Below are 57,671 nucleotides of genomic sequence, written 5' to 3' on the forward strand. Positions count from 1 at the left end.
CGGCAAAAGCAGGAATGGAATTGAAGCGTTTATGAGCGTAACTACAAGATAAATCCCGGCCTCTGAAAACAATGAGCTACGACGAATTTTGCCTAACAAACCATATGCCCTCAACTGAGAAATCTCATTTTTTACCTTATGAAGTTAAATCAAAATGGAACGAGATTATTCTACAGCCACCTGATATTTTTCTATGAACATACCTATCTTTGAAGACATAGAATCTACTAACATAAACTTCCAAACCGTATTTTTTATCAGCTTTCTAAATAACCGCAATGTTTAGCCTGATAAACTAAAGCATAGACACTAATACTTGGTAAGGTTTAGGTAATTTAATATAATGCCGCGCGCGCCCCAAAAGAATTGGAAACCTTTAAACGCATAACATTTCGTTCAACAGGTTTGAGGAATCTTATTCTTTTTCTAGAGCTACTGTCTTTTGGGTGCGAATAGAAGTGCCTAAAAATACAACAAAGATCCCGAGCATCCCACCCAAAATCATGGCAGCTACTGCTATAAGCACACGTTTTGGGTCGCTCTTTTCTTGGGGAACTACCGCCGGGTCTATAGTTTTAAAAACATACTCACTCTGGGCATTAGCTAGCATCACAGTACGGGTTTCATTTTCTATTAGCTGATAAAATACCTGCTGCATTCCCGCAATATTAGTTTCACGAAGTTTTCCCTCCAAGTACGCAATTCGTGCTTCTGCCTCTTGTACATCTCGGGAGCGCATATGTTCATTGATATCATCTATTAATTTCTTAACCCACTCTTTTGCTGCGGTCGGTGATTGACTTTTCATTTTGACGGTTACCATATTGGTTTCGTCATTGCTGGAGATACTTATATGCTCCTTGAAGGTTTTCACTATATCCCAGTCCGTTGGCTCTAGGCTTTCGCCTTCATCATCTACGAGCCACTTTTCTTCCTTCGGGTTATAGATTGTTGTATCGATGATCCAACGTTTACCTTCGATATCCCACGCTTCAGCGGCCATAAGCGGAACCACTAGGCTGTGACGATGAATAAAGCTAGTCAAAAATACCCGAGACAGCAGCACCTCTTTAGCCATAATCGTTTGGTTGGCCCCAACGCCGCCCATATTGATTCCAGCCAAGCTGGCGAGACCACCGAGTTGACCACTTATGCGACCTGCGCTGCCTTCATCCTGAGCCGGAGCCAAAAGCACACTAGCCTCATAGATATTAGGCTTACTCACCGCATAGAAGATACCGGCGGCAGTAAATACAATGCTAAAAAGTATGACGACCCATTTGCGGCCCCACAGAGTAGCCAAAAGGTCACGAATGTCTATTTCATCGTCAGAGTGGTAAGTTTGTTTTTGTAACTGATTCACGCTGGGGTTACTCATCACAGATTCCCCACTGCAGCAGCACCCAACGCCATCTGATAGACAATCTGGCTTACGTTAGTCCAAAGCTCCAGCTGATTCAGGCGATCCACGTCAATCGGCATGATAACCGTATCACCAGGCTGCAGCTGCTGACTCCGACCACCAAACCATGCGCTTTTTTCAGGCAACATTACCGAGCCGTCTGCTTTTACCACATACACGCGGTTCTCGTCCGCTTGGCGAGTAGGTCCGCCAGAACGTTCCAGGTAGTCGTCTACCGTCAAACCTGCCGAGTGCAGATGGCTTGTGGGGAATTGTACCTCGCCGAACACACTCACAGCCTGTGGAATGGTTGGGATATTTAAAGAATCACCATCCTGAAGGCGAATAGATTGGTAACTGCTATCTTCGAGAACTGAGGCAAGATCAATAACCATGCGCCCTACCGGGCGGCTGCTCTGTACATCGTCCAGTAGCCCCTGAACCTGCTCCACTCGCTGTGCATTTTGGCCACCGAAGTTGTCACCATCCAGCTGAACCCCCAACAGATCCCCTTGGAGTCGTTCTTCAGCTTCCCGAAGGCGCTGAGCTTCCAGCTCACGCAACTTTTTACGGGTAAATACCGCGCCCTGCGGGAAGGCATTGCTGGTAAGCCCTCCTGCACGCTCAAGCACGTCCACCAGCGTCTCGCCGTCGCTGAATGTGTACTCACCTGGATAAACTACTTCACCTCCCAGTTTTATCGTACGTGTGGCGCCGAACAGAGGGATGGACCTGACCATCAGGCGATCACGGCTTTGCAGCTGTATCTCCGTTTCGTCGTTCATTGCATCAGCTAGGCTGACGGTACGGAGCTGGGTTTGCTCTACTCCATCAACACTCAGGTTTCGACGGGCCAACTCCGCATCTAACATCAGTGCAGAATCCGTCAACCCGCCGGCCATAACAATGGCATCTTTCACTTTTCCTGTTGCCGGCAGGGGATATTCGCCCGGGTAACGAACCGGCCCACTGATGGTCATTGTCTGTTGAGGCGCTAGCGGCGTAGCCTGAGCCTTTAAACGTCTTACAACGGGACTGAAAAGTACATCGCGACGGAAACGCTGAGGATCTTTTTGCGCATTAATACGGTCTTGGCCCATTCCGGACCCACTCCCCACAGTGGCCTGTTCACGGAAGCTTTCTTTAAAATTGCCCTTACCCTCATCCGAAAACACTAAAATCTGGTCTTTCTCTTGCAGTACCAGGTCTTCTTCACCGCCGGGGCTGGCTAAGGCAGCTTTAAGCTCAAGGCTAAGCACGGAAATTTTTTGGGACTCAGGATTTGTCCTGACCAAAGCCGCAAAATTCGTGTCTGCAATTGGCAACAAATCTGCGTCCAGATTTCGGATTATGGAGCTCACCCGCATCCCAGGTACCCACGCAAACTTGCCCTCCCGGGTTGCCGCACCGGTTATTTCAACATACTGGCCGGTTACATCCGCGATAGATGCAACTGAAACTCGGTCACCGGGTCTAACCTTAGCGCGCTTGCCCTGGTCATTCGTGAGGTCGGCTTCCGCGATCACGCGAAGATAATCCTGGTTCGTACGTTCGATGCGCGTTATTTGCGGATAGGCTTGAGAGGTGAGACCTCCAGCCAGATTTACCAAGCCGTCTAACGTGGTGGAGTTTTTAATTTCGTAAAGCGCTGGGCGATAGACTTCTCCATCAATCCCTACCCGGGGGCCTACAGCCGGAATAAATACTGCGTCTCCGGGCTGAAGGCGTATATCACCGCTGGTATCGCCTTTCAGCAGCAGGTCGTAGAGATCCAACGTGCCTACAACCTTCCCGTTACGCTTCAGCTGTATATTGCGCAAAGACCCAGTGTGGCGAACGCCGCCCGATACGTAAAGGGCGTTGGTTATGGTGGATAGCGAGCTGACACTGAAGGACCCTGGCGTGCGCGCCTCTCCAAGCACGAACACTCGCATGCTGCGCAACTCTCCGAGAGACACAGCCGCTTTTACACCAATGTACTGCTCTGCAACCAACCGGCTGATTTCTTCTCTGATTTGCTGAAAGCTCATGCCCGCGACATTGACGGGCCCTCTTTCTGGCATCTCGATGGTGCCATCGCGAGAAACAACCAAAGATAGCTGACGATTCTCATTACCCCAAAGCTGAACTTTCAATTCGTCACCAGGGCCCAGCGTATAATTTGCTGGCACCGGAATCTCAGTTACCGGCGCAAAGGTGCTGGGCTTGCCCTCAAACAACTCGTAGCCGAATGGCTTCAGGCCATTGTTCTTAGTGCTGAACGCTTGCTCTTCTTTTGAAGGCTTGCTCTTCCCCTCGTTCTCGCCCCCCCCTTGCTCCGAGCCTCTCTCAAGGGGCTCAACGACAGAGATGTCTCGGTTTACATTTGACTGAGACTGCGACGTTCCGCTTTGAACCTCATCCAGGTCCACCCCATATTGGCGAGCCAACGCTTCCTGCTGGGCTTTGGGTAGAGATTTAAACTGCTGGATTTGGGCAGGTGTTATCGATTGAGCAGCAACACCGAGAGGCATGAGTAATGCCAAAGAACAGAGGAAACTCTTAAAGTTCACAGCGGGTATCCAGTATATGTTTAAAAAAGTTTGAAGTTATCAATCAGATTAAGTTTGTCAGAAACGGTATCGCCAACTCGCGCCAACAGACCACTGGCCTGCTTCATTCTCTGCCGGATTAATCAGCTCAAGTTTTTTATCGGCAAACTGAGCGCTTAGGTCCAGCCAGCCACTTAAAAACTCTGTGCCATAGCCAACTTTTGTGATCACTTGTTTGGCATTTTCAGCCGGGACCATCAACTTGATGTCTTCATCAACCACCGGTGTCCGGCTTATTCCGTCTTTGTTGAATTCGACAAAACTCAAGCTGGCCGACAGGTTGCGACCGTCGTCAAAGAAGTGGAAGCCACCTAGCGTAATGGCTTCGGCATCGCCACTGAAGCTAGCGCCCATGGTTCGGCCGTAATAGCGATAGCCACTATTGTAACGAGAGTGGTCGTAGGTGATGTTGGGCATGGCGTCGCCCAAAAAGTCATCAGCAAGGGTGTTGGCGTACTCTATAAACCACTGCTGCTCGCCGCTTAGCATCTGGCTCGTCCAATCGGTGCCCAGAAGCCAGGATTTGCGTGCGGGAAAAGCACCGGCTTCGTCTTCACCCATCATCTGGCCATAGACACCCATCGCTTGCTTGCCAATTGCAAAACCATAACGCGCATCTATGCTGGCAAGCTGGTTGCCCGGGTCGTCTTCTTCCAGCTGGCCGTTATCTTTTCCGATCAGCGCATTCCAGACTGTAGAAGCACCCTCAGGTCGACCTTCCCCACCGAGCATAATCGCCCGGGAAAAGCCCAACTCCAGCCCATTCAGCGGGCGAAGATTCAGGCGCATACCGATTAGCTTTGCTTCCGGTACTGTGCGTTCTTTTTCATACTGCCCGGCAAATACTGTGAATTGCCAGGGACCAACCCAGTTCAGCCAACGACTCTCAGGGGCTGAGGCGTCTTTTCGGTTCAGCCATACTGAGGGCATTGGCCGGGCGTTGTTGGATAAAATAAGGCTCGATTGCCAACCCGGCCCCCACCAGTGATCAATAGCACCCGCACCAAACACCCAGTTACCTGCGGTCGCGGCGAGATAGGAGCCATCCAGGCGAAAGCTCTCATCATCATCGGGATTATGGGCGTAAGCCGGGCTGATTCCGAAGGCCCAGTTCTGCCCCTGCCATTGCACGTCAAGTTTCGCGGTCGCCTCAGACATTGGGCCGCGATCGAAACCCTGAACCATTGACACTTCATTTGTGCCAGAGAGTTCAAACTCAGTACGAAAACCAGGTGACGCTTGCTGGCTCCGCTCAAACTCAAGGTAATGGCGTGCGAGCCCAGTGGCGGGGTCAGAATTGTTTTCTGACTCACTCAACCCACTGGTTATCGAGCCCCACATGATTGGCCAACTTGTGACAGGGCGCTGAAGCTGACCGCGATCAGCGAGCTTCTGGACAGCATATCGGGCACGTACATCACCTGGCTCAAGCCATGGTGCCGCTTTCGTTACAGTGCTCGTCAGGCACGCTACCGCCCCACCGACCAACGCCCAGTGTTTTAAGGTCATAGAAGTAAATTGCCTGCAATGACAGGAAAAAAACGAGAAGGGGAAAACACGCTCCCGACTGCATCCCTGTCAGTATGTGAATACTCCAAGTCTGAAGCGGGGCAATTCTACGGCATCGTATGTGACATTCAAGTGACAAAAAGTCTGACACATGTGAGAAATGAATGCGGAAGCGTCAAAGGCTGTGAAAGCATCAGAAGTGCATCTAATTCAAATAAGATCAGCCAGCACCCTCACCAGCGCTCTCAGTTGCTACCTGCTCTCTTACCGAGGCCACAAACTCGCTCATAAAGGCCAAAAAAACGCCCAACATACTGCCGAGCAACACCGCCAACACAGCGATGAGACTGCGTTTAGGGGCTACTTTTTCGGCACTTTGACGGCTGGTAACTAGTACCTCAACTCCCTGTAGGCCCTCAAGCCTACCCTCAAGCTTTGAACGCCGCTCTATGGCACCGGCGATAGCTTCACCAGCATCTTTTTCACCTTTCAATGTCTCAACAGCGCTCTCGACAGATTCGATCTGTCGCTGCAAGCTCTGCCGTTCGCTCTTGATCAATACATCCTGGTCGTCTTTAACGCTGTTTATCAGGGCACTGTGGGCAGCGCTAACCGCCTGACCTTCGCCCTTTGTCGTAATGCTTTCAAAACGAATAAGACCGGTGCTTTCGGGATTGTTGAAAACCACATCGAAGGGCAGCTTTCTGCCGTGCTCTTCGCGATAACGCGTCTGCACTTCTGGCAACCAACGGCTCTCCAGCGTTGCAATAGTTGTCTCGGGAGGCTGCACAAATTCCTTGCTGTCTTTTTGCGCGATCTGAACAAGGCTAACGTATTCGAACTCGTCCGGCATCCACAGCGCGTACCCCAAGCCAACTAAGGTGACGAAAATAAACACCACATAAAAAACCCGGCGCCTGCGAACAAACGTTGCAACCAGGTCAACCAAGCTGATTTCATCGGAATAATCTGGCCGCTGACCGGCCGGGGGCGTGTTTTGCATCTCATTCATTAAATTGTAACCTGGAGCACGTATTTTGTAATGGGAGCGAACAATCCTGCGAGAACTGGTTCAGCGCCAATAGACTTACTAGCCTACAGTGTAGACCTTATTATTTACGTTAATACCCAGTAAGCCTTCCGGACTAGTGCCTTATGGCCGAAACCGACACCTTCACTGATTGTTGTTTCTGCATAAAGCTGATCAACACAATAGCCCGCTCTTCACCGTCATAAGCCTGAAAAACTGCGTTGATGCCCTCGAACGGGCCTTCGCTTAGCTGAACGGCCTCTCCAGGTTTCAGCCCGCCATGCTGTTGAACCGTATCGAGGCCCTGTTTAACTTGCTGGATCACCTCATCAGAAATGGCTGCCGGCTTATTAGCGAAGCTGACGACGCGCAGCACGCCGCGGGTTGAGCGTAGCTTTGCCCAACATGGATCGGTTTGCTCCAGTTGCACAAAGAGGTAACCAGGAAAAAGCGGCTCAAGTTTTATAGACCGCTTTCCAGCTTTTATTTTTTCCACCTGAATTTTCGGGTAAAAACAGGTCATCTCCTGATTTTGCAGATGCGCCAATGCGCGATCACCTTGGGCAGGCTTGTGCTGCAGCGCGTACCAAGTCATACGATTCCGTAGTTAATTTATGGTGAGCGGAAACCCTAAATGCGTATCAAAAATACCAGTTTCCTGCAGCAATAAAATACGGATTTAACACATCCTCTTTGCCATACCTCAGGGATTCGCCATCCATAGTGTTCACATTGCCGCCCGCCGCAAGCAACACTGCATGGGCTGCGGCCGTATCCCACTCACTGGTAGGCCCCATGCGCGGATAAAGATCGGCGTGGCCTTCGGCTATGCGGCAAAGTTTCAGGGAGCTGCCAGCCTGAATCGTTTTGTGGGCTCCAAGTGCTCGAATAAAGTCGCGGGTCTCATCATTCATGTGGTTTTTGCTGGCGACAACTCGCTTGGTCGCCGGGGGCTCCGCAACGCGGATACGGTGAACCTGCCCGGTTCGGTCACGCTTATGAGCGCCTTCACCCTTTATTCCCCAAAAAGCTTCTTTCAGTGCAGGGGCTGTAACCACACCCATTACCGGCACTCCGTCTTCAATCATGGCAATATTCACCGTGAACTCGCCGGTACGCTGGGTAAACTCTTTGGTGCCATCAATCGGATCAACCAGCCAGAACCGGCGCCAGTGCTTGCGCTCTTCCCAACTAGCCTGCATACCCTCTTCGGAGAGGATTGGGATGTCCCGACTTATGTTACGGAGACCTTTTACTATAATCTCGTGGCTCGCAACATCCGCAGCGGTGATAGGTGATTCATCTTCCTTGTAGCTCACCCTGAAATCAGACTGGTAGATATGAAGAACTTTGGTGCTGGCTTCATCCGCTACTTTAATAACGTCCGGGAGTATTGAGCTATAGTGCATGCCATGGATCCTGCTTCGATAAAGTTTCTGGATAGTAGCAAATATTAACAGCTGACCGTACTGAGGCTTTTCTGCAGGGTAGCTTTCAGGCAATCTTGTAGAACTCACTTCAAACGCACCTAACCCACCTGCTCATAAGGTCTTTCGTGTATGAAACTTCGTTTCCTCGGCGGTACCGGCACGGTAACTGGCTCACGCTACCTGCTTTCCGATGACAAGCATCGCGTATTGATCGATTGCGGTATGTACCAAGGCGTTAAAACCCTTCGTAGACGAAACTGGTCAAAGTTCCCTGTAGAGCCCAGTACCATTGATGCAGTCGTTCTTACTCATGCCCACATAGACCACTCTGGTTACCTGCCTGCACTGGTGAAAAATGGCTTCAAAGGCAAGATATACTGCACGAAGGGCACCCATGATTTGTGCAAAGTGCTGCTTCCGGATGCGGGTTATTTGCAGGAAGAGGACGCAAAATACGCTTTCCGGAAGAAATTTTCGAAGCATGCACACCCGGAACCGCTCTTTACGGTGAAGGATGCAATGGAAGCTCTGAAACATTTTGAACCCCTTCACTACCACGAAACCTTTGAGCCGGTGAAGAACTTTGAAGTCACCTTTACCCCTGCAGGACACATCCTGGGGTCTGCTTGCGTGCATGTTCACCACAAAGCTGATGATCGCACAGTGGTGTTCAGCGGGGATTTGGGTAGGCAAATTGACCCGATCATGCGTCCACCGGAGCCGATCAGCAAAACTGACGTGCTTGTGTGCGAATCAACCTACGGCGACAGGTTGCATGAGGAAACCGACCCGGAGACCGAACTTGCCGAGATCATCACTCGCACCGCTGGCCGTGGCGGCATCGTATTGATACCGGCTTTTGCTGTTGGCCGCGCACAGATGCTGCTCTACGTGATTCATAAAATCATGAAAGAAGGGCGCATTCCCAAACTCCCCGTGTTCCTAAACAGCCCCATGGCCATCAAAGCTACAGAAATATTTTGCAAGCATCATAAAGAACACAAACTAAGCGCCAGCCAATGCGAAATGATTGACGCTCATACCACGTTCGTCCGCACCGTGGATGAATCCATCAAGCTGGACTCCGCCCGCTACCCTTGCATCATCGTATCTGCCAGTGGCATGGCCAGCGGTGGGCGGGTCCTCCACCACCTGAAAACTCTGCTACCGAACTATAGAAACAGCGTCGTGTTCGCAGGCTTTCAAGCTCCAGGAACCCGGGGCGACCGGTTGGTAGCGGGTGTAGAGTCGGTAAAAATTCATGGAGAATACTGGCCCGTGAAAGCTGAAATTCATAACCTGGGCTCTCTCTCCGCTCACGGCGACTACAATGAAATTCTGCAATGGCTTGAACAGGGAACACTTAAGCCAGAAAAGGTTTATGTTACCCACGGCGAAATGCTGGCCAGCGACATCATGCGCAAGCGAATCCATGAAAAGTTCGGGTGGGACGCTGAGGTACCGGATTTGTTTGAAGAGGTTGAGATTTGAGGTTCACTGAGTACTTTTTCGGCTTTCTCCTTCTGTTTTCGGCAGCTAGCACTGTTCAGGCCCAACCCTTCACGCTTCCCGGTATTCCCGGGCTTTCGGGAGGGTCTTCTGAGCAAGCCGATGAACAGCAGGCGTCACCCGAACAACTGACGGAATCTCTTGAGGTCACTATCCAGGCTTTGCAGGATGACGAAAGTCGGCAGGCTCTCGTAGAACAACTCAAGGCACTCCAGCAGGGGCTGGTAGCGGAATCTTCGCAAACCGCACAAACGAGGGCCGGCGGAGAAGGTCTGCTGGGCGCTCTGGCGGTTCTGTTTGATGAAGCCGCCAACCCGGATAGCAATGCGGAATCACCACTTGGGAAGTGGAAAGCAAATTTCAGAAATGCCTACAGTGCGGCCGAAAAATTACTGGCAGGCGCATCGTTTCGAGTGCTTATGGAAACCCTTGCCGGACTCACCGCTTGGCTGTTCGCATTATGGGGTCTCTCGCGCCTGGCCCGCATGTTATACGCCTGGCGAGACTGGCCAGTAGAGATGCCGAGGCAACCTCGGCCCTGGATGCTGATAGCGCACCTGGCGCGGCGTCTTTTACCCTGGCTGATTACCTTTACCGCGCTCCTGGCGGGACTTCCCACGTTCGGCATGTCAGAAGGTGCTCAAACCACCGTTCTGATTCTTGCGTACGCCGCCCTGTGCGCCCGGGCACTGACCACATTCTTTGATGTAACCATCTCCATCTTCTCCAGCGGTCATCGCCAAACTGCCGTTCTGATACTACGCCGGCGAATTCTGGTGCCACTGTTCATCATAGGCGCGCTTTTCGCTCTAGAAGATGCCCTGGGCACCGCCGAGCTCACCTCGCAACTCGGCACAGAACTGGCCAGCGCCCTCGCCCTGATATTCAGCATAGTCGCGGCTCTGCTGAGTTTTTTCCTTATTATTCGAAACCGTCGCCCCGTCACTCATCTGATTCGCAATCGTCCCTATAAACAACGCAAGAATCAGGGTGTCGGGCGCGAAGTGACAGCTTTGCTGGCGAGGCTTTGGCATATCCCAATGCTGCTCGCTATCAGCGCCTCGGTGGTAGCGGTTTTCGCAAATGGTGGAGAGGCTGATGAGGCCCTGGGCAGAGCAATGATCTGCGCGTTACTGCTTGCGGCCACACTGGCCATCCAGGGTTTGTTCGGCATTCAGGAAAACAGCCCCAAGCATCGGGCCCTCAGTAAATTCAGCCAAAGATTAGTGCGTTTTGGATACCGCTTGCTACAGATTGCTGCATGGATGGCGTTTTTTGAGCTGATTCTCCAGACCTGGGACCTATCATTACTCGGTTTGGGCGAAAAACCACCGATCAGTGTCGGCCTGACGAACAGCCTGATCGGTATAATTCTCACATGGTTAATCGCCAGCATTGCCTGGATCTTTGTTGACGAACTGCTGGAAAGGGCACTACGCGAGGGCGATCGAAAGAAAAGAATCAATCCAGCAAGGGCCCAGACAATTGTTCCCATCGCCCGGAACACTCTGCTGATTACCATCATCGTTGTAGGGATATTTGTAGGCCTATCCACATTAGGCGTGGACGTAACGCCCCTTCTGGCCGGTGCGGGCATAATCGGCCTCGCAGTCGGTTTCGGCGCCCAGACGCTAGTTCAGGATTTGATCACTGGCCTGTTTATTGTGGTTGAAGATTCCATGTCGGTCGGTGATTTCGTAGAAATCAACGGCTTCATGGGCACAGTGGAAGGGTTCAACTTACGAACTGTTAGGTTGCGGGACCTAGAAGGTGTTGTTCATCACATCACCTTCAGCAAAATCAGCTCCATTCACAACATGTCGCGCCAGTTTGGTATCGCGCTGATCAAAATCCGGATTCCCCGTGAACTGCCTATTGATGACGCAATACTTCTGATGGAAGAAACCGCAGAGGAACTGCGGACGCAGCCGGATATGCGCTGGCTGATCTGGTCACCGCTTGAGATGCAGGGAATTCATTCTTTTGAAGAAGGTTGCCCGGTATTGCGGATGCGGATGCGCACCAAGCCGGAGTGCCAGTGGGATGTTTCTCGGGCGTTTAACTTGCTGCTGAAGCGGAATATGGAGGAGCGGTATATTGATGTTGCTGCGCCTAGGATTAGTGTTGAGATGAATGGGGAGGGTGGTGCCGGAGCACCGCTAATAGAACGCAAGGCGAGATGATTATACTCAACTAGCAGGCTTGAATGTACGTTGGCTGCATAAAGCTCCCACCAACTATTCTTAACCGCTTCATGAGCATCAGTTGCCACTAAGGCATCTGACTCGAGTGACGGGGAAAATTTCCGTGAAGCCAAAATCGCGGCATTGTTCCAGCAGGCACATTCTCGAAATAGAATTCTCGATCCGTTTCCATGGCCCTGTGATAGTTCTCGACCTCATTCAGCCAGCATAGGCAACATAGGCCGATTAGAAGCCCAGCAAAAATGGCTGTTCCAGCCCTTGCTTTAGGAAACCTGGTGGCAGACGAACTCGATCCAGTGGCAAGCAATGACCAGAATACACTGAGCACCAGAAAACCGGTCAGCATTGAGCCAGGAGCCATAAATACCGCAGAAACTCCAGCGTGAAGCAGGGCGGCTGCAACCGATGCGGTAAAGGCAGCCAGAGGCACAGCAAGGTCGCTATGCTCTCCCAAATGCACTTCTCTCCGTCGCTGCCATAAAAGTCGGGCCGCCTGACCAACCAATAACAGAAGAGCACCAATTAACACCCAACCATATTCAGCTGCCCACATTAAATACATGTTGTGGGGGTGACCGAACTTGGGAGACCGGCGGTAAGCTTCAGTAATAGCCTCATGCGTCACCCAGGATTGCGGTCCCATACCTAGGGGAAAGTTTTCGAGGCTCATGCGCCAAGCCTCGATAAATAATGGCATGCGCCCAGATGCATCCGCTTTCAACGAACGAATACTAACTTCGTCTAGTAATACCGAGGGGACCAATACTGAAAGCAACAACCATAAAATGATGCCATATGCCAGATAACGCAAAAATGTCTTCAGCCAGGGCAACGTCGGACGACCGATCAACAAAACCGCAACAAGCACCCCGAACCCAAGCCCCAACATCGTTCCTCGAGAGGACGAAAGAAACACAACCCACCACCAAATTGCCGCGCCCAGTGCAGTGAAAAATCGCCACAATCTCTGATTGCGCAGCGGCCCCACGAGGACAGCCAGTGGCAACAATGGCAGAAACCACGTTGCGATGTGGCTCCAATAGCGAATATTGACAAAGCCCCACGGAATAAAATCCGACAAGTTTGCTACTCGGTCAGAAAGTGCAAACAGGTACAGAGTTATAGTCGCGCCACCGTATAAAGAAGCCGAGGCAGCTGCAACACTAACCAAAACACCAACAAAGCACTGCTTATTCCTATCGCTTACAGCTAAAGTGCCCACCAAGACGAAACCTAGAAAGAACGCCGCATACAATCCAGGCTCGGCCCACCTAAAAGGTACCTCGTCAAACGGCAGTGCCAACAAACTAAACCCGCCCGCGACCAAGACAGCAGGCCATATGCGGTCGAATAGAGCCCAGCCATACCGATAAACCAACACCACCGCTGAAAAGCTAACCACCCCTGCCAACAGGTAAACCAATATAAATCGCTGCGAAGCATATGTATCGAATGGTAGTGACAAAAAATCTGCAAATAAAACGCAGGCGAACACGACAGCAACTAATAACCAAAGACCAGCATTCCAGACTTTTTGCATTACATACCCTAGCCAAGGATAAGAATAAAAGTTCGAATCAAACTGACATACTTACAATCGGCAGCCGGTCGGCAGATAGGACGACTTCCAGCTCGCTGCTATTGCTGTATTATCAACCACGCACTCCCACCTGCCAGCAGCATCGCGATTAAAGCGCAGAATCAAACCTGTCAATTTCGGGTGGGCAGTGCCACCCAGAGTCACTTGAAGCTGCCCCGATCCGTCAGGATTGAGCATGCCTATATTGATAGCCTGTTCGCCATCAGTAAGGTTTGACGGACTGTAGCCAATATCGCTATTTGTAACGCCTCCCCCGGAACCTGCGAGCTCTTCAAAAGGGGCTATATAGGCTGATAATTCCCCTACAGCAAGGTTTGTCTGGGTTTTTATTACGTACCCCTGGTAGGTAGGAACAGCAATGGCAGCCAATATGCCGATGATCGCTACGACGATCATCAGCTCTATCAAGGTAAAGCCGGCATTTTTAGTCATCAGCATTTAGGTTCTGGCAGTTAAGTTAAGTTATATTAAGCAATTTCGGAGCCAAAATACTGACTAAAAATGAGATTACCTCTAAAAGCCTTTATTGCCACACCCTTAGCAACGATCAAGCCTCACAACCAATGATCAGCGTTGCGACTCGAGATTCCTTTTTTTCATCGAAGGTACTGTCTCCCCCCATGGAGCAAGCCCTCTTTCAATACATTCCGCCAACCTGATCACTTCCGCAGGTTTCAATTTTTTAGACATCACCGCATGCTCCAACATGATCGGCGCCGATCTTGGATAACGATATGCTGTTTGCCTCCCAGCCTCGCAAGCATGCGCAACATCTCTTTTCAAGACCAACAACGAGTACTCACGCAGCAACACCAGATCGCGCGGCTGCCACGCCTTAATGCGCTGCACCTCTCTTAGCTGCCAATCTAAGCTGGACTCTTCCGGTGCAAAGTCGCGGTAGCGCCTCAATACTGCATAAGGCCCCATCAAACTATCATTCGCAAGCAGCGCCAGAGACTGGTATTCCTGGCCATCTGGCGACGGGTCAGCCGCTACTCGAACAATAGTGCGATACTGGCTACCAACATTCACCAAAAGCCCGAGTGTCATCAAGACAATCAGACCTCCTACCACCGGTTTCAAATAAGGAATTTCTGACTTAACTGCGTATGCGGGAAATAGCGGAGAAGTTAAACAACAAGTCAAAAATAAGAACCATGGATACCACAGAGGGAATTCAAGCAAACTGTGGATGAAAATGATCCCAAGAGCGCCAGTGACAAAAAAGGAGTCACTGTTTATAGGCTTCTTAAGAAGCCTCCAGCCAATTGCCCCACACAAGGTAATGAGAAGCATAAAGCCTAGCAAACCCAACTCAACAAAGACCATCGTAAACAGATTGTGGGAATGCAACCATATTACCTGCACGAGATCCTCAGGCCGTAGATCGAGATCTGCGTTTGCAGAGAAACGAGCGTAGTTTCCGGGACCCATACCAACAATCCAACCCTGAACCGACAATTCAGAAATTGAATTACCCAGCTTTCGGAATTCAGATAGCCTGGCAGCATCTTGGGAAATATCACGATCAGTTAGCGCTATACTTTCAGGCCGATCTAGCATGCCAAGGTCTGTCAACCAACCCCCAACAGGCTTATTGACCACCGGGACCACAAAAAAAAGGACAACAACCACCAAAAGGGCTAGCACCAATCTGCCCCTTATTGCCGAAGTTTCTGCCTTGCGCCAGACAGGAAACGAGCTAACAATAATGAGTGACACCAAGCCCGCGACATACAACCAAGACATCCTCGATGCTGCACACGCGATCACCCATCCGTATATAAAAATGGATATACTTAGCTTATAGGGGGCATTCCGCCAGTCAAATCGCCTAATACTCGCGAGCAAGCCCAACCAGACAGTCGTGCTGGTGAGATTTGGTTGGCCCCAAATCCCCCCTAAGCGGCCACGAGAAGGCTCCAACCCCGGTATCACGAATTGCAGCACTCCGTAATAACGAAGCAGGCTTAATACCGCATAAACCAATGCGCCGAGCCAGATCACTGCCACAAGCGCATTAATGTAACGATTCACACCCTCAGCTCGGATTAGCTCAGCAGAACCAAGGACTACCACTACACAAAAAGCGAGACTTATCAGGTACCAACGCCAAGTAGCTTCCAGCGAATAGCTGTTCAATGCAACTGACACTATCGTTACGAGAATAAGTGCAACAACGAAGAAAAGAACCGGGGACATAGTGAACTGGCGATCACGACTGAAGAGCAAGATACCGCCAGCCATGCTGCCTGCAACCAACATACTAAGCCCGTCAGCGGTAGCGGAATTCAGAGGGAATACGTTAAGAAAATTTATTGCGGGAATTAACACAAAAAGCACTAGCCCAAACCGAAACAACGATATAATTCGCAACCTCATCAATTTGGCCATCATAGGAGCCCATCCCTGTGCATATCGACTTTATTCTTGCATAAAAAATCTAACATTCGGATCGTGCAAAATTCTGCATGCGTATATCTTCTGCTCTTACTTACGATAACAAAAAAGTCCGAACTCGTAGGGAGTTCGGACTTTCTGATTTGGGCCCAAAAAGTTAAAAGACTTAACTTCACTTGCCCGCTTTAATCAAGCCAATCATCAGCTCTCGGCACAACCAGTCGGAATGAACTTCTCATCCGTATTAGTGCCCAATTCAACTCCGCATGACCAAGTGCCTTGGGCAGTACGGCTGATAGCGATTTTCGATCCCGCAACAGCTGTGCCAGCGTCGCCTCCTAGCGTACCAATAATTGAACCCGCACCAGTTGTAGCATCAAAAGATACCGCAGGACCAGCAGCGGTCAACAAGCTGGAGCTTGTGAAACCCAAAGAATCACCATCTGTAAGCGATGCCGCATTACCACGCATGAGGTTATCCTCGGCTGCGGTCTTGAGAGCAGACAGTTCACCGTATACGCGATTCATCTGCGAACGAGCGATATAATCCTGATACTGTGGGATAGCGATAGCCGCCAAAATACCAATGATCGCAACAACGATCATAAGTTCGATCAGTGTAAAACCCTTCTGGGCGTGATTAATTTTCATGCTTTGCATATTCGACCTCTACGATTGTCGTTGATCAACTCGATATGGCCCGGGGCCGGTGGAGACTTGCCCCGAAACCGGTTTTGTGAGCCTGACAAACTGAGAGCACTCTCCGTGCCAACTAAACAAAAAGATAAAAAATCTCATTAAATCAGTAATTTGAAAAAATCTGATATGAAGCGCCAGATTAACACAAGGAACTTAGAGGCGCTTTCCGTCATTCGCTGACAATATTTGTCACCCTAGTGCAGTGCTCATACGCTTTTTTGCAAGACCTCTCTCAATTGGCACGCCGAATCGAGTAAACACCTTTCCAAACCCACATCAGCCATCTAAACTCTCCTCAATCAACGATTCCCCGTTTCAGTCACTTAGGCGGCACTCCTTATACAGTTTATGGCTACTAACCAAACTAACATCACGCTCACCGGTCTGGCTCGGCGCTTTGTAGATGATGGGCTCCTTGAAGAAGCCATCGCCAAGGACGCCTTTGTTCAGGCCTCTCAGAACCGGATTCCTTTAATCACCTATCTTACCCAGAACAAACTGGCAGACAGTTCGAGACTTGCTTTTTCGGCCGCCATGGAGTTTGGGGTGTCTGTTATGGACCTCTCGGCATTCCTCCCAGAAATGATGCCGGAGAAGATAGTTGACGAAAAACTCGTACGAAAGCACAACGCCCTCCCCCTTTTCAAAAGGGGCAATCGCCTTTTCATCGCAGTTTCTGACCCCACGAACATTCAGGCTCTTGATGAGATAAAATTCAACACAGGCCTGAGCACAGATCCTGTACTGGTAGACGATGCAAGACTACGCGAAGCTATTGACAGGTACCTGGAATCCCATGACACCACCATGGGAGACCTTGACGATGCAGACCTGGAAGGCGTTGAGACGGAGGGTGGCGAACAGGAAGATGAAGGAGCCGTGTCTGCAAGTGACGTAGACGATGCCCCCATCGTAAAATATGTAAATAAGATGCTGCTGGACGCCATTCGCGGAGGCGCTTCGGACGTACACTTTGAGCCCTATGAAAAAACCTACAGGGTGCGCTATAGAACCGACGGCATGCTGAAGGAAATGTCTCGCCCTTCAATTAAACTTGCACCCAAGATTTCGGCGCGCATAAAAATCATGGCTCAACTGGACATTTCCGAGCGCCGAGTACCCCAGGATGGTCGAATCAAGATGAAGCTATCCAAAACAAAAGCCATTGATTTTCGGGTTAACACACTCCCGACTCTCTGGGGCGAAAAAATTGTTCTCCGGATCCTGGATCCTAGCCAGGCTAAGCTGGGGATTGACGCGCTCGGTTACGAGGAAGACCAAAAACAGCTTTACTTGGATGCATTAGCTCAGCCACAAGGCATGGTTCTGGTCACTGGCCCAACAGGCTCGGGTAAAACCGTATCTTTGTATACGGGCCTGAACATCCTTAATACCGAAGACATCAACATCTCAACCGCGGAGGATCCAGCCGAGATTAACCTCGAAGGGATTAACCAGGTCAACGTAAACAACAGGGTTGGGCTGGGTTTCGCGGAAGCCTTGCGCGCCTTCCTCCGCCAGGACCCCGATGTCATCATGGTAGGTGAGATCCGGGACCTGGAAACTGCCAATATTGCTATCAAAGCAGCGCAGACCGGTCACATGGTTCTTTCCACCCTGCACACCAATAGCGCGCCGGAAACCCTTACCCGGATGATGAACATGGGTGTTCCCGCCTTCAACATTGCAACATCGGTTAGCCTTATCATTGCCCAGCGCCTTGGCCGACGCCTGTGCAATGCCTGCAAACAGCCCGGCGACGTGCCAAAAGACGTACTTTTGGCCGAAGGGTTCACACAGGAACAAATTGATACAGGGTTCAAGTTGTACCACCCCAAGGGCTGTGATAAATGCAATGGTGGGTATAAAGGCCGCGTCGGTATTTACGAAGTGGTCAAGATTACTGACAAGCTGGCAAGCATGATTATGGAAGAGGCCAGCTCTATTAAAATTGCAAAGCAGGCTGAGGCCGAAGGCTTCCGAAATTTACGCCAATCCGCACTTATGAAAGTGATTGAAGGCGTAACCAGCCTTGAGGAAGCCAACCGCGTGACGAAGGATTAAGCATGGCAGAAAAAGCACAAAAGCTGGAATCGTATATCTGGGAAGGTAAAGACCGGAAAGGCAACAAGTCCAAAGGTGAACTTACTGGGTCCAATTTGTCCCTGGTTAAAGCCCAGCTACGCAAACAGGGGATCATTCCGGACAAGGTCAAGAAAAAGCCAAAACCTCTGTTTGGTGGAAGTAAAAAAATCACACCCTTCGACATTGCCATGCTAACCCGGCAACTGGCGACGATGATGAAAGCAGGGGTGCCCCTGGTTCAGAGCTTCGACATAGTTACCGATGGCCTTGAGAACAAAGGATTGCAGGACTTGGTAATGGCAATCCGAAATGACATTGCTTCCGGCACCAGTTTTGCCGGGGCTCTTCGCAAGCACCCCAAGCACTTTGATGACCTTTACTGTAATTTGGTGGATTCAGGCGAAAAAGCCGGTGCCCTGGAGAAGATGCTGGATCGTATCGCCACTTACCTTGAGAAAACTGAATTGCTCAAGAAAAAAGTCAAAAAGGCAATGACTTATCCAATTGCGGTTGTTGTTGTAGCTATCGTTGTGACAGCAATCCTTCTGGTCAAAGTTGTTCCGCAGTTTGAAAGCCTGTTTCAGGGCTTCGGCGCAGAACTTCCTGTATTTACGCAGATGGTCGTAAGACTTTCGGAATGGATGCAGTCATGGTGGTTTGTAGTGTTATTGGGCATAGTTGGAACAATATTCCTGTTCAAAGAAGCCAACCGACGCTCACAAAAATTCTCAGATTTTATTGATAAATACGTCCTAAAATTGCCTGTCGTTGGTGAAATTCTGGATAAGTCAGCGGTTGCCAAGTTTGGTCGGGTGCTGTCCACTACCTTCGCGGCAGGTGTGCCCCTTGTAGATGCGCTGGACTCTGTTGCTGGCGCGACAGGAAACGCCGTGTATAGGGACGCCATTCAACGCATCAAAACCGATGTCTCCAGCGGTACCCAGTTACAGGCTTCCATGCGACAACAGGATATATTCCCTGTTATGGCTGTGCAGTTAACAGCTATTGGCGAAGAGTCAGGCAATCTGGATGAGATGTTGGAGAAAGTCGCCGAGCATTATGAGGCAGTGGTCGACGATATGGTAGATAACCTGACCGCACTGATGGAGCCGATGATTATGTCTGTTCTGGGCGTGCTCGTGGGCGGTTTGATTATTGCAATGTACCTGCCAATCTTCCAGATGGGACAAGTTGTGGGCTAAAAGCCACTGTTCCCTCTCCCCGCACCCCTTTCCCCAAGGGTGCGGGGAGTAATACGAAAGAACCACTAAGAGCTTTTGAATGTCCACATTAAACATCTTCCTTTCAACTCCCTGGCTTCTGTACCTCACCGTAATCTTCGTTTCCCTATGCATCGGTAGCTTCCTGAACGTTGTCATCCTTCGCCTACCAAAAATGATGCACCAGGACTGGCGCTGCCAGTGCGAAGCCTTTCTTGAAATTCCGGAGGCCCAGCACAAACAGGAAGAGCGCATAACGCTTTCCAGTCCGGCGTCCACCTGCCCTTCTTGCGGCCACAAAATTCGCCCATGGGAGAACATTCCGGTAATCAGCTACCTGCTCCTTCGCGGAAAGTGCGCCGGCTGCAAGGCCCCCATTTCGGCCCGTTATCCCGTGATTGAGGCATTAACCGCATTGTTTTCCGTGATCACGGTGGTAGTTGGGGGCGCTTCTGAATCGACCTTGCTGACCTTGCTATTGGTTTGGGCATTGGTCGCCCTTACTGTGATCGATTTCGATACTCAGCTTCTACCAGACAGCATCACCCTACCCTTGATGTGGCTAGGGCTGGTATTAAGCTATTTCGGGTATCTGGATGATTTTAACAGCGCTTTCCTGGGAGCGGTTTTTGGTTATCTATCCCTCTGGTCTGTTTACTGGTTGTTCAAGCTGGCCACCGGCAAAGAAGGCATGGGGCACGGTGACTTCAAGCTGCTGGCCGCCTTAGGTGCCTGGCTGGGGTGGGAGTTATTACCCGCAATTATTCTGCTGTCGTCAATTGTGGGTGCGGTAGTTGGTATCAGCCTGATGCTATTCAAACAACATGGGCGTGAAGTCCCGATTCCATTTGGTCCCTACCTCGCAGCGGCCGGGCTGTTATGCTTATGGTTCGGCGTTGAGATCCAGGCATTCTGGTACGGGCTTTTAGGGGTTTGAGGCATCAGATGATCGTTTTAGGCCTTACCGGTGGTATTGGATCTGGCAAATCAACAGTCGCGCGTCAATTTGGCGCTTTGGGCGTGCATTGGGTGGATGCAGACGATGTAGCCCGCGAAGTGGTTGAACCTGGTACGCCTGCGCTGGCAGCTATTGCAGAGCACTTCGGACAAGAGATTCTCACAAGTGAAGGAGCGCTGGACAGAGCACGCCTTCGGCAAATCGTGTTCGAACAGCCCGAACAGCGTGCGTGGCTGGAAAGTCTGCTGCATCCGATAATTCGTGAAGAGCTGATACGCCAGCTACACCCTGCCGATTATACTTTGCCTTATGTTCTGTTAGTGTCTCCCCTGCTACTTGAAACCGATCAGCACAAGTTGACTGAACGGGTTCTGGTGGTCGATGTGCCTGAAGAGGTGCAGATTGAACGTACCATGGCCCGGGACACCAATTCCCGTGAGCAGGTTGAACGCATTATCGCGGCGCAGCTTCCAAGAGACCATCGCACAGCCAAGGCAAATGCCGTTATTGACAATAACCAGCCCGCAGAAAAAGTAGCCGCTGAAGTTCGCGCACTGCATGAAAGGTTCATGGTGGACTTTGGTTGACTTGTTCCATTTGAGGCAGAGTTCGGCTTTTACCCGGACAGTTGCAGCTCTGCTCTATCTAATCAGCACCAACGGTTACAGTATCGAACCCGTGTTCAAGGTTCAGGAACACTCTATATCTGACACCCTGGCGCCTACGACACTGCCTCTTTCGTTCTATACGTTTGAGCCTGATGAGTACTGGGCAGAGCCAATAGACTCCTACTGGATGGGTTTCAGCAACTTTATCCTGCGCCAGGAGCGTATTCAGGGACCAAAGGTTCAGTCCCTCGGCAACTGGGCAGACAGAATGCTCTCAGGCGAAAGCCATAACCTCCCGAACAACGAAAGCTACTTGCGCCTCGGCTTCGCTACCGAGTCAGAGTACGGCGACCCGGCCCAGTTTGAACCGGAAGCCCGTTTCCGCCTGGATATACCCACTACAAAACGCAAGTTGCGCCTGGTTATCGAAAGCGAAAGTGATGACCTCGTTCCGCTCGAAGAGCGTCAGCGCGACCGGCAACTGACCGAAGCAGACCGAACGACCGGCACGGCGACTGGCGCATTGCGGTATCTCTCACAGATCGGAGACGCCATCAACCTGTCAAACGACATTGGCGCCCGCCTGCGCTTTCCGCCGGATGTCTTCTGGCGGGCCACGGCCGAAAAGCGCTGGAAAGCAGACGAAGACTGGGCTATACGGGCACAGCAGCGCTTTTACTACTACCACCAGGAAGGCTGGGGTGCCAACACTTGGTTAAGTGCCAGCCGGGATGTTGGTCATGGCTGGCGTTTCTGGTCATCTTCGGAGCTTGAGTGGGTACATAGCGACAGCAAGTTTGTTGCTTCGCAGATTTTCAGCACTTACAAGCGCCTCAATAATCGCTCAACACTCAATCCGCGCGTGGGCGTTCTCGGCGAGAGCAAACCGAACTGGCGAACAACTTCGGCGTTTGTTGACCTTACCTGGCGTTACAGGCTCCATAGCGACTGGCTGTTTGCTGAAGTAATTCCAGCCTTGACGTTTCCAAGAGAAAAGAGTTTTAAAGACCAGGGCTCTCTTCTTTTTCGTGTAGAAATGTTCTTTTCCGGTAGCATTAACCCGGATTTCTAACTCCAAAACCCGAAGAGGCCTGCAAGCGGGGCCTTCCGGGAATGTCGGAGGCCATGGATGGCCGGAGTCAAGCGCACAGGGATGTGCTTGTAGCGGTTCCCGGAAGGCCCCGCTTGCAGGCCTCAACCACGGAGTATGAATCAGGACCCATGCCCAGACACCACTCTATTCCCGCATCCGATGCACTCGCGCTTTCGCCCATAGCCATCACCAGTTCGTGCTTCAAGGACAAATTCGGAGTCCCCCGGCAACCGGGCCTAACCCGCTATGCCAGGGCCGATCTGATTATACAGCCACCTTACAACCGGGAAGATGCCTTCCGCGGCCTGGAAACAGCCAGCCATCTCTGGCTGATCTTCCAGTTTCATGAAGCCGTTCGGGCAGAGTGGCGCCCCGTGGTTCGCCCCCCTCGCCTGGGCGGAAACCAGAAAATGGGGGTGTTCGCCTCCCGCTCACCGTTCCGGCCTAATAGTCTTGGCTTATCTGTGGTTAGAAACGAAGGGCTTGTGCGCGCAGATGGCCAGCTTTTATTGAGAATAAGCGATCATGATCTGATTGATGGCACGCCGATTCTCGACATCAAGCCCTATCTACCGTTTGCGGATTCGGTGTCAGATGCAGGGCTGGGATGGGCTGAATCAGCGCCGACCGAGCGTCTGGATGTCATTTTTCTGCCAGAAGCGGAGGCGCAACTTGCTAATCTGCCTGCAGAGCAGTACCCGGATCTGAAGCTGCTTATTACCGATGTAGTGAGCTATGACCCGCGCCCTTCCTTTCGCAGAGGGCGGGACGAGGAGCGTATTTACGGCGCGCACCTTTATGATCTGAACGTGCGATTCCGGTTTATGAATGATCGTTCAAAGAAACGTGTCGAAGTGCTGACGGTCTGTTAAACTTCTCCGGGTTGTTTAGTAGTCGACACAGGGAATTTGTGCCTTGCCTTCAAATCGAATGTTTACGCGTATGGGTATCCGACCGCTCGCAATGCGGTTGCTTGCGTATGTTCTGATGTTCAGCCTGGTGCTTTCTCTGGTTGCAACCGGTGTGCAGATGATCGGCGAGTTTGAACGCCGCAAGTCTGATCTTCAGGAAACCCAGAAACGGGCCGCAGGTCTCGTCTCCGGTGGTATGAGCAATAACATCTGGCTGATGAACTTCAGCGAGGTGGCCAACAGTCTGGACGACATGCGGGCGGTAGAGGCGATTGATTACGCCAGCGTTGTGACCTCTTCGGGAGAGCATTTCAGTACCGGAGGCCACCCGGAGGGCCGGGTAATTTCACAAACCTTCCCGCTAGTCTTCAACCGCTCTACGTACCGTGGCCCCGAAAACATGGGCACCCTTACTATCACCTCGTCAGTTGAGCAGGTGTACACAGAACTGCGCAGTGGCGCCCTGATTAACCTGTTGTTCCAGTCAATTGTGGTAATGCTCGGCACACTGGGGCTCGTGATTATTGTTCGCCTCACCCTCTCCCGCCACCTCGAAACCATGGCGGATTACGCCGCGCGGCTGAACTTGGATGCACTGGTGGACCCGCTACACCTGAAGCGCAAACCGCCCCGCAAGCCCGATGAGCTTTCAGAGCTTGAGCAGGCGCTTAACAAAATGCGGCTGCAGATTCTGGAAGATACCCGATCACTCCGGCAAACCACCATTCAATCACAGGATGAGCGGGATGAAGCCATTCGGGCCAATCGTGCGAAAAACCAGTTTCTTGCCAATGTAAGCCACGAACTGCGCACGCCTCTGCAGTCGGTTCTCGGCTACGCCAACCTGTTGACCGACACGTCGCTGGATCAGGAGCAGAAGGAGTACGTGCACACTCTGCTGAGCGCTTCAGAAGGCCTCTCCGCCATCATCAACGATTTGCTCGACATTTCCAGCATGGAAGCTGGAAAGCTTGTGCTTGAGGACATCCCTTTCGATCTGCGGGAAACCCTGAACGACCTGGTGCACATGCTGGGCGAACGTGCACGGGAGAAAGGGCTGGCGCTGGAACTACGCATTGACGAAGAGCTGCCCTGGGCACTGCGCGGTGACCCGGTGCGAATCCGTCAGGTGTTACTGAATCTGGTTTCCAACGCCATCAAGTTTACCGATTCCGGGCACGTGCTGATCAGTATCGAAGTACTGGGGCGCCGGGATGAGAAGGTTCGCTTGCGTCTGGCAGTAGAAGATACAGGCATTGGCATTAACCCCGAAGACATTCCGCTGGTGTATGAGCCATACGTGCAGTTGGGCCAGAGGTTCCAACGTCAGCTACCTGGCGCCGGGTTGGGGCTGACCATCTGCCGACAGCTCGTCGATCTGATGGCTGGCTCTCTGGACCTGGAGAGCCAGCCCGGTGAAGGTTCTACGTTCTGGGTTGAGCTTACGCTGCCCACAACGCCGGAGAACACACCCCGAGTGCGCCCGGATACGCGCATGCTGAAGGGTAAGCGGGTTCTTGTAGCCGATTCGTACGAGCTCTCTCGCAAGATTACGCTGGAAATGCTGTCGCGCCATGATGTCCACATCGAGGCAGTTAAATCCGCCGGCGAAGCACTCACGTCATTGCGGCTGGCATTCGACAGTCAGGAACCGTTTGACGCCATCATTCTCGACGGTTTCTTGCCGGATATGGACAGCGACCTGCTGTGCCGCCAGATTAGGGGGAATCCTTTATGGACCGATATGCGCCTCTTGATTCTCTCATCCAACCCTCAGCGCGGTGATGCCGAACATTTTCGCCAGGCCGGGTCAGACGCCTTTCTCAGCAAATCCTTGCGCGAATCCTGTCTGACGCCGATTCTGAACCAGCTTTTTGAGGATGCCACGAAGGATGAGCGACGTTTTCTCACACGTTTTTCTCTTCAGGCAAGCGACGACACTGAAAAACGCCGTGAACTCACATCTCGCCGAATGAAGGTGCTGCTGGTTGAAGATAACCCGGTAAATCGCACGCTCACCCGCAGGTTGCTGGAAAAACTGGGATGCGATGTCATGACAGCGAATGATGGGGAGGCGGCATCCAGCCTGTGGCAATGGCACCCATTCGATCTGATATTTATGGATTGCGTAATGCCCCGGGTCGACGGCTTTGAAGCCACCAGGCGTCTGCGAGCGTGGGAAATCTCCCGAAAACGGCCTCGGGTTCCGGTGGTTGCTCTTACCGCCAGCGCCATGGAAGAGGATGAGGAGCGCTGCCGCCAGGCCGGGATGGATTCGTTTGTTGCCAAGCCCGTCAATATTGCAATGCTCAGGGCTGTTCTGGAACAATATGCCCATGACATTCCAGCAAAAGCCCCTGTTTAGCGATTTGAAAGGTCCACATGAACGTAGAATGCCCCACCTGCAATAAATCCGTAGAATGGTCGGAGTCCAACCCTTCCAGACCATTCTGTTCAGAACGCTGCAAGCTGATTGACCTTGGAGCCTGGGCTAATGAGGAATACCGGGTTCCTGCGGAGAATGCATCTCCGGATGATCTTGACCAGGGCGGCGAAACAACACGCCACTGATTGTGCAGACATCATCGCATGGTTCTTTCCACGAGCTTACACGCTTGTAAGTTGTGGTACCCCAGTCAGCCCGTTACCATTCGCCCCAATCAGTACGTGCACCGCAATCAAGAAGGTAAAAGAATGAAAGTATCCCGTATTTCCGTGTTGGTTCTTTCTCTGGCTGCTGCGCCTGCATTTGCCAGCGATTTGGATCTGAGCCTGACCAACGATTCCGTTAAGGGCCAGGTAAACTTCTTTGGCAACAACAACGACCTTCAGCTTGGCGCCGGCTATACCTACCATGAAGGCAGCCGCCACATTGGTAACGTAGATTTTCATGCTCAGGGCCGCACCGCTCTGGGCAACCTGCCCACAACCGCCGGCATTGGTATGCGTGCCATAGGCTGGGACGACGACCATCTGGATGGCGGCGCAGTGGGCCTGGGAGGCTTTGCTACCGTGAACGTTCCCAAGGTACCGGGCCTGTCGTTCACGGGTGGCCTGCACTATGCCCCGCGAATCCTATCGTTTGGCGACTCTGAAGAGATGACCAGCGTTGAGCTCCGTGGCAGCTACCGGGTTATCCGCAATGCTGAGTTGTTTGCCGGCTACCGCTACCTGAACACCGAACTGGATTCCCCCTACCGGGGTGACATTAATCTGGACGAAGGCGTTATGGCTGGCATGAAGATTTTCTTCTAAAGCCGTTCAGTTGCTTCAAACGGGCGCTCTGTTCTCAGGCGCCCGTTTCGTGCCCTTCCTCACGCTTTCCTGCAACGCTCACTGCTAGACTGGCTACCGTTTTTTGCACGGACTGCCAGACATGCGACTGAATCCCGGGTTATTTCTTTTATCGTTTGTTGCGCTGACCACTGCCTGCGGGGGTGGCGAAGACGCCATTGACAGCGTGCGCAATCAACCCAATTCATTTGCTGGCACGAAAAACCCCGTGGACGACTTCAGCCCCGGCAGCACCGGCGATTCCGGCAATACCAGTGGCCTGAGCACCGACGAAGTCCGAATTACTCTTGAAATGCCCGCCAGCCTCGCACCGGACGGTGAACCTACACGGCGTAACCTGCGCCTCGTTCAACCAGACTCCATCAGCGTTTATCAAACCAACCGTAACCTGCAGAACCTTGGCTCTGTTCTTTACACCAGTCGTAAGGACAGCAACGGTTTTACCATAATCAGGTTTCAGAATGGCCAGCCCCAGGGGCCAGACGTAATCATCGAAGCCAGTTATGGGAACGCCACCCTGCGAGCCCTGGCAGCCGACGCCGACCGGGACATCAAAATCAATCCGTTCTCCGAGTACCTGGTACGCAACACAATCCCGCATTATACCTCCGGCGAATACCAGGGCATTATTGATTGCGTCAACGCCTCAAATAACGCTCTGTGTCTCAATAAATACGTCTGGCCCGCCCTGGCTGACCAGGTTCACGATTTCGAGATTGATATTCCGACCGGCGCCAGTGTTGCCAGTGCACTGGATTTGCTTTCCCAACGCGCTGATTTTGCCAGCTACGTCTCCTCAATGGCGAACTATGCACTTCTGGACGATCAGTCCTCCGGCAAAATTTCAGCGAGTTCGGCGGATTACAACTCGGTTTTCATGGGCGTAGAGCTGGGGCAAACCTTTCTTGAGAGCAGTTTTAGTGGGTCGGGCCAATGGGGTGTTCGCCTCGGGCGCGAGGAGCAAACCGGCACCAGCTCCACACCCGCATACCGATACCCCGGGCTCACATTGGCAAGCTTTGATGTTTTCAACATCAAGGTAACGTCTCTTGCCACGCAAATTCCTTACGACCGAAAAACCCTGGTTCACAAATCGGGCAACGATTTTTATGCGCGGGGAGAAGACACCTGGGCCCTGAACACTCACTCAACATCGCCCGGTGCCGCCACCCTGGAGGAGAACGCCCGCTTGCTGGCTGGCCGGTCGCTCTACCAGAGCATTACCGATAAAAACAGCGCCAGAACGATTGGCTGGACCCGTAACCCGTACTTTCTGGACGCCTACACCGGAGGATCCGGCAGCACCAATACTGGCCCGGATCGAGCATTGGCGGGCTACTTCAGTGCAGGCAAAGCCATCGCATTGGAATCCGAAGACAGCAAGCTGAGGCGTAAAGATGAGCTGGAAGTTCATTATCTCTCCGCGCTGGAACTGAACCTGCTGCGGGAGGAGGGATTTGATACGGACATCCTGAATGACCGTGATTACAACACGGTTTATCTGACCACACGGTTTTCAGAATCAGCAACACCCGTACAGGTTGAAGCAGGATCTGGCTCATGGCAGGTACGTGCGAGTTCCGGTAAAAGTTCCGTCACCCAAATTCAGGCATTTACCACACTCAGCCGCGACAGTTCAGGCGCAGCCTATGCAGACAACACAGGCGCCCGTTCTGACAGCTGGATTATTACTCCGCGCACCGCCCTTCTTAGCAGCGGTAACAAGGAAATTGGCCGGCTCAATCTCGATATCAACAACCCGGCCGGAGCTTCCGGTCAGCCGGATCTGGGCGTTGGTGCCAGTGTGCCGGACGGCTCGCTACTGGCGTTTAATCTGGCCAACGCAGCATCGACAAGCGGGGTAATGGGCGATGGTTTACTCATTGCCGGTGAACAAAGCCTCTCAGCGGCACCAGGCTCCGGACAATACCGAGTGCAGGGCTTTGTGCTCGGTATGGTAGATGGCTTCAACCGACTCACTCACCTGGACAACGGCGTTCTGGAACTCTCGGGCAACACTGCAAGTCTCGATAGTAAGACACTTGAAGTCCTCCATTCCGTAAACGACGAAAGTGTCTCCCCACCCAACTCAGGACAATTAAGCGCAAACCTGGCGTACAGCGATGAGGGCAGCGGCCGTGTCAGTTTCAGTGCCGGAGACCTTTTGTTGAACGGCCTTGTGACCCAGGATCAAAGCCAGTTTTATCTCATCCTGCAAAACGTCACCAATGGCGAGGAGCAGCTCGGACTTTTGATCGCAACCCGGCTTCCGTGAACCCTCAGACATCCCTGCTCGTACAACCTGTTATAATTATCAACCCATACCCCGCTTGAAAAGCCTGCCGGGCACAGAGACAGGTTGTGAAGAGAGGTTTTATGTCAGCTGCAATGCGCTCGTTAATGCTGGTAGTCCCGCTAGTCGCTTTTGCTATCGGAGGCGGGCTTTACGTACCCTCAGAAAAATCAACCTATGACGATAACAGCGGCTCTGAGCCCGCTCTGAGCTCACTCCCTCCTCTACCTGCGTGGGCCCGGGAAGAACTTCCGGATTTCTCTGGCTATCAGGACACGACAGAAAAGAAAGTGGCCTTTTTCTCATTCCTGTACCCGCGCATCGTCCTCGCCAACTCGCGCATACTTATTGAACGAGACTATCTGGACAGCCTTACCACTAAGGATACCCTGTCGAAAAAGGAATACGCCTGGCTCGCAGCCCAATCAAAACGCCTGCGCGTAGACGAGGAGCCTGGCAGCCCCGAGCAATTCGCCTTGCTGAGGAAACGTCTGGATATTATTCCGCCTTCCCTGATTCTGGCCCAGGCCGCTAACGAATCAGCTTGGGGGACTTCCCGCTTTGCTCTTCGAGGAAACAATCTGTTTGGCCAGTGGTGCTTCACTAAAGGTTGCGGCCTGGTACCTTTGAACAGAATTGAAGGTGCCAGCCATGAAGTGGCATCTTTCTCATCGCCCTATCACTCTGTGCGAGCCTATATTCAGAACCTGAACCGGCATGCCAGCTACCAGGGACTGCGTGATACACGCCTCGATGACAGAAAAACCGGTGACCCGCTTTCGGGGCTTGCTCTCGCCCGCGGGTTAAGCAGCTATTCTGAACGCGGCGAAGAATATGTTAGTGAAATTCGCTCAATGATCCGTTATAACAACCTGGAATTTTACGACCTGGAGTTCAGGAATATTTTAAGCGACCGCAGCCCGTCGCATCTGAAGAGTCTGGCATCGGCGAAAGCCGGGCAGACACTTCTCCCTGGCCAGATTGCAGGAGAGAGAACCGCTGCTTCGGCCGAGGGCTGATCTCCGATTAACCCCTGATAACCTGAGACATTCCCGCATGCTTGATTTTCTGCCTGCGCCGCTGAAGGGAACCCTGGCGGCTCTGCTCGTGTTGATAAACACCCTTATACTCTTTCCGTTTCTGCTATTGTTTGCTCTGCTCAAGCTCGTGCTTCCGATAATTGCTGTTCGCAAAGGCTGCACCCTTGTACTGAACACCATCGCCAGGGTGTGGATAGGCGTCAACAACCTGGTAATGGATACGCTACACAAGGTTGAGTGGGACGTACGGGGCGCAGAGCAGCTCAGCCGCGAACACTGGTATTTCGTCACCTGCAACCATCAAAGCTGGGCTGATATTCCGGCCATACAGTACGTACTCAACAGCCAAATACCTCTGCTCAAGTTCTTTCTGAAAAAGCAGCTAATCTGGGTTCCGTTACTGGGTGTTGCCTGGTGGGCACTGGATTTTCCCTTTATGCACCGCCACACAAAAGAGCAGATTGCACGGAAGCCCGAACTGAAGGGTAAAGATATCGCCGCTACCCAGGCGGCATGCGAAAAGTTTCGCTATACGCCCGTCACGGTCTTCAACTTCATGGAAGGAACCCGCTTTACGCCGGCGAAACAAAAACGCCAGAACTCGCCTTACAAGCATCTACTGAAACCACGGGCAGGCGGCACCGCTTTTGTTCTGGGTGCAATGGGCGAAATGCTGCATACCATGCTGGATGTTACGATTGTTTACCCTGGGCAGAATCGCAGCATAGGCATCTGGGATTATCTCAGCGGGCGCATCCGCACTATTGTAATCGATATCCGGGTACGAGAAATTCCGTCCCAGTTTCTCGGCATGGATTATGAAAACAGCCGGGAAACCCGGGTGGAATTTCAGCGGTGGGTAAGTGAACTCTGGGCCGAAAAAGATGCCCGGATTGAAGCAATCAAAAGCGAAAGCCTGAACCAGAGCTGAATCTGGCAGGCTTCATAGCAGCCCAAGCTCACGGGCCCGGACGGTCGCCTGGGTGCGGGAACGCACCTCCAGTTTGGCGTTTATACGCCGGGCATGCGTTTTTACCGTATGCAACGAGATGTGCAGTTTGTCAGCAATTTCCTGGTTCGATAAACCTTGCGCAATGAGCTCAAGCACACTCTGTTCGCGATCGCTGATAGGCTCAGCCAACGAAGCGGGCAGTTTGCCTTCTGCTATGCCAAACAGATGCCCCAGGGCTGCTCGGAATGCGGTGACGGGGAGCTGATTGTAAGCCTTTTCCATCAAGTCCCTCAGCTCAAGCTTCAGCTCTGCAAATGGGCTTATAAAGTGCTCCTTCTCAGCTTCCGACACCACCGCTAAAACCATCTTCTGTGCGGCTGCCAGGCCTTTATCCTCGCTGACGAGTATGGCCTCCAATAGCCTCATGTGTATGTCCACGCCCCATGGGATGGCTTCATTATAGCGCTTGCGGGAACTCGCGAGGGCTTCCCGCGCCCTTACGGTTTCGCCCCGGGCGAGATCCAGGCGCACCTGAAGGCAGTCCAATAACCCCGGCATCATCGGAAAAAGTTCCGGCACGCATCCAGCTTCCCGGTAGGGTTGTAATCTCCTAAGGGCCTGGGCGACGCTTTCCAGCTGGCCGAGGGCCAGCCAGCAACTGGCTTTCAGGGCTTCCAGAACCGGCACATAAAGTGACTCATCTACCTGCCAGGTATGCATGGTGCGCTCTGCTCGCCCAATCCAGACAAATGCGTCTTCCAGACGGCCCTGAGAGCGACACATCAATACACGGATAGCCATTGCCAGCAGGAGACCAAGATCCCGGGTCTGCTCTGCGTGGCGCCCACAGGTTACCAATAGGCGATCAGCCTCAGCGTCACGCCCCTGGTGCCAAAGCACCAGCACAAGATTCAGCTGAAGCCGTGTCTCACCAATTCGGGCGGGCCGGGCAAGTTCCTGCACAACCGTATCCAGCCCGGTTCGCAGCAGTTGCTCTGCATGCCTGAGCGCGCCTTTGCCAAGCTCAATCCGGGCATGGGAGTATACTGCCAGCGCCTCTGAACCAGAGTCTCCGGCCTCCCTTGCCAGGCGGGACGCCGCGCGGTTGGCCTCCCTGGCTTCGGTAAAACGCCCGGATGCACACAAAGCGCTGGCACGAACCATCTCGGTGACTAACTGGCCCTGAGTTGAAAGCTCCAGACCGGAAAGAGCGCGCTCGGCCATTTCCAGCGCCGGTGCAACCTGCCCTTCCCCACGCAGGATAAACGCTCGGAGTGCCCAGATTCGTGCTTCATGCTCTTGCAGGCTCGCATCATCCATACCGTCAATAAGAGCTCGCGCCTGCCGGAACTGACCACCAATGGCGTGTACCCAACTGTATACAATTCTAAGCCTGGAGCTGCGCTCAAGCAGGGGGGCAGGCAGGCTTTTGCGCAGACGCAGAAGCGATGCTGTGTCCTGCCCAAGCAGAAGCGCTTCGGATCCCTCAGACGCGATACGTATTACTTCTTCCGCATCACCTGCGAGTAGCGAGTATTTGAGAGCCTCGGGAAATTGATCGCGACTGCCGAACCACTGACTGGCGGCTAACATCCTGTCAGCATAACCGGCCATTACGGGTGCTTTTAACCACTCCACCAGCAGCGGGTTGAGCCGATACCAGCGGCCCCAACCTGGCATGACCTTTAGGGGCAGGCCTCTTTCATAAGCATCAGAAGGCAGCATTACGCCGTCTGGTATGAGGGATTGAAGTGCCAACACCAGTTCATCGGAACAAGGTCCAAGCTCTGATATAGCCCTCAAAGCACGTACTTGGCTGGGCGATACGTTGCCCAATACGGATTCCTTCAAAAATCGCTCAACTCCGGGCGTTTCCGAAACAGTATGCCGCTCTGTACTTTGGAGTATATCCCGACGATAGAGCGCCAGTGGCGTTGGCCAGCCCTCGGTAAGATCGTACAAGTGGTCAATCGCAACACTGGTTAGCTGTTGATCACTCAAAACATCCCGGAAAAACTCAAAGGTTTCGCTTCGACTGAACTCCAGCTTTTCGACGCCAATTCGGGTAAACCGGTTTTCCAGTTCCAGAGCGTGGGTCTCATAGGGTAGCGCTTGCCTTGAAACCATAACGACCGAGAAGTAAGGAGGTATGTCAGCCACCAACTGCTGTATCAAGGCGATAACCGCCGGGTTGGTGATATGGTGGAGACCATCCAGAATCAGAACAGAGTGTTCCTCTGCGGGCGTTTTTTTCAGCCCCAGGAGCATTATCGCGAGAGCGTCAGAGAATGTTGCGCCACCTTGCAGACTGCTTTCGGAAGATTCAGGAATATCAAGGGCCACAGACAGCAGGCTGAGAAAACGGGTTGGTGCGTTATCCTGAGAATTTAGCGGAAACCACCGAACACCTTCGTCTTTGATACCCGCAGCCTGAACCCCCATGGCAACAGTATGGGATTTTCCATATCCACAAGGCGCTTCCACAAACGTCACGCCGCGTGGTGTTAATGCCTCGGCAACGAGAGCATCAAGATGAGGGCGTGCCAATGAATGGGTTGGAACAACAGGTAACTGCAACCTTTGCCTGAGCAAATCTCTTACGAGTTCACCCCGCTGTAGACCGCTATTTGCTGTCTGAAATTCGTCATTGGCCGCACAGCCATCATTGAATGATTTCACACACTGCCCCGCATACACCTTTAGTATGATAGCGAGGTTAAACCAATTGAGGGGCTGGCTGCAAAGTTTTGACGTAAAAGGTATTTATACCGTGACAGTTTTCCATCATGAAAACAGAAACGGCGGGCCGAAGCCCGCCGTTTCCTAAGATCAACACACCCGTTTAGCGGGTTCCGGCTCTGCGCAGAGCTGCCGGCGTGTAATCTCTGGATTGACGCTTGACGCCAAACTGGTAGGGGTTAACTTCCTCGTTTGTCAGACCCAGCACCAGGTAGCGGCCAGACAGAAGGTCATAAAGGGTTTCAACCGCATACCAGGGAACGATCTTATCGTAGAACTGCATGGAGTGAGCTTCTGCTACACGCCAGAGCTCGCCACGGCCATCGTAGTGGTCGATCACTGATGCCTGCCAGGTGTCTTCGTCAATATAGAAATCACGCTGGCCATAGATATGACGCTCGCCTTCTTTCAGGGTTGCACGAACATGCCAAACCCGGTGGAGCTCATAGCGGGTCAGATCCTGGTTGATATGGCCAGCTTTAACAATCTGGTCATAGCTCAGATCCCGGTCAACCAACTTGTAGGAGTTATACGGAATGTACATTTCCTTCTTGCCGACCAACTCCCAGTTGTAGCGATCTGGCGCACCGTTGAACATATCGAAGTTGTCCGACGTACGCATGCCGTCAGACGCAGTACCTGGCCCATCGTAGGCAACCTGAGGCGCACGTCGAACACGACGTTGGCCCGCGTTGTATACCCAAGCACGCCGTGGTTCTGAAACCTGGTCTATGGTCTCATGAACCAGCAATACGTTACCGGCCAGACGCGCCGGTGCGGTGATTGCCTGCTTGAAGTAAAACAGCACGTTGGCGTCCTCGTCCGGGCTGTAATCTTCCAGGTAAGTACGCCAGGTCAGCTCATCCTGAAACTTCACAATAGAGTATGCGCCATTGGCGGTAGGCGTTGCCTGCCCAACATTACGCTGCACCGAACCACCACGATAGCGTGTAATGTGGTTCCAGATTGCTTCCAGGCCGTTCTGCGGGATCGGGAACGGCGTCGCATACTGGTAGTTTCCGAGTCCGTTACCATCCTTGATCAGTTCCGTACCGGTCGCATTCTCGACGGTTTGATCCATAACGTCTTTCGGGTAGACCGCGGTGCGGTGAGTCTCGTACACCGGCAGTACATACTCCGGGTACTGCTTGATCATCGCAATCTGTCCGGGAGACAGGTTGTCAGCGTATTCCGCGACATTGCTCTGATCGATCGTGAACTGAGGCGACTCGTCCGGGAATGGGTTCACATAGATTCCGTCCCCTTTGTAGTCAGAGGGAGGCGTTGTCAAACCACCGGTCCAGGCAGGAATCGCACCACCGTTACCCGCCTTTTCTGCACCCATCGGCGTCAGTGAATCGCCGAGTTTGCCTGCTTCTTCGGAAGAAACTGCACCCCAGGCCTGGCCTGCTACAAGACTCGCAGCCAAAACGCCGGTGGCCAGTATTTTTTTGTTTAGTTTCATTTACAGTACCTCGTTAAACGAATTCTTGACGGTTCAGAATGAGTAGGAAACGCTGGCACTCACGAAGTCCCGATCAGTCAACTCGTTATACGGCTTGCCGCCGAAAAAGTTTGTATAACCGATGTTGCCGGTAATCTTGTTCTGATAAACACCCTGAAGGGAAAGGCCGATCGCTTTGCTGCCTTCGTTGAAAGCTCCACCAGGTTGCGGGCTATAACCCTGCACGTCATGACTCCAGGCCAACTGCGGTGACAGGTTTATACCGGCAATCGCGCTCGGGTAATCCCAGACCAAACGGGCGCGATAGCCCCAGGAAAAGTCTGTCGTGAAGCCTTCATTGGTGCAATAGCTTGCGTTGATGTTCACGCCTGCAGCGCAGACATCAACAATATTCCCACCACCAGCATCGGTCGGCAGCGTGCCGAGACCAAAGGTGCCCGAGCGGCCATAACGTGCCTCGTCAAGGCTTGGAAGATCGTGGATGTATGTTGCACCAAACTCCGTGATCAACGACAGACGGCTCGCGCCCATCACCTGATCGAAGAATTTGATCAATGTAAACTGAGCTTGGGAAACACCGAAACTATCATTACCCGAAACTCTGGAACCTGGAGTAAGCGTCCCGCCTGCTTCTTCAAGACGCTGTTGTTCCAGCTTACTTACCGGACTGCCATCAACCGGATTTGCAAGTTGAAGCCCGCCATAAATCAGCTCGAAGGCGTTCCATTGCAACGGCATTTTGTCACGATAGGAGTATTCTGCACCCAGAGACCACCCGCCTGCTACGTTAGTATTGACGCTAATACCGTAGAGGTTGATGTTTTCAGGATACTCAATGAAATAGGACGGGAAGGTTCCGCCAACGTCTTTAATGGTTCCACTGACGTAAGGCAGGCGGCTGTTGTACTTGATGTAATAGAAGCCGAACTCGGAATCGTTCAATGCAGGTACATACCAGCGCATGGCAACACCAAACTGGTCTTTTGAATCTGCCTCTACATCACCCAGGCGGGGTGCAATGAAGCCTTGCGCATAGGCCTGGGAATCCGGTAACTGCCCGGCAAGAAGCACTGGGCCGCAACCATCTCCTGCAAAATCATTGGTGGAGAAGAAAGTACCGCAATCATCAGGTCGAACCGGAGCCCAGTCGGTCTGCACGAATGCTTCGAGCGTGATGTTCTCGGTCACGCCCGCTGAGATGTAAAACATTTCCACCGGCAAAAGAGCATCTTTCAACTCAGAGCCCGGAGCTCTGAAAGCCGGGACATCCACCGGATTTATCGTGTTGATCCCACCCTGGATAAATGTGCTCTCACCCCAACTCAAAACCTGCTTACCGTAACGTACACTCAGGGGAACATCGCCGAGATACCAGTCAGTAAACACGTAGGCGTCCAGCAACTCACCACCGGACGCATTATCTTTTACCTGGCTATTCAGCTCCCGGCGTTGACCCACATCGTCAACAGCGCGCTGCTCGTCTTTCAGTTCGAAATCGTACCAGTAACGGCCCCGGACCAGCGCCCCGACTCGGGTAAGCATATCGCCGTTAACATCGTAGTTGAGGAAAAGCTCACTGTTGCCTTTGACGATCTTTGAGTAGGTGTCTCCCTTGCCAAAGTTCAGGTTACCGTCGTCGTAGTTGTTAGTAGACGCACCTGTGGTGGTGTTAGCATATTGAGGCCCGAGGTTACCTTGAGCAATCAGGCGTTTGTCCTGATCCGAAACTCGCCACCCAGCCCCGGCTGAAAGCGTGGTATTGAATTGGGCTTCTACATCCCCAAGGTAAAAAGAGTACGCAGATGCTTGGCCAGACATACCGGCCGCTACTGCCACAGCAAGCGGTAATTTTGTCCAACGCTGCCATTGGTGTATTTTTCTTGTCATTGGAAGGCTACTCCATTGTTGTTCTGAGTCGCTGCTCTGATTATTGGTATTCACGATGTATTGGAGGCTTCATGCACAGTGCTCGTGATGTAGGCACTATAGCTAACGCTGTCCAGTGCTTTGATCAGTCAAAAGTATGATTTTGCTCTCACCACCCGCTCACCCACCCGATCGACGTCGGGTTTTCTCGCACAGACTCACTATAGACAACAATTACGGATGCAACCACTTTGCTTTTGATGGTTTTTTTGCTCCTGCTAGGGCCTGTGTGGAGCCTGCAGATATTCTTGTGACTGCATTTCCAGGAGGCGGGATTCGGTGCGCTCGAATTCGAAGCTCAAGCGACCACCAGAGTAGAGCTCAGTAATAGGCACGGCTGCTGAAATGATCACTTTCACATTGCGATCATAGAACTCGTCGACCATGTTCACGAACCGGCGTGACTGATCATCTTTCTCGCCCCCGAGCACAGGGACGTTACTGATTATGATTGCGTGAAACTGGCGCGCCATCTCGATATAGTCGTTCTGGCTGCGAGGGCCGTCACACACGTCTTTGAAGTCAAACCAGACCACATCGTCAGCATGCTCCTGAGCCGGAATCTTGCGACCGTTAATCTCCATGGATTTACTATGCTTGCCGGCCTCCAACGCCAGTGCATCAAAGCTTCTGCGCAAAGAGGCATCAGCCTCTTCATCCAGCGGCGAATGATAAAGCTCAGCCTGCTCCAGTGTTCGCAAGCGGTAATCAACGCCGCCATCTACGTTCACTACGTCTGTGTGCTTGTTCACAAGTGCAATTGCAGGAAGGAAGCGCGCCCGCTGCAAGCCATCCTTGTAAAGGCCGTCGGGAACGATATTGGATGTACACACCAGGGTAACGCCACGTTTGAACAGCCCACCCATCAGGGTTGCGAGAATCATGGCATCGCCGATATCTGACACAAAAAACTCGTCAAAACAGATCACACGGGTCTCATCCGCAAACTTTTTCGCTACAAGATCCAGCGGATTCTTTTCACCCTTGAAGTTTTTAAGTTCCTGATGCACTCGCTGCATGAAACGGTGAAAATGCACGCGCATTTTGCGTTTGAAGGGCAGCGACTCAAAAAACGTGTCCATCAGGTAGGTCTTGCCTCTGCCAACGCCGCCCCAGAAATACAGGCCTTTAACTGGCTCCTCTCTGCCTTTTCTCAACTTGCGGCGCAATTTTGCCATTGCTTTTCCGCGTTCGCTTTCCGCTTCCACGAGTTTGTCGTAAAGTGTCTGGAGACGTCGAACAGCGTCTGCCTGGGCGGCATCACTGAGAAAATCCGGGCGTTCAAGATCTGCTTGATAGCGCTGCCAGGGGGTCTGGCTCGCAGTGGTTTCAGAGGGCATGGAAGCTGTCATCAGGAAATCCCGAGGTCTGATCGTTGATTTTGGCGCGGCGTATTATCGCGTATTTACGGTTTTTTCGCCATGCTGAAGGGCTGCGGGGGCAATACGACGATTGGCGCAGCACGCAAGCATGGGCTGATAGGGCCACGGGCGTTATACTGGCTTACATGACTTGGTTCATTTTTCAGGCAACAGGACGACACAGCATATGACAAACCTGATTCTGGCAGCGATTGCCGCATTGATTGTTGGCATTGTCATCGGAGTATTGGTCGGCCGCTCGGGGCAGGGGTCTTCCCTCAGGCAGCGCCGTGCAGAACAGCAGGCAGAAGAACTGCGCAACGAGTACACCCGTTATCAGGCCCAGGTAAATGAGCATTTTATGGAGTCGGCCCATTTGCTGAGCCGCTTTAACGATGCCTATCGCGATGTGAACCAGCATATGGCTCGCGGCGCTAACCGCTTGTGCAACGATGAGGACTGGATGGCAGAGCTTGCTGAACAAACCTCCCGCAAGCGCCTTGAGGAAGTCAGTGAGGACGGTGTTGAGCCGCCCCGTGACTATGCTCCCAAGACTTCAGGTACACTTTCGGAAGACTTTGGCCTGAAGAAAGGCGAGAAAGCAACCCAGGCTTGATCAGACCGGGTTATCGCAATCGATAAACCGATGATTGACGCCAAATTCCTTTTCTAACGCCACACCGAGCGCTTTTACACCATAGCGCTCGGTTGCGTGGTGCCCGGCGGCATAGTAATGGATGCCGCATTCTCTGGCTGTATGGGTGGTCGGTTCGGAGATTTCGCCGCTGATATAGGCATCGAGGCGGGCATTGATAGCTGTATCAATGAACCCTTGCGCCGCACCTGTACACCACCCTACCCTTTTGATTTCCGCTTTTCCGTCGCCGACCTTCAGTGGTTCCCGGTGAAGCGCTCTGGCGATGTGCAGCCCGAATTTTTCGGGAGACATTGCGCCCTGAAGCTCACCCTCCCAGACCAAACCGTTTAACGGGCGGGGATTCTCGATACTGAGGATGTCTGCCAGCTGGCGGTTGTTGCCGTATTCCGGATGGTCATCCAGAGGCAGGTGATAGGCGACCAGATTGATGTCGTTATCCAATAGCCGCTTGAGGCGTTCACGCTTCATACCCTGAATACGCTGGTCTTCGCCTTTCCAGAAGTAGCCGTGATGAACAATAACCATGTCGGCGTTTGCGGCAATGGCAGCTTCGATGAGTGCGCGGGAGGCGGTTACGCCAGTGATGATGGTTTTTACGTCGCGTTTGCCCTCAACTTGCAGTCCATTGGGGCAATAGTCCTGGAAGTTTTCTGGCTGGAGCCATTCATTGAGTTTCGCGAGGATACTGTCACGAGTTGCCATATATTTTCTCCTGGTAGCGATATCACCTGAAGCCGGACTAGCGGGGCGCGAAGGGGCCTTCCGGGAATGTCGGAGGCTATGGACGGCCGGAGACAAGCGCACATGGATGTGCTCGTAGCGGTTCCCGGGAGGCCCCTTCGCGCCCTGCCCTGTCCCAATCTAAAAGGCTAGAGCAAATTCAGGCCTGAGATCAAAGCATCATTCTGCTCGGGAGTACCAATGGTTATTCTCAGGAAGTCACTGATTCTGGGCTTGTTGAAGTGGCGAACAATAATACCTTGCTCTCTCAGAGCTTTCGCCAGACTTTCACCGGACTTCGCTTTATGACGGGCAAAAACGAAGTTGGCTTTAGATGGCAAGACTTCGAAACTCAGACCCTCCAGAGCCTCAGTCACACGCTCCCGCTCAGAAATGACGCCTTCGCAGGATTTTTGAAACCAGGCCTCGTCTTCGTAAGCGGCTTTTGCGCCAGCCAGAGCCAGCCTGTCCAGCGGGTAACTGTTAAAGCTGTTTTTGACGCGATTCAAAGCCTCAACCAGATCCGGGTGGCCAATTGCGAAGCCGACGCGGAGGCCTGCCAATGAACGGGCCTTGGAGAGCGTCTGACTGACCAGCAGATTGGAGTATTTATCCACAAGCTTGATAGCGGTTTCGCCGCCAAAGTCTATATAAGCTTCATCAACCACAACTACACGCTCAGGATTGGCCTGGAGGATAGTTTCCACATGCTCAAGCCCGAGGTAACGACCGGTAGGCGCGTTCGGATTGGGGAAGATGATCCCACCGTTGGGCTGCGTGTAGTCTTCTGGATCGATTTCGAAGCTATCGGTCAGGGGTACCTTTTTGCCTTCTATGTTGTATAGGCCACAGTACACCGGGTAAAAACTGTAGGTTATGTCCGGGAACAGGATAGGCTCGCCGTGCTGGAACAAGGCAAAAAATATGTGCGCCAGGACTTCGTCGGAGCCATTGCCCAGGAACACTTGCTCGGGCGTTACGCTGTGATAACCGGCAATGGTCTGGCGCAGGCTTTCGCCTTCGGGATCCGGATAGAGGCGCAGGCTGTCGTTGAGTTCCGCCTGGATGGCATCTATCACTTTTGGGGATGGGCCAAACGGATTTTCATTGGTGTTCAGCTTCACCAGGTTGGCCATTTTGGGTTGCTCGCCTGGCACATAAGGAACCAAGCTCTTAACCAGGGGGCTCCAGAATTTACTCATTTCATTGCTCCGGTGGAGACGGCAGTTGGGGCGGCATCTGCTCCGGGAACCGCTACGAGCACATCCATGTGCCCTTGTCTTCGGACGTCCATGGCCTCCGACATTCCCGGAGCAGATGCCGCCCCAATTGCCTGCAAACTTTGGTGATATATTCAAATAGCTCGGGTCATTTTCAAGCTGACTAAAACTAGTCGCTTTTAATACGGTACTCAGCAGATCGTGCGTGAGCCGTAAGCCCCTCTCCCCTTGCCAGAACAGAGGCTACTCGCCCCATCCGGTCGGCACCTTTGGCACTGAAGCCAATAATAGAGGAGCGCTTCTGGAAATCGTAAACACCCAGTGGGGATGAAAATCGGGCTGTGCCGCTCGTAGGCAGTACGTGGTTCGGGCCAGCACAGTAGTCACCCAATGCTTCAGCGGTGTAGCGACCCATGAAGATAGCGCCAGCATGGCGGATTTCTTCCAGCAGAGCTTCCGGATCTTCGACCGACAACTCCAGATGTTCCGGCGCGATTCGGTTGGAGACCTTGGCAGCTTCGCTTAAATCTGCAACTTGTATCAGAGCTGCGCGATCAGCCATAGAGGCGCGGATGATGTCGGCGCGCTCCATGGTGGGCAGTAGCTTGTTGATACTGGCCTCTACGGCATCGAGGAAGTCTGCGTCGGGGCTGACCAGAATGGACTGGGCCTGTTCGTCATGCTCGGCCTGGGAGAACAAGTCCATGGCGATCCAGTCAGGATCTGTTTTACCGTCACAGATCACGAGGATTTCCGAAGGGCCGGCAATCATGTCGATACCGACGGTGCCGAAGACTTCGCGCTTGGCCGTAGCCACAAAGATATTACCGGGACCAACAATCTTGTCCACAGCAGGGATGGTTTCTGTACCGTAGGCCAAAGCACCAACCGCCTGCGCGCCGCCGACGGTGAACACACGATCAACGCCCGCAATAGCGGCGGCGGCCAGCACCAGATCATTCACCACACCATCCGGAGTGGGAACCACCATGATAACTTCGCCCACCCCAGCCACTTTCGCGGGGATGGCGTTCATCAGAACGGACGAAGGATAGGCTGCTTTACCACCGGGCACGTAAAGCCCAGCGCGATCCAGCGGTGTCACCTTCTGGCCCAGCACAGTGCCGTCTTCATCCTGATACTGCCAGGACTTCTGATTCTGGCGCTCGTGATAATCCCGCACCCGATCCGCAGCCTGTTCCAACGCAACGCGCTGTTCTTTCGGAATTGCATTCAGCGCTTGCTGCAAACGACTCTGACTCATCTCCAACTCAGCGACGCTGGCAACATCCAGCCGATCAAACTTCTCTGTAAACTCCAGAACTGCCTGATCACCACGGGTTTTAACTTCGTGCAGGATATGACGCACCGACTCGTTCACCTGATGATCAACACTGTCGTCCCAGGCCAGCAGCGCAGCCAGCGCGCTATCAAAGTCACTTTGGGAGGCGTTCAATCGTTTGATGCTAACGGTCATTTCTCAAATCCTGCTTTGGATTAATTCTAAAAGCGTACACTCATGTTTCTGCGAAGCTGTTGGGCAAGGCTGACCAAAACTGTGCGGAGCCATGGATGGCGTAGCCAAGCGTACACGGACGTATTCACAGCGTGTTTTGGTCAGCCTTGCCCGACGGCTTCAGCGCACAAGGTATCTTTAGCGGCGCCTATCCACAGCAGCCGCCATCTTCTCAATGATGGGGTTAATCTGCTGATGTTTCATCTTCATAGAAGCACGATTCACCACCAACCGACTGCTGATGTGATCAATCAACTCACGGGCTTCAAGGCCATTGGCCTTCAACGTATTGCCCGTATCCACGATATCGACAATCTCATCTGCCAAACCGAGTATCGGGGCCAACTCCATCGCGCCGTAAAGCTTGATGATATCGGCCTGGCGCCCCTGGGCCGCATAATACCGGCGAGCCATATTAACGAACTTGGTTGCTACCCGAATGCGCCCGGCGGGCGGCGTTTCACCTTTGGGGCCGGCGGTCATGAGGCGGCAGCGGGAGATGTTCAGGTCCAAAGGCTCGTAAAGCCCTTCCCCGCCATGCTCCATCAGCACATCCTTACCCGTCACACCCAAATCGGCGCCGCCATATTGCACATATGTGGGCACATCAGTTGCACGAATAATAAGCACCCGCACATTCGGATCTGTGGTGGGAAACACCAGCTTACGGGATTTCTTGATGTCGTCGACCAGCTCAATTCCGGCTTCTGCCAGCAGTGGCAGAGTTTCTTCCAGGATTCGCCCCTTCGACAAGGCGATGGTAATGGAGTCTGTCATGCGTCCTTCCGGTTCCCCACTTGTGTCTGTCACGCTGGCAGGCGGCGGATACTTCCACCAAGCAGCTGCAATTTTTCTTCAATGCACTCATAACCACGATCGATATGGTAGATACGGTCGATAATAGTATCCCCATCGGCTATCAGACCTGCGATTACCAGACTGGCGGATGCCCGCAGATCCGTTGCCATAACCGGCGCGCCTGTCAGATGATCAACGCCTTTGATAATGGCAGCATTGCCTTCCAAGGTGATATCCGCCCCCATGCGGGTCAGTTCCTGAAGGTGCATGAAACGATTCTCGAAAACGGTCTCGATGATGGTGCCTGTACCTTCCGCCACTGCATTCATCGCGGCAAACTGCGCCTGCATGTCCGTGGGGAAAGCCGGGTAAGGCGCTGTACGAATATTAACCGCCTTCGGACGCTGACCTTTCATATCCAGCTCGATCCAGTCAGGACCCGAAGTGATGTGGGCGCCGGCTTCTTCCAGTTTGAGCAACACGGCATCGAGAAGATCCGCGCGGGTATCTTTTAGTTTTACGCGGCCACCGGTCGCGGCTGCCGCCACCAGGTAGGTACCCGTTTCAATACGATCTGGTAGCACGTTGTAGTGACAGCCGTGCAAACGCTCAACACCTTCAATAACAATAGTCGAAGTGCCTTGCCCGGTGATTTTTGCCCCCATGGCAATCAGGCATTCAGCCAAATCAACGACTTCCGGCTCGCGGGCAGCGTTTTCGAGTATGGTTGTGCCTTCAGCAAGAGCCGCAGCCATCAACAGGTTTTCCGTGCCGGTCACCGTCACCACATCCATAAAAATGTGCGCACCTTTCAAGCGCCCATTGGTTTTCGCCCGGATGTAGCCGTTCTCTACCTTGATATCCGCGCCCATCTGCTCAAGGCCCTGAATATGCAGGTTTACCGGGCGGCTACCAATGGCACAGCCACCAGGCAGAGAAACTTCAGCTTCGCCGAAATGCGCGACCAACGGCCCAAGCACCAGAATGGAGGCACGCATGGTTTTCACCAGCTCGTAAGGCGCATGAAAATGCTTGATGGTGTTAGCGTGAATTTCAACGCTCATCTTCTCATCAATCATTAGTTCCACACCCATGCGGCCAAGCAGCTCGATCATGGTTGTCACGTCGTGCAGGTGCGGCAGATTGCCTACGGTCACCGGCTCATCCGCCAGCAAGGTGGCAGCAAGAATAGGAAGGGCGGCATTCTTAGCACCGGAAATCCGGATTTCGCCGTCCAGGGGCTTGCAGCCCCGGATCAAAAGTTTGTCCACAATGGTAATCCTGTCGTGTGCGAGCTGTTCAGCCCTGGCGCGCGGCCCATTCAGCCGGTGTAAAAGGTTTCGGATGAAGGGCATGAATAGTGCCATCCATGATTTGCTGGAATAGCGCCTTGTTGATCAGTTGCTGCCGCTTGATGCTCGACAGGCCTTCGAAAACCTCACCTATGACTACCACCATGTAATGGCTGCCGTCGATCTGTACCTGCACTTCACAATCAGGCAGTGCTTCTTTGACCAGCTCGGAGACTTCGGTGGCGTCCATAGTAAATCCTCGGGTTTTATTGAAATCAGGGGCGGGATTGTAACCAATCCGCGAGGTTGCTCAAAGCCGCAAGCGAAACGAGGCGCTCTGGTGCGCCTGTGAAAGACAGTGAAACACCCTGCTTTTCAGCAAGCCGACTCCAACATAAAAGCATAGATAGGGCCGCACTGTGAGTGGTGGTCAAGCCTTCAAGATCTACCACCAGGCTTCCGCTAGCCGTTTTGATCAGCCGCTCGCCCTCAGCTCGCAATGGCAACACTGTGTGGGCGTCAATGGCTCCGGCAACCGCGAGCACGCCACCCTTTTGCTTCACCGTCGGTAGTTCTGTGTTCATGAATTGTTCACTTCGTCTTCCAGGTTGAGAGATTTCACTGCATCACTCCATCCGTCGATCACTACCTGAACCTGCCCACGGTTGGCTTCCATTTCCTGGGTGAAGCGATCCCGGAACGACAGGCCGATGTTAACTCCCTCGACGATCACATTTTCCATCATCCAGTTACTGCCCTCCCGGCGATACATGGAATAGGTGACTGAGTGACGATTTCCCGTGGCAGTAATCACTTCCATGGCCACAGAAGCACGGTTATCGTTCTGCGGATTGATGGAAGCATCGTTGACATTGATTCTGAAATCTTCCGCACTCACCAACGCCTGAGCATAGCTGTCGAACAGGCTGCGCTTGAATTTAACCACAAACTCATCCCGCTGTTCGGGAGTTGTTTGCCGCGCATAACGACCCATTACCCGGGCTGCAATTCGGCGAAAATCAACAAAACCCTCAAGTGCATCGTCCATACTCTGGTAAAACGCCTCAGGATCACGGTCATAAAGCCCGCGCTCGGCGTTAAGTTTCTCTACCAGCATCTGTGTATTCTCATCCACATACTGCTGCAAGTCTTCTTCCGGGCCCGCATGAACTGATGCCACGCAAAACGCCATCAGAGTCAGAGCGAGAAAAAATCGTTGTATTGACGCAATCACCTGATTCTCCTGTTCTGTCGCAAAACTGGCTTATTTGCCAGACGCAAAATTGCTGATCAGCCGTTCGATATTCATGGCAGACTGGGTGGAGTAGAACGTGTCGCCCTCTTTGAGGGAGTCCATTTCACCACCAATTGATATATCAATGTACTGCTCGCCCAGCAATCCGGATGTACGTATTACTGCAGCGCTATCTGCGGGGATATTGTCCACATCACCATGGATGGACATAGCGACCCGCGCCTGGAAGGTTTCCTTGTTCAGACTGATGGAATCAATAGTGCCCACCGTTACGCCTGCCATGGACACCCTGCCCCGGGGTGTAATACCGCCGGTGTCATTAAAGTCGGCATAGATGGTGTAGGTACTTTTTGCGGATTTTGGCGACAGCCCGCTAACCTGCAGCGCGAGAAACAGCAGCGCTGCAAGCCCCGCCAGCATAAACAGGCCAACTGTGATATCCGTTGTTCTTTGTGTCATTACCCGCTCCCGGTATTATCTCGTCAGTCGTTAATCAGAAGTTGCCGAACATTACGGCAGTGAGCACAAAATCCAGCCCCAGCACGGCCAGCGAGGAATAAACTACCGTTTTTGTAGTAGCTGAGCTGATTCCTGCCGATGTGGGTACACAGTCGTAGCCCTGATAAACCGCAATCCAGGCGCACACAAAGCCGAACACCACGCTTTTAATCACGCCATTTACTACATCGTCCCAGAAGTCCACTGAGGCCTGCATATTGCCCCAATATGAACCCTCAAAAACGCCCAGCCATTCGACACCAACCAGCATTCCGCCCCAGATACCTACCATTGAAAAAATGATAGCCAGCACCGGCATGGCAATGAAACCCGCCCAGAGCCTGGGAGCAATAACCCGCCGCAAAGGGTCGACCCCCATCATTTCCATACTGGACAGCTGCTCGGTCGCTTTCATCAAGCCGATCTCAGCGGTCAACGCCGAGCCTGCGCGCCCGGCAAACAGCAGTGCGGTTACCACAGGCCCGAGCTCACGCACCAGGGTAAGCGCAATCATCTGCCCTATGGCCGCTTCGGAACCAAAATCGCTGAGAATTGTATAGCCCTGAAGGCCGAGTACCATGCCGATAAACAGGCCGGAAACCACTATGATAGCCAGCGATAACACACCAACCGAATACAGCTGCTTCATCAAAAGCGGGAAACCGGTTGCTGGGTGCGGAACACCTGACAAGACGCCCGCCAGAAAGCGGCCAGCCTGGCCGAAGGATATAACAAGGTCGATCCCGCTACGCCCGAAGGAAGCGATTCTGTTGATCACGAGACACCTCCCGAGAGACCAAAATCTTCAGCCGCAGCCGAGGATGGGTAATGGAACGGCACGGGGCCATCCGGGTGCCCGTTCAAAAACTGTTGTACCTGCTCGGACGGATGATCCTGCAACTCGGCAGGTGTACCTGTACCAATCACTTTTCCATCCGCGATAATACAGGCGTAATGGCAGATGCTCAGGGATTCTTTTACGTCGTGGGAGACCAGAACACTGGTGAGCCCCATGGAGCTGTTGAGGTCACGAATCAGTTTCACCAGCACACCCATACCAATCGGGTCCTGCCCGGCAAAGGGCTCATCGTACATGATCAGCTCCGGATCCAGAGCAATACTGCGGGCCAGAGCGACGCGCCGACCCATACCACCGGAAAGTTCCGATGGCATAAGTTTGCGCGCACCACGCAAACCAACGGCCTCCAGTTTCATCAATACGATGTCGTGAATCATGTCTTCCGGCAATTTCGTGTGCACACGCATCGGGAAAGCCACATTCTCGTATACGCTCAAATCGGTAAACAAGGCACCGCTCTGGAATAACATGCCCATTTTTTCCCGAAACTTGTAAAGCTCTTTACGGCGAAGTTCAGAAATCGGGTGACCATCCACCATAATGCTGCCGGAATCTGGCCGGAGCTGACCACCAACCAAACGCAACAAAGTGGTTTTCCCGCTGCCGCTAGGGCCCATAATGGCGGTAATTTTTCCACGGGGAATGTCCACGGAAACACCATTAAAAATGCGGCGACCGGAGCGCGAAAATACAACGTCCTTTAATGAAATGTACGAGCTCAAACCCATATTCCTTACCTTTCAGCCCATAGCCTTTAGCTCTCAACGCATAGCGCTTGGCTTTCAAAGACCGGCTACATTATTCTAAGGAGCCCACAAGCTCAATCAGTGGTTCGTAAAATGAATTGATAGCAATGATCAGTTTCACTGAACTTTACAGAGAAATCCTTGCAGATTTCGCTACAACGCCCGCTACTGCAATCTCTGATGAACATCCAGTAACCAGGCCTCGCGACTGGTGGGAAATGTTATACTTCGTCAACTTTATCGCATTCCCGTAAATTAACGAAAAAGCAGGCCCTTTGCCCGATGACTGAGCAAAAAACATTCGATTTCCGGAATCCCGCACTCCAGGCCATTCGCATTGAGCGCGATGCAATCAGCGCCCTGGAAAATCGCATCGATGAGCACTTTGTACGTGCCTGCGAAGTAATCATGGCATGCAAAGGCCGTGTCGTGGTGACAGGCATGGGCAAGTCCGGCCATGTGGGTAACAAGATTGCGGCTACCCTGGCCAGTACCGGCACCCCTTCTTTTTTTGTTCACCCAGGGGAAGCCAGCCATGGCGATATGGGCATGATAACCAGCCAGGACGTCGTAATTGCCATTTCGAACAGCGGCAACACCAGCGAAGTGGTTACCATCCTGCCACTCATCAAACGCATGGGCGCACCTCTGATCAGCATGACCGGCAACCCGGCGTCCGTACTGGCGAAAGAGGCGGTTGCGAACCTGGATGTCAGAGTGGAAACAGAGGCTTGCCCTCTTGGACTGGCGCCGACATCCAGTACAACCGCAACCCTGGTGATGGGCGATGCCCTGGCCGTTGCCTTGCTGGAGGCGCGGGGCTTCAGCGCGGAAGACTTCGCGATCTCACATCCGGGCGGCAGCCTGGGTCGTAAACTCCTGCTACGGGTATCCGACATTATGCACACCGGTGATCGCATACCCGTGGTAGGGGAAGACACCACCCTGAGCGGCGCTTTGTTGGAGATATCCCGCAAAGGGTTGGGAATGACCACCGTCGTAAACAGTGATGGTTCCATGACTGGCATTTTCACTGACGGCGACTTGCGCCGTACCCTGGATAAGTCCATTGATGTACACACCACCCCAATGCGGGATGTGATGACGCGCAATGGAAGAGCCATTCAGCCGGATCAGCTGGCAGCCGAGGCCCTCAACGTTATGGAAGGCCTGAAGATAAACGCACTCCCCGTGGTCGACGAAAACGGCGCCCTGGTTGGAGCCATTAACATGCACGACCTCCTCCGCGCCGGAGTTATCTAAAAAGCTGCTTAAAGAGTTATTCAGAGATCGATTTAATGGAAGAACTAAAAAGCCCACTTCAGGAAAACTGGCCCGACACCCTGCTGACGAAAGCAGCGCGCATCAAGCTTGTTGCTTTGGACGTTGATGGCATCATGAGCAACGGCAAAATTTACTTCAGCGCAAAAGGCGATGAACTGAAAGGTTTTAACATTCTGGACGGGCTGGGTCTCAAACAGATCATGGCAGCGGGCATCACTGTAGCCGTCATTACCGGCCGCAATTCACCGCTTACTGAAAAGCGTATGAAAGACCTTGGAATCCCTCATCTTATGCAGGGTCGCGAGGATAAAAAGGTCGCCCTGCAAGAGTTGGTGAGCACGCTGGGCATTCTGCCAGAAGCCATCGCCTACATGGGCGATGATTTGCCGGACCTGCCCGCCATTCGCTACGCGGGCCTTGGGGTTACGGTTCCGAACGCATACTGGCTGGTGAAAGAGCATGCGGATTACTGCACCGAGGTTAGCGGTGGCAACGGAGCCGTGCGCGAACTCTGTGACCTGCTACTGACGGCAGGGGGCAGCCTGAACTCAGCATTGACGCCCTATCTGGAACCATAGCCATGGCACAAAGCGAAAAGAACAGCCTGCTATCTTTGCTGGCCATGGCAAACAGGCCACGACTTCGCATGCTCGCGCTGGCAGCCACCATCGCCGCCACGTTTTTCCTTCTGTGGCAAAGTGACGAATCACCGGTAACCAGTTACAGCGATGCCAGACAGCTCCGAGGAGCGGGTGAACCCGACGGTTTTGTAATCAACGGCAGCTACACATCTTACGATGACGCAGGCAATCGCAAGATCGTTTTTACCAGCCCCCGTATCGAACAGTTTGAAGAGGGAAACCGGGCTACCATGGAGCTGCCCAATGCAGAGGTGTTCAGCGCAACCGAAACTGAGCCATGGGTACTCAAAGCCGAGAGCGGCAACCTGCTGCAGGGCGAAGACCTGTTACACCTGACCGGCAACGTCCGCGTGGTGCGCACAATTGGTGAGCGTGAAGCGACTCTGGTCACAGAGAGCCTGACCCTGGACAACAATCAGGGTAAAGTCTACACCGATGATTTTGTAGAAATTACTGACAGCGTGGGCACTACCCGGGCTAAAGGCATGAACGCGTGGATTGATGAACGCATTCTGGAACTCAACTCCCAGGTGGAAGGACGCTATGAAACCGTCAGATAACTCAATGCGCAAAGTACTTGCCGGCATTCTGGTTGCAAGCCTCACTGGCCCGGCAATGGCATTTGATCTTGACTCCGACTCCCCTATTACCGTCAGCGCTGACAGCGCTCGTCTCGACGACGGTAAGGGCATTGCCACCTACACCGGAGCTGTAGAACTGGTTCAGGGCAAAACCCGTCTAACGGCGGAACGTGTCGTTCTGTATCGCAGCGCCGAAGGCCTGAACCGCATTGAGGCCAATGGTACTCCTGCACGCTACCAGCAGCCGGTTACCAGCGGAGAAGGTGAAACCGATGCCAAAGCCCTCAACATAACCTGGTCGGCCTCTGACAAACAGCTCACCTTTGAACGCGAGGCTGTGATTGAGCAGAATGGCAACGTGTTCAGCGGCGACATTATTCATTACGATACCGAGCAACGAGTGGTCACTGCAGAAGGCAGCGAGGATACCGGCGCTGGCCCGGGCCGGGTCGAAATGATCATCCAGCCCCGCGGTACCAACTCCAACCAATAACAGCTGATTACAGCAAACAGAGGTTCGATGGCAGTTCTCAGAGCGAGCAACCTGGCGAAAAGCTACAAACAGAAAAAAGTGGTCATCGATGTTTCGCTGGAAATTCGCAGCGGTGAAATCGTCGGACTGCTCGGCCCTAACGGCGCCGGCAAGACCACCTGTTTCTATATGATTGTAGGGCTGGTGAACGCCGACAATGGCCGCATAACCATCGACAGCCAGGACATTACGCCCTTACCCATGCACGGACGAGCCCGCAAAGGGATTGGCTACCTGCCGCAGGAAGCCTCGGTGTTCCGCAAGCTCTCCGTGCGAGATAACATCATGGCGATTCTGGAAACCCGCAAAAACCTCAATCGTGCTGACCGCCTGCAGAAGCTCGAGCAGTTGCTGGAAGAATTTCACATCACCCATATTCGCGATAGCCTTGGCATGGCGCTCTCCGGGGGTGAACGCCGCCGGGTTGAGATCGCCCGCGCTCTGGCGATGGAACCCGCCTTTATTCTGCTCGACGAGCCATTTGCAGGTGTAGACCCTATCTCCGTGAGTGATATCAAACAGATTATTCGTCACCTCCGGGACAAAGGTATAGGTGTTCTGATCACCGATCACAACGTGCGCGAAACACTGGATATCTGCGAGAACGCTTACATTGTTTCAGGTGGCCACATTATTGCCTCTGGAAATTCGGAATCTATTCTGGCCAATCAACAAGTTAAAGAAGTGTATCTTGGCAATGAATTTCACCTGTAAGCCTTGTTTTCGACACTCGGTTACACCCGTTCGATTGTTTTGCAGACCCGGAGCAAGTAAACTCGGCAAAGAACTTGCTAGGATAATCTAAAGTGGCGGCAAGTAGCCGGCATACATAGATTTTTTAGTCAATGCAAGAAATTCAGAGTGGGTATAAGTGACGGATCCTGAGCGATGGTTATGAAAGCCTCATTACAATTAAAGCTGGGTCAAAGCCTGACCATGACGCCCCAGCTGCAACAGGCGATCAGGCTTCTGCAGTTATCAACTCTCGATCTTCAGCAGGAAATCCAGCAAGCCCTGGAATCCAATCCCCTGCTGGAAGCCTCGGAAGATGACGACCAGTCTGAATCGACCCCAGCCGATAACGATCAGGGCGAGCACAAAGACACCGCGTCGGAGGAAGTTTCGGCCGACGTAGCTGGTGACTCTAACGCTTCTGACTGGGATGAAAACGAAACCGGCCCGGACTGGCAGTCCGAAAACGAAATACCGGATGCGCTTCCCGATGATCTTCCCGTAGATACCGCCTGGGAAGATGTTTATCAGTCCGCTCCCGCCCCGGCCGCGCGGAACGATGATGAGAACGACCACGATTTCGAAACCCGGAACTCTCCGACCGAAACCCTCAGGGACCATCTTGAATGGCAGCTCAACCTTACTCCGTTGAGTGAGCGGGATCAGGCCATTGCTCATGCTTTGATGGATGCGGTAGATGAGCGCGGGTATCTCACCAGCACACTTGATGAGATCTACGCGGGCCTGAGTGACGAGAGCGATGAAGACCCTCTTGAAATGGATGAAGTGGAAGCCGTTTTACGGCGGCTGCAGTACTTCGATCCGCCGGGGGTTTTCGCCCGGGATCTGCAGGATTGCCTGTTGATTCAACTCAACCAACTGCCCCCGGAAACACCCTGGCTGGCCCAGGCGCGCCTGGTTATCACCCATTATATAAATCTGCTGGGCAATCGCGATTATGCCCAGTTGCTTCGCCGCAGCCGCCTAAAAGAAGACCAGCTGCGTGATGTGCTCGCGCTGATCACCAGCCTTAATCCGCGGCCTGGTGACATTATCGATCGCACAGAACCGGATTATGTCATTCCCGATGTCATCGTACGCAAACACAACGGCCGGTGGCGCGTGGAGCTGAATCCGGAAATTGCACCGCGCATACGCGTGAATGCCAGCTATGCTTCATTGATAAAGCGTGCGGACAGCAGCGCTGACAATACCTATCTTCGTGACCAGCTTCAGGAGGCCAAGTGGTTCATAAAAAGCCTGCAAAGCCGGAACGAAACTCTGTTGAAGGTAGCCACACGTATTGTTGAGTACCAGCAGGGCTTTCTGGATCATGGAGAGGAGGCGATGAAGCCGCTGATTCTCTCTGATATCGCCCAGGTAGTGGAAATGCATGAGTCCACCATTTCCCGTGTAACGACGCAGAAGTACATGCATACCCCTCGGGGTATCTTCGAGCTGAAGTACTTTTTTTCTAGCCACGTCAGCACTGACGAGGGCGGAGAATGCTCCTCAACCGCGATTCGCGCCATGATCAAAAAGCTGATTGCGGCCGAAACACCTAAAAAGCCGTTGAGTGACAGCAAGATTGCGACCATGCTTGGGGAACAGGGAATCAAAGTGGCGAGGCGCACAGTTGCAAAATATCGCGAAGCCATGCACATTCCGCCCTCGAACGAACGCAAGCGCCTGGTTTGAACCGGACGCGGTTAACTGACTACTACGGATTTCGCTGGCACAGTCACAAACGCCAGCACTCAGTCCGGCTCCAGGAGCCGGAACGAATGACAACAGGAGACGTCTATGCAACTCAACATTTCAGGCCATCACGTAGAACTGACTCCCGCTTTGAAGGAATATGTATCCGAAAAGTTTGAACGGCTGGAGCGGCACTTCGACCATATCAGTAACTGCCAGGTAACACTGGAAGTTGATAAGGTTCGGCAGATCGCCGATGCTACGCTCCACGTGGTTGGTGGTGAGATTCACGCAAAGGCGGAAAACGAGGATATGTATGCGGCTATCGACGGCCTCGTCGACAAGCTTGACCGACAGATCCTTAAGCACAAAGAGAAAAGCCTGGACAGGATGCAGGGAAATACCGCCCGATAGGCGGCCATTTTCAGGCATGTAATCTAATCAAGCTGCGGCCCGGACAACGTGCCGCAGCTTTATTTTAACGGAAGCGCGGTCGATTCATGAGCGACACATCCCTGACAATAGACAACATTCTTGCACCGGAACTGACCCTGTGTAAGGTACCCGCCTCGAGTAAAAAGCGGGTTCTGGAGTTCATTGCCGAGCAGATCCGTCAGCAAAATGATTCACTCAGCGAGAGCCAGATTTTCAACAATCTGATCGCTCGTGAGCGGCTGGGCAGCACCGGAATCGGCCAGGGGATCGCCATCCCCCACTGCCGCCTGGAAGGGCTTGAGCACGTTATTGGCGTTCTGATGACGCTGGACGAAACTGTCGAGTTTGATGCGATTGATAACCAGCCGGTGGATCTTGTATTTGCACTGGTGGTACCCAAGGAAGCCACCAGTGAGCACCTTGAGTTACTGAGCCAGCTCGCCGAGAAATTCAATGAGCGTACCTTCTGTGACCGTCTCAGGCAGAGCGAAGATGCTAGCACGCTTTACCAACGCATGACCGCCGCGAGCGGCTGACATCCACTCTGGGAACAGGCTGTTTCATCATGAAGCTCATCATCGTCAGTGGCAGGTCCGGCTCCGGCAAGAGTACCGCCCTTCACGTACTGGAAGACCTCGGATACTACTGTATTGATAACCTGCCGATCGGGCTGCTGTTTCCTCTTACCCGGGAAGCTGCTAACCAGAGTGCTCCCGGGCGACTCGACAAAATGGCGGTCAGTATCGATGCCCGTAACCTGTCCGGCGAACTGGCCAATTTTGAGGCGATTTACCGCAAGCTTCGCAGAGATGACATTCAGGTAGAGATCATCTTTCTGGATGCCGATGAACAGTCCTTGCTGCAACGCTTCCATGCCACCCGGCGCAAGCACCCGCTGAGCGACGACAAAACCTCGCTCAGGGAGGCAATCAGCAACGAAAAGAGTCTGCTTGAGCCGCTCTCAAAGCTCTCGGACCTCTACATCAACACCAAAGGGCTGTCGATGTATGAGCTGCGGGATATGGTGAAGCAGCGGGTAGCGGGTCGTAAGGATCAGGAACTGGCCTTGCTTTTCCAGTCCTTCGGTTTCAAGCACGGCGTACCTCTGGATTCCGATTATGTGTTTGATGTGCGCTGCCTGCCCAATCCCTACTGGGATACCAGCCTGCGAAAGTTTACAGGCCTTGATCAGCCAGTGATCGAGTTTCTTGAAAAAGAGCCTTCAAGCAAAAAAATGATAGCCGACCTCATTACGTTTCTGGAGAGCTGGATTCCCTCCTTTGCGGATAGCAATCGCAGCTACATGACCATTTCCATTGGTTGCACTGGCGGTCAGCACCGATCTGTTTATATCTGCGAACAGTTGGGGCGGCACTTCCGGGAACACACCAGTAACGCTCAGGTACGTCACACCGAGCTACCGCATTTGCAGGCCCGGAAAGAGGTCTGAACCAGCGTGATACGGCAGCATATTGTGATTATCAATAAACTCGGTCTGCATGCCCGGGCCACCGCCAAGCTGGTTGCCACAGCGTCGGCATTTGATTGTTCCGTCAAAGTCTGCGGCAAAGGTCGCGAGGTGGACGCAAAAAACATCATGCAGGTCATGATGCTTGCTGCCAGCAAAGGCACAGAAGTGGAACTCGTGGCAGACGGCCCGGGCGAGCAGGAAGCTATTGAGGCCCTTGCCGGGTTGATCAACGACTATTTCGGGGAAGGTGAGTAACTCACCATTTTTCACTGAACATCCCTGTAACTCTTTCTCACGTGCACAGCCTAACTCCGTTATAATGCAGGTGTTTTCTGAGCTCAGGTGATTCATGTCCGATATTCTGGAAAAAAGCCAAGCCCGCCAACGTCTTCGCTCACTGAGTGAAGCGCTGGACAGTGGCGCCCTGAAACAGGTCGCCCGCATTCTCAATGGCGGCCTGAGCCCCAGTGATATCGCTCACCTGCTTGAATCTTCGCCTCCACGCCAGCGTGCCGTGCTATGGAACCTGGTAGACAAACAGCTGGAAGGCGAGGTTCTCCAGTATCTTAATGAAGATATTCGTGCCGAATACCTGAGCCGCCTGAATGCTCAGGAGCTGGCAGATATCATCGAGGACTTCGAGTCCGACGATCTCGCCGACCTTCTGCAACAGCTGCCGGATGCGGTGATCCAGGAAGTCCTGGACACCATGGACGAACAGGACCGGCAGCGGGTCGAAGAAGTGCTTTCCTACCCGGAAGACACTGCAGGCGGCCTGATGAACACGGATACCATCACCGTGCGCCCCGACCTGAGCATGGATGTGGTCTTGCGGTACCTGCGCCGGCACAAAGCGCTACCGCCCATGACCGACAGCTTGATTGTGGTAAGCCGCAGGGACGAGTTTATCGGCATGCTTCCCATTACCAAAATGCTTGTATCCAACCAGAGCGCAACGGTACGGGAAGTCATGGACACCGATATCGAGCCTATTCCCGTCACCCTTTCCGATACTAAAGTGGCCACGCTGTTTGAACGTTACGACCTGATTTCCGCCCCCGTTGTGAGCGACGAGGGTCGCCTGTTGGGCCGGATCACCATCGATGACGTGGTAGATGTTATCCGGGAGGATGCAGATCACTCGCTGCTGAGCATGGCCGGCCTCGATGACGATGAAGACACCTTTGCCCCGGTATGGAAGACCACCCGCCGCAGAGCTGTCTGGTTGGGTGTCAATTTGATCACGGCTTTCACTGCCTCCGGGGTGATTGGGCTGTTCGAGGGCACCATCGACAAAGTTGTCGCCCTTGCGATACTGATGCCTATCGTGGCCAGCATGGGGGGCATAGCAGGCAGCCAGACTCTCACTCTGGTTATCCGGGGCATGGCCGTGGGGCAAATCAGTGGCGCCAATGTAGGCTGGCTGCTGAACCGGGAGTTTCTATCGGGAATCCTTAATGGTTTGCTCTGGGCTGTCGTGGTGGCGGCCGCTGCCATGGCCTGGTTCCAGGATGTCCTTATAGGCGCTATCATTGCCGCTGCACTGGTTATCAACCTGGTCGTCGCCGCATTGGTGGGCACGGTACTGCCACTATTCCTGAAATCCCGAAACATCGACCCTGCCCTGGCCGGCAGCGTTATATTGACCACCGTGACAGATGTGGTGGGCTTCATGTCATTTCTGGGCCTTGCGACCATCGTCTACGCCTGACTCGAAAACCCTGGATGCACTAATGATTGACAGCGATCACGAAGATAACGATACCTACGAATATTCCGGCCCGAGTAAATCCCAGCTAAAGCGGGAGATGCACGCACTGCAGGGTATTGGTAAGCGCATGATGGAGCTGAGCGATGAGCAGCTTGATACGCTTACTATCAGCGATACTCTGAGGCACGCCATTGAGGAGTCGCGCAGGATACGCCAGAACGAAGCCAAGCGACGCCATCTGCAGTACATCGGCAAGATTATCCGACAGGAAGATGATCCGGAAGCGGTGCAGCGTGCCATTGATGCCTTCGATTCAGGCAGCGAAGAACATACACGTCGCCATCACCTGGCTGAACGCTGGCGTGACCGTATGATTGCAGAAGGTGATGCCGTGGCGGGTGAGTTCTTCAGATACTGCCCGGATGCTGACATACAACACTTACGCAATCTGGTTCGCAACGCCCGCAGGGACGTTGAAAAGCAGAAAAATACTGGCCAGACCCGCAAACTGTTCCGCTACCTGAGGGAGCGTATTGACGAGGTTGAGGCCTAACCCAGATTAGCCACCGGTATCAAAAACCTGCCTGAGATCTACTTTGGGCTCGTCCCAGGTGCCGGTGACGTTGTAAGTGGCGCTGGTCAACTTGCTCAATGGGTCGCCCAGCACCTTGTCCAGTACGAAAAGAGCTCCCCCTATCGGCGCAC

General features: G+C 53.0%; 54 protein-coding genes (2 of these 54 running past the window's edge). 27 read left to right on the plus strand and 27 right to left on the minus strand.

What is annotated here, in order from left to right; translation table 11 throughout:
* From Q4501_RS16245 to cysQ, 7 genes are all read right to left on the minus strand, one after another.
* Positions 1–99: the 5' end (the start) of a lipopolysaccharide biosynthesis protein gene (locus Q4501_RS16245; protein WP_303597310.1), read on the minus strand. Its footprint begins 1,185 nt before the window's first position; only the first 99 of its 1,284 coding nucleotides appear in the window; the start codon lies at positions 97–99; its stop codon lies off the left edge, out of view.
* 316 nt (positions 100–415) lie between these two features.
* Positions 416–1,378: a Wzz/FepE/Etk N-terminal domain-containing protein gene (locus Q4501_RS16250; RefSeq protein ID WP_303597311.1), complete on the minus strand. Its 963-nt coding sequence runs from the start codon at positions 1,376–1,378 to the stop codon at positions 416–418.
* The gene (locus Q4501_RS16255; RefSeq protein ID WP_303597312.1) at positions 1,378–3,954 is read right to left on the minus strand and encodes an SLBB domain-containing protein; all 2,577 of its coding nucleotides are present in this window, start codon (positions 3,952–3,954) and stop codon (positions 1,378–1,380) included. The genes Q4501_RS16250 and Q4501_RS16255 overlap by 1 nt, the downstream gene beginning before the upstream one ends.
* A gap of 57 nt (positions 3,955–4,011) precedes the next feature.
* A complete protein-coding gene (locus Q4501_RS16260; protein WP_303597313.1) occupies positions 4,012–5,502 on the minus strand; it encodes a capsule assembly Wzi family protein in 1,491 nt (496 codons plus the stop codon).
* Between the two features lie 220 nt (positions 5,503–5,722).
* A complete protein-coding gene (locus tag Q4501_RS16265) occupies positions 5,723–6,514 on the minus strand; it encodes a Wzz/FepE/Etk N-terminal domain-containing protein (protein ID WP_303597314.1) in 792 nt (263 codons plus the stop codon).
* Between the two features lie 133 nt (positions 6,515–6,647).
* Complete coding sequence (gene rfaH / locus Q4501_RS16270) at positions 6,648–7,127, minus strand: transcription/translation regulatory transformer protein RfaH (protein WP_303597315.1); 480 nt, start codon at positions 7,125–7,127, stop codon at positions 6,648–6,650.
* Positions 7,128–7,173: 46 nt separating this feature from the next.
* Complete coding sequence (cysQ, locus tag Q4501_RS16275) at positions 7,174–7,941, minus strand: 3'(2'),5'-bisphosphate nucleotidase CysQ (RefSeq protein WP_303597316.1); 768 nt, start codon at positions 7,939–7,941, stop codon at positions 7,174–7,176.
* 150 nt (positions 7,942–8,091) lie between these two features.
* On the opposite strand from cysQ, the gene Q4501_RS16280 reads away from it, so the two are divergent.
* Entirely contained in the window at positions 8,092–9,453 is a 1,362-nt protein-coding gene (locus tag Q4501_RS16280; RefSeq protein ID WP_303597317.1) for an MBL fold metallo-hydrolase, read from the plus strand.
* Positions 9,450–11,654: a mechanosensitive ion channel domain-containing protein gene (locus tag Q4501_RS16285; RefSeq protein ID WP_303597318.1), complete on the plus strand. Its 2,205-nt coding sequence runs from the start codon at positions 9,450–9,452 to the stop codon at positions 11,652–11,654. The genes Q4501_RS16280 and Q4501_RS16285 overlap by 4 nt, the downstream gene beginning before the upstream one ends.
* A gap of 88 nt (positions 11,655–11,742) precedes the next feature.
* On the opposite strand, the gene Q4501_RS16290 is transcribed toward Q4501_RS16285, so the two are convergent.
* From Q4501_RS16290 to Q4501_RS16305, 4 genes are all read right to left on the minus strand, one after another.
* Positions 11,743–13,215 (minus strand): O-antigen ligase, encoded by a 1,473-nt coding sequence (locus Q4501_RS16290; RefSeq protein ID WP_303597319.1) that lies wholly within the window; start codon positions 13,213–13,215, stop codon positions 11,743–11,745.
* 51 nt (positions 13,216–13,266) lie between these two features.
* The gene (locus Q4501_RS16295) at positions 13,267–13,713 is read right to left on the minus strand and encodes a pilin (RefSeq protein ID WP_303597320.1); all 447 of its coding nucleotides are present in this window, start codon (positions 13,711–13,713) and stop codon (positions 13,267–13,269) included.
* A gap of 129 nt (positions 13,714–13,842) precedes the next feature.
* Complete coding sequence (locus tag Q4501_RS16300) at positions 13,843–15,522, minus strand: PglL family O-oligosaccharyltransferase (protein WP_303597321.1); 1,680 nt, start codon at positions 15,520–15,522, stop codon at positions 13,843–13,845.
* Positions 15,523–15,876: 354 nt separating this feature from the next.
* Entirely contained in the window at positions 15,877–16,335 is a 459-nt protein-coding gene (locus Q4501_RS16305) for a pilin (protein ID WP_303597322.1), read from the minus strand.
* Positions 16,336–16,722: 387 nt separating this feature from the next.
* Here Q4501_RS16305 and pilB point away from each other — a divergent pair, with 387 nt between their 5' ends.
* The 12 genes from pilB to Q4501_RS16365 all read left to right on the plus strand — a co-directional run bounded on the left by pilB (position 16,723) and on the right by Q4501_RS16365 (position 30,807).
* Positions 16,723–18,438, plus strand: a complete 1,716-nt coding sequence (gene pilB, locus Q4501_RS16310; RefSeq protein ID WP_303597323.1) for a type IV-A pilus assembly ATPase PilB — start codon at positions 16,723–16,725, stop codon at positions 18,436–18,438.
* A 2-nt stretch (positions 18,439–18,440) separates the two neighbouring features.
* Positions 18,441–19,661 (plus strand): type II secretion system F family protein, encoded by a 1,221-nt coding sequence (locus Q4501_RS16315; protein ID WP_303597324.1) that lies wholly within the window; start codon positions 18,441–18,443, stop codon positions 19,659–19,661.
* A gap of 79 nt (positions 19,662–19,740) precedes the next feature.
* Entirely contained in the window at positions 19,741–20,616 is an 876-nt protein-coding gene (locus tag Q4501_RS16320) for an A24 family peptidase (RefSeq protein ID WP_303597325.1), read from the plus strand.
* Positions 20,617–20,624: 8 nt separating this feature from the next.
* A complete protein-coding gene (gene coaE, locus Q4501_RS16325) occupies positions 20,625–21,224 on the plus strand; it encodes a dephospho-CoA kinase (RefSeq protein WP_303597326.1) in 600 nt (199 codons plus the stop codon).
* Positions 21,196–22,317 carry a hypothetical protein gene (locus Q4501_RS16330; protein WP_303597327.1) on the plus strand — a complete coding sequence of 374 codons (1,122 nt, stop codon included), beginning with the start codon at positions 21,196–21,198 and terminating at the stop codon, positions 22,315–22,317. The genes coaE and Q4501_RS16330 overlap by 29 nt, the downstream gene beginning before the upstream one ends.
* 149 nt (positions 22,318–22,466) lie before the next feature.
* Positions 22,467–23,210 carry a tRNA (N6-threonylcarbamoyladenosine(37)-N6)-methyltransferase TrmO gene (tsaA, locus tag Q4501_RS16335; protein WP_303597328.1) on the plus strand — a complete coding sequence of 248 codons (744 nt, stop codon included), beginning with the start codon at positions 22,467–22,469 and terminating at the stop codon, positions 23,208–23,210.
* A gap of 43 nt (positions 23,211–23,253) precedes the next feature.
* Complete coding sequence (locus Q4501_RS16340) at positions 23,254–25,614, plus strand: response regulator (RefSeq protein ID WP_303597329.1); 2,361 nt, start codon at positions 23,254–23,256, stop codon at positions 25,612–25,614.
* A gap of 17 nt (positions 25,615–25,631) precedes the next feature.
* Entirely contained in the window at positions 25,632–25,820 is a 189-nt protein-coding gene (yacG, locus tag Q4501_RS16345; RefSeq protein WP_303597330.1) for a DNA gyrase inhibitor YacG, read from the plus strand.
* Between the two features lie 123 nt (positions 25,821–25,943).
* Positions 25,944–26,504, plus strand: a complete 561-nt coding sequence (locus Q4501_RS16350) for a YfaZ family outer membrane protein (protein ID WP_303597331.1) — start codon at positions 25,944–25,946, stop codon at positions 26,502–26,504.
* Positions 26,505–26,625: 121 nt separating this feature from the next.
* Complete coding sequence (locus tag Q4501_RS16355; RefSeq protein ID WP_303597332.1) at positions 26,626–28,818, plus strand: hypothetical protein; 2,193 nt, start codon at positions 26,626–26,628, stop codon at positions 28,816–28,818.
* 101 nt (positions 28,819–28,919) lie between these two features.
* Positions 28,920–29,855 (plus strand): glucosaminidase domain-containing protein, encoded by a 936-nt coding sequence (locus tag Q4501_RS16360; protein ID WP_303597333.1) that lies wholly within the window; start codon positions 28,920–28,922, stop codon positions 29,853–29,855.
* A 37-nt stretch (positions 29,856–29,892) separates the two neighbouring features.
* Positions 29,893–30,807, plus strand: coding sequence for an acyltransferase (locus Q4501_RS16365; RefSeq protein ID WP_303597334.1), 915 nt, complete (start codon positions 29,893–29,895; stop codon positions 30,805–30,807).
* Between the two features lie 12 nt (positions 30,808–30,819).
* Here Q4501_RS16365 and Q4501_RS16370 read toward each other — a convergent pair whose 3' ends face one another.
* The 4 genes from Q4501_RS16370 to zapE form a co-directional block, all read right to left on the minus strand.
* Complete coding sequence (locus Q4501_RS16370; protein WP_303597335.1) at positions 30,820–33,507, minus strand: LuxR C-terminal-related transcriptional regulator; 2,688 nt, start codon at positions 33,505–33,507, stop codon at positions 30,820–30,822.
* 163 nt (positions 33,508–33,670) lie between these two features.
* Positions 33,671–35,032, minus strand: coding sequence for a DUF1329 domain-containing protein (locus Q4501_RS16375; RefSeq protein WP_303597336.1), 1,362 nt, complete (start codon positions 35,030–35,032; stop codon positions 33,671–33,673).
* Between the two features lie 33 nt (positions 35,033–35,065).
* Positions 35,066–36,919 carry a DUF1302 domain-containing protein gene (locus tag Q4501_RS16380; protein ID WP_303597337.1) on the minus strand — a complete coding sequence of 618 codons (1,854 nt, stop codon included), beginning with the start codon at positions 36,917–36,919 and terminating at the stop codon, positions 35,066–35,068.
* Positions 36,920–37,176: 257 nt separating this feature from the next.
* Positions 37,177–38,310 carry a cell division protein ZapE gene (gene zapE / locus Q4501_RS16385; protein WP_303597338.1) on the minus strand — a complete coding sequence of 378 codons (1,134 nt, stop codon included), beginning with the start codon at positions 38,308–38,310 and terminating at the stop codon, positions 37,177–37,179.
* A 196-nt stretch (positions 38,311–38,506) separates the two neighbouring features.
* Between zapE and Q4501_RS16390 the strand changes: the two genes are divergently transcribed.
* On the plus strand, positions 38,507–38,935 hold the full coding sequence (locus Q4501_RS16390; protein ID WP_303597339.1) for a YhcB family protein: 429 nt from the start codon (positions 38,507–38,509) through the stop codon (positions 38,933–38,935).
* Here the strand turns inward: Q4501_RS16390 and Q4501_RS16395 are convergent, their stop codons facing one another.
* The 11 genes from Q4501_RS16395 to Q4501_RS16445 all read right to left on the minus strand — a co-directional run bounded on the left by Q4501_RS16395 (position 38,936) and on the right by Q4501_RS16445 (position 47,863).
* Positions 38,936–39,679 (minus strand): Nif3-like dinuclear metal center hexameric protein, encoded by a 744-nt coding sequence (locus Q4501_RS16395; protein ID WP_303597340.1) that lies wholly within the window; start codon positions 39,677–39,679, stop codon positions 38,936–38,938. It abuts the gene before it with no gap.
* A 167-nt stretch (positions 39,680–39,846) separates the two neighbouring features.
* A complete protein-coding gene (gene hisC, locus Q4501_RS16400) occupies positions 39,847–40,899 on the minus strand; it encodes a histidinol-phosphate transaminase (RefSeq protein WP_303597341.1) in 1,053 nt (350 codons plus the stop codon).
* Between the two features lie 187 nt (positions 40,900–41,086).
* On the minus strand, positions 41,087–42,394 hold the full coding sequence (gene hisD, locus Q4501_RS16405) for a histidinol dehydrogenase (RefSeq protein ID WP_303597342.1): 1,308 nt from the start codon (positions 42,392–42,394) through the stop codon (positions 41,087–41,089).
* A 177-nt stretch (positions 42,395–42,571) separates the two neighbouring features.
* Positions 42,572–43,210, minus strand: a complete 639-nt coding sequence (hisG, locus tag Q4501_RS16410) for an ATP phosphoribosyltransferase (protein ID WP_303597343.1) — start codon at positions 43,208–43,210, stop codon at positions 42,572–42,574.
* A 29-nt stretch (positions 43,211–43,239) separates the two neighbouring features.
* On the minus strand, positions 43,240–44,502 hold the full coding sequence (gene murA, locus Q4501_RS16415) for a UDP-N-acetylglucosamine 1-carboxyvinyltransferase (protein WP_303597344.1): 1,263 nt from the start codon (positions 44,500–44,502) through the stop codon (positions 43,240–43,242).
* A gap of 28 nt (positions 44,503–44,530) precedes the next feature.
* On the minus strand, positions 44,531–44,773 hold the full coding sequence (locus Q4501_RS16420; RefSeq protein WP_303597345.1) for a BolA family protein: 243 nt from the start codon (positions 44,771–44,773) through the stop codon (positions 44,531–44,533).
* Positions 44,774–44,798: 25 nt separating this feature from the next.
* On the minus strand, positions 44,799–45,107 hold the full coding sequence (locus Q4501_RS16425) for a lipid asymmetry maintenance protein MlaB (RefSeq protein ID WP_303597346.1): 309 nt from the start codon (positions 45,105–45,107) through the stop codon (positions 44,799–44,801).
* Positions 45,104–45,715 carry a phospholipid-binding protein MlaC gene (locus Q4501_RS16430; RefSeq protein ID WP_303597422.1) on the minus strand — a complete coding sequence of 204 codons (612 nt, stop codon included), beginning with the start codon at positions 45,713–45,715 and terminating at the stop codon, positions 45,104–45,106. Before Q4501_RS16430 ends, Q4501_RS16425 begins: the two co-directional genes overlap by 4 nt.
* Positions 45,716–45,787: 72 nt before the next feature.
* Positions 45,788–46,237 (minus strand): outer membrane lipid asymmetry maintenance protein MlaD, encoded by a 450-nt coding sequence (mlaD, locus tag Q4501_RS16435; RefSeq protein WP_303597347.1) that lies wholly within the window; start codon positions 46,235–46,237, stop codon positions 45,788–45,790.
* Positions 46,238–46,271: 34 nt separating this feature from the next.
* Positions 46,272–47,054 carry a lipid asymmetry maintenance ABC transporter permease subunit MlaE gene (gene mlaE, locus Q4501_RS16440; RefSeq protein ID WP_303597348.1) on the minus strand — a complete coding sequence of 261 codons (783 nt, stop codon included), beginning with the start codon at positions 47,052–47,054 and terminating at the stop codon, positions 46,272–46,274.
* Positions 47,051–47,863, minus strand: a complete 813-nt coding sequence (locus Q4501_RS16445) for an ABC transporter ATP-binding protein (protein ID WP_303597349.1) — start codon at positions 47,861–47,863, stop codon at positions 47,051–47,053. Before Q4501_RS16445 ends, mlaE begins: the two co-directional genes overlap by 4 nt.
* Before the next feature lie 300 nt (positions 47,864–48,163).
* Here Q4501_RS16445 and Q4501_RS16450 point away from each other — a divergent pair, with 300 nt between their 5' ends.
* The 12 genes from Q4501_RS16450 to yjgA all read left to right on the plus strand — a co-directional run bounded on the left by Q4501_RS16450 (position 48,164) and on the right by yjgA (position 57,519).
* A complete protein-coding gene (locus Q4501_RS16450) occupies positions 48,164–49,144 on the plus strand; it encodes a KpsF/GutQ family sugar-phosphate isomerase (protein ID WP_303597350.1) in 981 nt (326 codons plus the stop codon).
* A 35-nt stretch (positions 49,145–49,179) separates the two neighbouring features.
* On the plus strand, positions 49,180–49,743 hold the full coding sequence (locus Q4501_RS16455; protein WP_303597351.1) for an HAD family hydrolase: 564 nt from the start codon (positions 49,180–49,182) through the stop codon (positions 49,741–49,743).
* Positions 49,744–49,745: 2 nt separating this feature from the next.
* A complete protein-coding gene (gene lptC, locus Q4501_RS16460; RefSeq protein WP_303597352.1) occupies positions 49,746–50,366 on the plus strand; it encodes an LPS export ABC transporter periplasmic protein LptC in 621 nt (206 codons plus the stop codon).
* Positions 50,350–50,880: a lipopolysaccharide transport periplasmic protein LptA gene (gene lptA / locus Q4501_RS16465; protein WP_303597353.1), complete on the plus strand. Its 531-nt coding sequence runs from the start codon at positions 50,350–50,352 to the stop codon at positions 50,878–50,880. The genes lptC and lptA overlap by 17 nt, the downstream gene beginning before the upstream one ends.
* Before the next feature lie 27 nt (positions 50,881–50,907).
* Positions 50,908–51,633 carry an LPS export ABC transporter ATP-binding protein gene (gene lptB / locus Q4501_RS16470; protein WP_303597354.1) on the plus strand — a complete coding sequence of 242 codons (726 nt, stop codon included), beginning with the start codon at positions 50,908–50,910 and terminating at the stop codon, positions 51,631–51,633.
* A gap of 174 nt (positions 51,634–51,807) precedes the next feature.
* Positions 51,808–53,349 carry an RNA polymerase factor sigma-54 gene (locus tag Q4501_RS16475; RefSeq protein ID WP_303597355.1) on the plus strand — a complete coding sequence of 514 codons (1,542 nt, stop codon included), beginning with the start codon at positions 51,808–51,810 and terminating at the stop codon, positions 53,347–53,349.
* Between the two features lie 105 nt (positions 53,350–53,454).
* On the plus strand, positions 53,455–53,763 hold the full coding sequence (gene hpf / locus Q4501_RS16480) for a ribosome hibernation promoting factor (RefSeq protein WP_303597356.1): 309 nt from the start codon (positions 53,455–53,457) through the stop codon (positions 53,761–53,763).
* Between the two features lie 86 nt (positions 53,764–53,849).
* A complete protein-coding gene (ptsN, locus tag Q4501_RS16485; protein WP_303597357.1) occupies positions 53,850–54,320 on the plus strand; it encodes a PTS IIA-like nitrogen regulatory protein PtsN in 471 nt (156 codons plus the stop codon).
* 29 nt (positions 54,321–54,349) lie between these two features.
* A complete protein-coding gene (gene rapZ, locus Q4501_RS16490) occupies positions 54,350–55,234 on the plus strand; it encodes an RNase adapter RapZ (RefSeq protein ID WP_303597358.1) in 885 nt (294 codons plus the stop codon).
* Positions 55,235–55,240: 6 nt separating this feature from the next.
* Positions 55,241–55,510 (plus strand): HPr family phosphocarrier protein, encoded by a 270-nt coding sequence (locus tag Q4501_RS16495; RefSeq protein ID WP_303597359.1) that lies wholly within the window; start codon positions 55,241–55,243, stop codon positions 55,508–55,510.
* A gap of 94 nt (positions 55,511–55,604) precedes the next feature.
* Positions 55,605–56,966, plus strand: a complete 1,362-nt coding sequence (mgtE, locus tag Q4501_RS16500; protein WP_303597360.1) for a magnesium transporter — start codon at positions 55,605–55,607, stop codon at positions 56,964–56,966.
* Positions 56,967–56,988: 22 nt separating this feature from the next.
* Positions 56,989–57,519 (plus strand): ribosome biogenesis factor YjgA, encoded by a 531-nt coding sequence (yjgA, locus tag Q4501_RS16505; protein ID WP_303597361.1) that lies wholly within the window; start codon positions 56,989–56,991, stop codon positions 57,517–57,519.
* 6 nt (positions 57,520–57,525) lie between these two features.
* Here yjgA and Q4501_RS16510 read toward each other — a convergent pair whose 3' ends face one another.
* Positions 57,526–57,671 carry the end of a YhdP family protein gene (locus Q4501_RS16510; RefSeq protein ID WP_368497909.1) on the minus strand. 3,631 nt of this gene lie beyond the right edge of the window, so the window shows 146 of its 3,777 coding nt (coding positions 3,632–3,777); the start codon falls outside the window, past its right edge; the stop codon is at positions 57,526–57,528.

Source organism: Marinobacter sp. 2_MG-2023, assembly GCF_030546935.1.
Classification (GTDB): Bacteria; Pseudomonadota; Gammaproteobacteria; order Pseudomonadales; family Oleiphilaceae; genus Marinobacter.

Bases quoted from the DNA above. Each gene is read 5' to 3' on its own strand.
- yjgA (WP_303597361.1), top strand. From the start codon at position 56,989: ATGATTGACAGCGATCACGAAGATAACGATACCTACGAATATTCCGGC.
- Q4501_RS16350 (WP_303597331.1), top strand. From the start codon at position 25,944: ATGAAAGTATCCCGTATTTCCGTGTTGGTTCTTTCTCTGGCTGCTGCG.
- Q4501_RS16455 (WP_303597351.1), top strand. From the start codon at position 49,180: ATGGAAGAACTAAAAAGCCCACTTCAGGAAAACTGGCCCGACACCCTG.
- Q4501_RS16445 (WP_303597349.1), bottom strand. From the start codon at position 47,863: ATGGGTTTGAGCTCGTACATTTCATTAAAGGACGTTGTATTTTCGCGC.
- Q4501_RS16280 (WP_303597317.1), top strand. From the start codon at position 8,092: ATGAAACTTCGTTTCCTCGGCGGTACCGGCACGGTAACTGGCTCACGC.
- Q4501_RS16355 (WP_303597332.1), top strand. From the start codon at position 26,626: ATGCGACTGAATCCCGGGTTATTTCTTTTATCGTTTGTTGCGCTGACC.
- Q4501_RS16290 (WP_303597319.1), bottom strand. From the start codon at position 13,215: ATGCAAAAAGTCTGGAATGCTGGTCTTTGGTTATTAGTTGCTGTCGTG.
- Q4501_RS16425 (WP_303597346.1), bottom strand. From the start codon at position 45,107: ATGAACACAGAACTACCGACGGTGAAGCAAAAGGGTGGCGTGCTCGCG.
- yacG (WP_303597330.1), top strand. From the start codon at position 25,632: ATGAACGTAGAATGCCCCACCTGCAATAAATCCGTAGAATGGTCGGAG.
- Q4501_RS16300 (WP_303597321.1), bottom strand. From the start codon at position 15,522: ATGGCTGGCGGTATCTTGCTCTTCAGTCGTGATCGCCAGTTCACTATG.
- Q4501_RS16375 (WP_303597336.1), bottom strand. From the start codon at position 35,032: ATGAAACTAAACAAAAAAATACTGGCCACCGGCGTTTTGGCTGCGAGT.
- Q4501_RS16315 (WP_303597324.1), top strand. From the start codon at position 18,441: ATGGCAGAAAAAGCACAAAAGCTGGAATCGTATATCTGGGAAGGTAAA.
- Q4501_RS16450 (WP_303597350.1), top strand. From the start codon at position 48,164: ATGACTGAGCAAAAAACATTCGATTTCCGGAATCCCGCACTCCAGGCC.
- rfaH (WP_303597315.1), bottom strand. From the start codon at position 7,127: ATGACTTGGTACGCGCTGCAGCACAAGCCTGCCCAAGGTGATCGCGCA.
- Q4501_RS16360 (WP_303597333.1), top strand. From the start codon at position 28,920: ATGTCAGCTGCAATGCGCTCGTTAATGCTGGTAGTCCCGCTAGTCGCT.
- hisC (WP_303597341.1), bottom strand. From the start codon at position 40,899: ATGAGTAAATTCTGGAGCCCCCTGGTTAAGAGCTTGGTTCCTTATGTG.
- hisG (WP_303597343.1), bottom strand. From the start codon at position 43,210: ATGACAGACTCCATTACCATCGCCTTGTCGAAGGGGCGAATCCTGGAA.
- Q4501_RS16390 (WP_303597339.1), top strand. From the start codon at position 38,507: ATGACAAACCTGATTCTGGCAGCGATTGCCGCATTGATTGTTGGCATT.
- mlaD (WP_303597347.1), bottom strand. From the start codon at position 46,237: ATGACACAAAGAACAACGGATATCACAGTTGGCCTGTTTATGCTGGCG.
- Q4501_RS16380 (WP_303597337.1), bottom strand. From the start codon at position 36,919: ATGACAAGAAAAATACACCAATGGCAGCGTTGGACAAAATTACCGCTT.
- lptB (WP_303597354.1), top strand. From the start codon at position 50,908: ATGGCAGTTCTCAGAGCGAGCAACCTGGCGAAAAGCTACAAACAGAAA.
- Q4501_RS16330 (WP_303597327.1), top strand. From the start codon at position 21,196: ATGAAAGGTTCATGGTGGACTTTGGTTGACTTGTTCCATTTGAGGCAG.
- lptC (WP_303597352.1), top strand. From the start codon at position 49,746: ATGGCACAAAGCGAAAAGAACAGCCTGCTATCTTTGCTGGCCATGGCA.
- ptsN (WP_303597357.1), top strand. From the start codon at position 53,850: ATGAGCGACACATCCCTGACAATAGACAACATTCTTGCACCGGAACTG.
- Q4501_RS16250 (WP_303597311.1), bottom strand. From the start codon at position 1,378: ATGAGTAACCCCAGCGTGAATCAGTTACAAAAACAAACTTACCACTCT.
- hpf (WP_303597356.1), top strand. From the start codon at position 53,455: ATGCAACTCAACATTTCAGGCCATCACGTAGAACTGACTCCCGCTTTG.
- Q4501_RS16265 (WP_303597314.1), bottom strand. From the start codon at position 6,514: ATGAATGAGATGCAAAACACGCCCCCGGCCGGTCAGCGGCCAGATTAT.
- Q4501_RS16430 (WP_303597422.1), bottom strand. From the start codon at position 45,715: ATGGCGTTTTGCGTGGCATCAGTTCATGCGGGCCCGGAAGAAGACTTG.
- pilB (WP_303597323.1), top strand. From the start codon at position 16,723: ATGGCTACTAACCAAACTAACATCACGCTCACCGGTCTGGCTCGGCGC.
- Q4501_RS16320 (WP_303597325.1), top strand. From the start codon at position 19,741: ATGTCCACATTAAACATCTTCCTTTCAACTCCCTGGCTTCTGTACCTC.
- mgtE (WP_303597360.1), top strand. From the start codon at position 55,605: ATGTCCGATATTCTGGAAAAAAGCCAAGCCCGCCAACGTCTTCGCTCA.
- tsaA (WP_303597328.1), top strand. From the start codon at position 22,467: ATGCCCAGACACCACTCTATTCCCGCATCCGATGCACTCGCGCTTTCG.
- Q4501_RS16365 (WP_303597334.1), top strand. From the start codon at position 29,893: ATGCTTGATTTTCTGCCTGCGCCGCTGAAGGGAACCCTGGCGGCTCTG.
- Q4501_RS16295 (WP_303597320.1), bottom strand. From the start codon at position 13,713: ATGCTGATGACTAAAAATGCCGGCTTTACCTTGATAGAGCTGATGATC.
- Q4501_RS16395 (WP_303597340.1), bottom strand. From the start codon at position 39,679: ATGGCAACTCGTGACAGTATCCTCGCGAAACTCAATGAATGGCTCCAG.
- Q4501_RS16475 (WP_303597355.1), top strand. From the start codon at position 51,808: ATGGTTATGAAAGCCTCATTACAATTAAAGCTGGGTCAAAGCCTGACC.
- zapE (WP_303597338.1), bottom strand. From the start codon at position 38,310: ATGACAGCTTCCATGCCCTCTGAAACCACTGCGAGCCAGACCCCCTGG.
- coaE (WP_303597326.1), top strand. From the start codon at position 20,625: ATGATCGTTTTAGGCCTTACCGGTGGTATTGGATCTGGCAAATCAACA.
- hisD (WP_303597342.1), bottom strand. From the start codon at position 42,394: ATGACCGTTAGCATCAAACGATTGAACGCCTCCCAAAGTGACTTTGAT.
- cysQ (WP_303597316.1), bottom strand. From the start codon at position 7,941: ATGCACTATAGCTCAATACTCCCGGACGTTATTAAAGTAGCGGATGAA.
- lptA (WP_303597353.1), top strand. From the start codon at position 50,350: ATGAAACCGTCAGATAACTCAATGCGCAAAGTACTTGCCGGCATTCTG.
- Q4501_RS16420 (WP_303597345.1), bottom strand. From the start codon at position 44,773: ATGGACGCCACCGAAGTCTCCGAGCTGGTCAAAGAAGCACTGCCTGAT.
- rapZ (WP_303597358.1), top strand. From the start codon at position 54,350: ATGAAGCTCATCATCGTCAGTGGCAGGTCCGGCTCCGGCAAGAGTACC.
- Q4501_RS16305 (WP_303597322.1), bottom strand. From the start codon at position 16,335: ATGCAAAGCATGAAAATTAATCACGCCCAGAAGGGTTTTACACTGATC.
- Q4501_RS16260 (WP_303597313.1), bottom strand. From the start codon at position 5,502: ATGACCTTAAAACACTGGGCGTTGGTCGGTGGGGCGGTAGCGTGCCTG.